The following is a 57,671-nucleotide window of genomic DNA, read 5'->3' as shown; positions in this document are numbered from 1 at the left end:
TCGGCCTCCTGGCGCAGGACATCGACGACAGCACGGTCCAGGCCAACGTCCGCACGATCGAGCAGTCCATCACGCACTACGGCCAGACGACCCTGGACTTCCTGGCCAACCTGCGCCGAGCGGACGCCGCGGGCACGGCGCTGACCTACGTCTCCGCGCTCAGCCTCGACGAGAGCTCGATGCTGGCGTACAACGCGGGCTACGCCAACGGCACCGCCAACACCGGCCCCGGGACCGAGCAGGGCGGTCCGGGACCCCGACCGACCACCACACTCGTCGCCCGCTACCCGAACGAGGGCACCCTCGTCTTCGACCACCCCTACATCGAGCTCGACCGGGGCGGCATGAGCGCGGCCAAGCAGGCCGTGTCCGACGACTTCTTCGGCTACCTGCGCACCGGGACCGAGCAGGCCAAGTTCCAGGCACTGGGCTTCCGCGACTTCACCGGCGACTCCGGTCCGCTGGCCACCCCGGACAGCGGCGTGCGGCCGCTGGGTGACATCCACACCATCGACGCCCCGTCCGGCCCCGTGCTGGCGAAGGTCATCGACACCTGGAAGAAGCTGCGCAAACCCGCCACCGTGCTGATCCTGGTCGACGTCTCGTTCTCGATGGGCGAGGACTTCGCGGGCAAGGACCTGACCGGCCGGTGCCCCGACGTCGGCGCCGAGACGTGCCCCAGCAAGATGGGCGTGGTCAAGAAGTTCCGCGGCAAGATCGTCGACGGCTTCACCGACCGCGACCGGGTGGGCCTCTGGTCGTTCTCGTCCACGCGAACACCGGTGGTGCCGGTGGCACCGGTCGACGAGGACCAGCGGACCAAGCTGAACAAGGAGATCAACGGGCTGATCCCGGGGGACGGCACGAACCTGTTCGACACCGTCCAGGACGCCGTCGCCACCGTTCGCGCCGTACCCAAATCCGCCACGGACAAGACGATCGACGCGGTCGTGGTGATCTCCGACGGGAAGAACAACCCGCCGCCGGGCGGCGGCACCGACCTGTCGGCACTGGTCGAACGGATCAGCCCGGGGACGGACCCGGTGCGGGTGTTCACCATCGCTTACGGCAACGACGACACCGGGATCACCGACCTCACCACCATCTCCAACACCACGAACGCCGCCACGTTCCAGGTGAAGGGCGCGACCGGCACCGTGGGCCCCGACCTCGTGGCCGCCATCGTCTCCAACTTCTGAGGCGGCCCCGCAATCGGACTGACCTCAGCGCTGAGTGGCGGTGACCGCGGTCCGGATCAGGTCGGCGACGGCGCCCGGCTGGGACAGGGCGATGGAGTGGGAGGCGTCGACCTCGATGGTCGAGGCGCCCGCGCGGTGGGCCATGTGGCGTTCGGCGTCCGGGGGGATCGCCTTGTCGGCGGTGGCGACCACGGCCCAGGACGGGAGGGTCTTCCAGGCGGCGGCCGCCGCTCGGTCCTCGAAGATCGCCGCGAACGGTCGTTGGCTGACGGCGGCGACCGCGATGACGTCGGCGGGCAGGTCGGCGGCGAACGCCTCCTGGTAGTGCTCGGGGGCGATGGTCAACTCGACCGCCGTCCCCCCGTCGGGGGTCGGGTAGTGCCGTGGCCGGACGGCGCCCAGGAGCGGGGTCTCGCCGAACTGGGCGAAGATCTCAGCGAACGACTCACCCTCGTCGAGCGCGAAAGCGGCGACGTACACCAGGCCGACGGCGTTGGGGGTGGCGGCTCCCGCGACGGAGATCACGGCCCCGCCGTAGGAGTGTCCGACCAACAGCACCGGGCCGTCGACCTGGTTGACGTAACTGGCGACGTACTCGGCGTCGTGCGCCAACCCGCGCAACGGGTTCGGTGGCGCCAAGACCGGGATGTCGTGTGCCTGCAACTCCTTGATGACCGGAACCCAGAACGACGCGTCCGCGAAACCGCCGTGGACGAGGACGACGGTGGGGGATTCGCTCATGGCCAACTCTCTCGACGGGGAGTGCGACGCGCCCAACCTAGACAGCGTCCCCGCGCGCCCGCATCCGGCAACCGGCCGAATCCGATCACACCGTCAACGAGTGGTCCGGTCGGCTCACCGGGGCCTGGCGCAGGATCGGGGTCGCCTGGCGGAAGCGGGACTGGCCGGGCTGGTGGTGCGGGTCGAACGGGCCGGGCGCCACGTCGACCTCGGTGCCGGAGTAGAAGCCGACGGCGTAGTCGTGCTGGATGGTGGTGACCCAGGGCAGACCCGCTTTCCACAGGACCCAACTCGGGTCGAGGCCGCGGTAGCCGTGGCCGCCGTACCAGTCGTTGTTGATGGCCATGATGGTGCCGCTGAGGCTGGCCTGGTAGGTGACCCGGAAGTGGGCGCTGCCCAGGGTGGAGAACAGGTACGCGGTCTCGGTCGAGTGCGGCGGGACGTCGCTGTCGGCGCCCGCGTTGACGCCGACCTCGATGGTCTGGCTGTGCGTGGTGCTGTCCGACCAGTTGCTCTCGAAGCTGAAGGACTGCTCGCCGCTGATGTCCCCGAAGCCCTCGATGCCCACGCTCACGCCGATCGTGCTGGTGCTGGTGAAACTGCCGCCCTGCGTCTGGGTGCGGCTGACCGTCTCGCTCTTGTTCACCGCGAGGCCCGCCGAGTAGTGCACCGGGTGGTCGGCCTCGTTGTCCCACTGCACGTGGTAGGCGATCACCGGCTCGGCGTCGATGCCGAGGTACTCCGCCTTGGTGGACTGCAACGTCATGGTGACCGGCTGCCACCCGAACACGTTGTAGGCGTCGTCGTAGCGGTGGTCCCCGGGGTTCGGGTGCGGCGTGGTCGGGCTGTGCAGGAACCACTCGTCGGGGTTCTCCCCGATCGCCGCCCCGCACGCCGCCTGGATCCGGCCCCAGTCACCGAAGCCGAACGCGGCCGCCTCGTCGGTGGTGATGGTGTGCACCAAGGTGCCCCAGGCGTTGGCCGAGCAGCCACTCGGATCGACACTGGCGGTCAGCTTCACATTGAGATCGGACATCTCGACTCCACTCCGCTTGTCTGGGACAGAGCCGATGGGGACCAGGATTCGCCGTTCGACCGGTCCATCGAGCCGACCGGTCGGCCCGTTTCCGCCCCCTCGCCGATTCATCCAATGGTGGGCGAGTCGGTCACGCAGCGGGTTGCCCGTGGCCGTTGACCTCCACAAAGGACACTTCCGCGCTCACGCCTGCCTGCGCAGCCCAAAACCGCTGCGGTGAAAGACCAGCGGCAGCAGATCCTCCACATGCGCCACCGCATGCAGCCGAAGCAACACGATGGTGTGATCACCCGCCTCGACATGCCGGTCGATGGTGGTGTCGAACCACGCAACCCCATCGGCAAGGGTCACCGCCCCCCGCGGATCAGTCGCGGTCGCCAACCCAGCGAACCGGGTCTCGGCCGGTCCCGCAAGCTGCCGAGCGACCACGTCATGATGCTGCGCCAGCACAGTCACCCCAATATGATCGGCCCGCCGCAACACCGGCCACGTCTTCGACGTGGCCGCGATCGAAAACGACACCAGCGGCGGCTCCAGCGACACCGACGTGAACGAACTCGCCGCCAAACCAACGATCCGATCGTCAACCAGGGCAGCCACCGCAACCACACCACTGGGAAAAACGCCAAACGCGGCGCGCAACCTACCGGGATCCAGCCCCAGCTCAACAAGCGGTCGCGGCGATTCGGGAAGACAGGTCATCGCGCAGTCCTTCCAACTCCGGCTCCCCCCACCATGACCCCCGCCACCCCACCACGTCCAACTGTCTTTCACGATCACTACCCATGAGCAAGCGTGATGAGTTGGGTTACAAGACCAGCACCCCCCGCGCCCCACACCCACACCCACCCCGCGCGCCTCGAACCCACCGCGACCATCCAGCACCGCGCGCCTCGAAAGCCGCCGATCCCAACCGCCCGTTGTGGTGGAGTTGTTTTGTTTGGGGGGAGCGGTGGCCTAAGCCGGCTGGCGGGTAAGGCCACGCTTTCCAGTGGCCCCGCCTTTTTGCCTTACCCAGGCCACCGCTAGGGGCCCCAAACAAAACAACTTCACCACAACGGGCACTACCGTTTTAATCTGGCGCCCAAGCGCCGGCGTCGCCGAAGGCGACCAGGCCGACCCCCGAGGCGCAGCCGAGGCCCAGAGACCCCTCACACCAAGAGGGTTATTCAGCGGTGCGGCGGTCGTCGAGATCGTCGGCCGTCGGAACGCCCCGTGTGAGGACCTGAGCCAGGATCGGGGTCACCGCCGAGACCGCACGGCTGATCATCGACTGCGACACGCCGTACGCCTCGGCCAACTCCGCCTGCAACCGGTTCCGGCGTAGGTAAGCCAAGGTCACCACCACCGACCGGAACAACCCCAGGATCGGCGGCCACCCACCGCCCCCGGCACGATGGATCAGAACGCACGATTCCTCGACACGGTCTCGGGTGAGACCGGTGGTATGACACATGTCAGGCGGTCCGATTGGTGAATGTTGGCGTGGTAACCACATTCTCTCAATCGGACCGCCCCCTCGTTGGGCAGGTCAACACCCAATCCCCATCAACCCACCCGAATAAGCCTCCAAGACCAACCGCCAACAAAGCCCAAATAGCGCAGCGGGTCAGCCGAGCCGAGTCGCCAGGCTGGGGCACAGGTCGAGGGCGTCAAGCACACCGTCCGACTCAGGAACCTCAGCACGCAGCAGCACGACTGTGCCGTCCTCAGACTGGTCGAACACCTCAGGCGCGCTCCGCACGCAGTGGCCCGCCCCGACGCATCGGCTGGGGTCGGCGGTCAGTGACATCCGCTCAGCGGGCATGCGGGTCTCCCGGCGGCAGCGGAGTTCCGGACAGGACCTGCCCGAGGATCGCCAACCACCCGATCACCCCGCCCGGCGCGCCAGCAGGACAGGGCCGAGGTTCGTACTCCGGGTGCCACACCGGCACCGGACGGCCCGGTCCGCTCGGTTCACCAGGCGACTGGCAGCCGGTGCACGCCCTGCACCGACCCACCCGGCTTCACCGGAAGGTCGGTGACCGGTTCGGCCAAGGCCAGGGTGGGGAAGCGGCCCAGCAGCCCGCGCAGCGCGACCTCCAACTCGGCGCGGGCCAGGTTCTGCCCGAGGCACTGGTGGATGCCGTAGCCGAACGCCACGTGGGTGCGCGCGTCCCGGCCGACGTCGAGGCTGTCCGGTTCGCCGCCACGGCGGGCAGGTACACCCCGTCACCGGTGTGGATGCCGACCCCGGCGATGTCGATGTCCTCGGCCACGATCCGCTCGATCTCCGGCCGCAACCGGTCGGCCTGTGGCAGCGTGAACGACGGGATGAGCATCCGCCGGTGCCGGGTGTGCACCGGCGGGTCCATCCCCACCAGCGGGATCAGCTTCGCCGCCGCCATCCTGGGCACCAGCACCGGGAAGTCCGACCGCAGCCGGTCCGACGAGAGCCGCGTGTCCACCAGCAGTTCCCGCGCCAACGCGTGGTCGGTCACCGCCCACACCGCCCGCCCGTCACCCAACCGGACCCGGCTGATCGGGCCGTCCGCCCGCAACCCGGCGCACCCCGACGGCGGGTGGTGGGGACACCCCCTGGTCATCGGGAACGACGGCAACTCGGACGACAGTTCGACGGTCATGGCTCCTCCACCCCGGCCCGGTTCGGAGGCAGACCGTAGAGCGCGGGCCCCAAGAGATCCCGAAGCCCGACTGTCCTCAGTGGAGCGTTCGCCGGGTCAGGACGGCTTGCCCGAGCCCTGGATCCCGTTGGTCAGGTACACCCCGTCCGCCTGCACGGTGTTGCCGTGCGTGGTCACCACGGCCGCCGGGCTCCACGTGCACACCAGCAGCAGGGCCACTACCCAGGCCGCCGGGTTCTTACGCTGTTTCACGGTGCCAACTCCCTTCGCACAGCCGCGATTGTCCTCCCGCGCGCCCGGACCTCGACAGCGCCGAACAGCCCAGTGTCACGGGTGCGCGGCGACCAACCGGGTGAGGTCGTCAACGGTCAGCGTGCCCGGGGCGCGACCCAGGCGGGCGGACTCGTTCGCGGCGCGGGTGAGGGCGTCGTTGACGGGAGTGGGGACGCCGTGCAGGCGGCCGAGGAGGGTGATCTCGCCGTTGAGGTAGTCGGCCTCGATGGTGCCGGTATGGCGGGTCAGGCTCTGCCAGGACGAGCTGTACTTGTGGTCCACGCCGTCAATCGGGGCGACCCGGACGTTGCCCCCGCGCGCGGTGACGAACTCCTCGTCGGTGACGCAGGAGATGCCCGCGGCGGTAAAGACCGCCCATGCCTCGGCGCGCGCCCTCGCGCGCAAGTCGGGAGCGTCGGTGCCGGTGACGGCGTCGATGGCGTTGGCGAGGTTGTTGAGCAGCTTCGCGTACTTCCACCGCATCACGTCGGCGACAACCGGGGCGAGCAGACCGGACTTCTCCATGTCCGCCGCGATCTGCTCGACGACACTGTCGGTGCCGGTGGGGTAGCGGCCGAGGGTGAGCTGACCGGTGTAAGGGTCACCGGGGGCGATGACCTCACCGGGACGTAGATGCGTCGAGGGCAGGATCACGCACATCCCATAGACGTTGCGAAACCGCCGTAGTGCCATGCGCTCGTTCGCGACCCCGTTCTGGGCACAGACAACAGGCAGCCGCTCCCCGGCGGTCACCCCACCGACCGGCCGCGCCGCCCACACGTCAAGCGCGGCGATCGTGTCCTGCGATTTCACCGCCAGGATCAGCGCGTCGTCCACCCGCAGGTCCACCTCGTCCGGCCGCTCAGCCACCGCGACCGGCAGCCTCAGACGCTCGCGCGGAGTGACCAGCGTCAGCCCACCAGCGCGCAACGCGGCGCCGTGAGCACCCCGGGCAACAAGAACCACCTCATGCCCACCGGCGTACAACCTCCCCCCGATCGAACTCCCCACCGCACCCGCGCCGACGACCACGTACCGCATCCGACCTCCCGCAACTCGCCACGCCGACCCTATCGAACCGCCACCTCCGCTCAGCGGACGCACAGCGACCCCACAGCGCTCTCTTCGATGCCGGCCCGCGTCCACGCCGAAGGTGGGGGCACAGGCAGCGAGCAAAGGGAGCGACACAGTGGACAACCAGCCCGTGGACAACCAGCCCGAGAACACCCAGCCGGAGACCAACCAGACCGAGGCGGCCGCTGAGCAGGCGGTCACCCCGCCGCCGTACGTGGCGCAGGCGCCGGTGGCCCAGCCGCCGAAGAAGACCCGCCGCCCGCTCAACCGGGCCGTGGTCGCCGCGATCGCCGCCGGACTGGTGGTGCTCGGCGGTGCCGGTGGGTTCGCCATCGGGCTCGGCGTGGGCGACGGCGGCCACGGGCACGGCCGTCCCGGCGTCAGCCAGACGGGGTCGGCGCCCAACGGCGAGCAGGGTCCCGGCGTGGGCAACCAGGGCCAGAACCAGCAGGACCAGCAGCAGGGGCAGAGCCGCATCCCGCGGCAGCGGGACGGCAAGCAGCAGGGCACCGACCAGAACGACGAGCAGGACAACCGCGGCACCCGGCAGGACCAGGGCAGGCAGCAGGGCTGAACCACACCCGACGTCGTCGGGGTCCGTCCGCCCGCACAGCCAACCCACAGCTTCCTCCCCACTGGATCTCAGCCGCCCCGCTGATTCTGGTGACAACGAGCGGAAGGACATGCCGTGCAGGAACACAACGACATGCAGGGACACAGCGAGCAGCCCCAGCAGGCCCCGAGCGGGTCGCGGTGGGAGCCGTCCACCGAGGACACCACCACCACCACCACCGGGTCCCAGCCGACCCCGAACCCCACTCCAGTCCCACCCGTCCCACCGGCCGCGGTGGTCCCGCCGAAGCCGCGACGACAGGTCGGGCGGACTGTGGCCGCCGGGGTCGCGGCCGGGTTGTTGATCGTCGGCGGCGCTGGTGGTTTCGCCCTCGGCCGGGTCACCTCGGACACCCCCGGTGCCACCTCCACCGGCGGCCCCGGGTTCGGCGGCCGTACGCAATCCGGCGGTGACGGTGGCTTCGGCGGCCAGGGCTTCCCCGGCGGCGGCCCCGGCCAGCAGGGCGGCCACAACGACCAAAACAGCCAGGGCGGTGACCAGCAGGACGGCGGTCAGCCGGACGGGTACACGGGCACGTGACCGCCGTCGCCGAACCCGCGCGGGTGCGGGTCGCGCCGCCCGACGCCCGCGCCCGCTTCGACACCGGGGTGCGCACGGCCGCGGTCGTCGGCCTGTGGGCGAGCCTGGTGCTGGTCGCCTACTGGTGGGCCGCCGGTGGCGGTTTGCAGGCGTTGACCGGCTGGACGACCGGGCTCACCTCCACCGGCAGGCTCACCGGCCTGCTCGCCTCGGACCTGCTCTTGGTCCAGGTGCTGCTGATGGCCCGCATCCCGCTGCTCGAACGCGCCTACGGTCAGGACCGGCTCGCCCGCGTCCACCGGCTGGTCGGGTTCACCTCGTTCAACCTGATGTTGGCGCACATCGTCCTGATCACCTGGGGGTACGCCGCCGGTGACCTGGTCCGCACCCCGGCCACGTTCTGGGAGTTGACCACCGACTACCCGGGCATGCTGCTCGCCCTCGCGGGCACGGTCTGCCTGGTGCTGACCGTGGTCACCAGCATCAAGGCCGCGCGGCGCCGCATCCGCTACGAGTCGTGGCACCTGCTGCACCTCTACGCGTACCTCGGTGTGGGGCTCGCCCTGCCCCATCAGCTGTGGACGGGCCAGGACTTCCTGTCCTCGACGGCGGCCACGGTGTTCTGGTGGACGTTGTGGGCGGCCTCGATCGGCGCCGTGCTCGTGTGGCGGGTCGGCGGCCCGGTGGCCCGCAATCTGCGGCACCGGCTGCGGGTCACCTCGGTCGTGCCGGAGGCGGACGGCGTGTTCTCGGTCTACCTCACCGGGCGCCGCCTGGACCTGCTGCCGGTGGAGGCGGGCCAGTTCCTCGGTTGGCGCTTCCTCAACAGGCAGGGCTGGACGCGTGGCAACCCGTACTCCCTATCGGCCGCACCCGACGGTAAGAGCCTGCGGATCACGGTTAAAGCCTTGGGCGACAACAGCGCGAAGACCCCGTCGCTACGCCTGGGCACCCCAGTGTTCTTCGAGGGACCCTACGGCAGGCTCACCGCCCGCGCGCGTACCCGCCGCAAGGTCGCGTTGATCGGCGCGGGTGTCGGCATCACACCGCTGCGGGCACTCGCGGAGGGCATGACCTACGCGCCCGGTGACGCCGTCGTGCTGCACCGGTTCACCGAGCAGCCGCTGTTCGAGCGCGAGTTCGATGTCCTGGCCCGTGAACGCGGACTGGACCTGGTGTGGTTGCCGGGGCACCGCCGCCACGACGGGTCGTGGCTGGGCACCGCCGTGCGCGGGTCGGAGGACCTGGCCGCGTGGGTGCCCGACATCGCCGACCGCGACGTCTACGTCTGCGGCCCGGCCCCCTGGACGGCCGCGGTGACGGCGCGGGCGCTGGCCGCCGGTGTCCCCGCCGAGCGGCTGCACGTCGAGAACTTCGAGTGGTGATCCCGTGAAACGCATCGTCTTCTGGCTGTTGAGCACCGCGACCGTGGTCGTGCTGCTGTTCGGCTACCACACGTCCACCTCGGGCGCGATGACCGCGGAGTCCTCCGCCATCGCCCCGGCCAACGGCACCGCGGGCACTACCGGCACCGCGGGCAGCGGCAGCAGCTCCGGCTCGACGGGGACCACCGCGTCGGGCAAGACCTACACCGGCCCGGTCGCCGACACCCGCTGGGGCAACGTGCAGGTGCAGATCACCGTCGCCGACGGCAAGGTCACCGCCGTGTCGGTGCCGCAGCAGCCCAACGGCAACGGCCGCGACCGTGAGATCAACGCCCGCGCGGTGCCCATCCTGGTTCAGGAGACGTTGTCCGCGCAGAGCTCCGACATCGACATGGTCAGCGGCGCCACCGTCACCAGCGACGGCTACGTCCAGTCCCTGCAGGGCGCGTTGGACGAGGCGGGCCTGTGAGCACCGCACGCTACGTCGAGCACGTCATGGGGATGCCGATCAGCCTCGCCCTGCGCGGTAGGCACACCGACGACGACGCGGCCCACGAGGCGTGGGCCGCGGTCATGAACCGGTTGCGCGCGGTCGACCTCGTGTTCAGCACCTACCGGGACGACTCCTACATCACCCGTCTCGGTCGCGGTGAGATCGGCTTGGACGAGTGCCCGCCGGAGGTACCGGAGGTGTTGGCGCTGGGCGAGCAGGCCCGCCGCGACTCCACCGGCGCCTTCGACGTGTGGCGCGACGGCCTGGACCCGAGCGGCGTGGTGAAGGGCTGGGCCGCCGACCGCGCGGCCGATCACCTGCGGGCGTTGCCGGACACCGACTTCTGCCTGTCGGCGGGCGGTGACCTGGTCTGCCGAACCCTCGACCCGTACGGGCGCCCGTGGCGGATCGGGGTGGAACACCCGCACGACCCGGACCGGATCATCGCCGTCGTCCCGGTGACCACCGGCGCGGTCGCCACCTCCGGCACCGCGCACCGCGGCGAGCACATCGTCGACGCCCGCACCGGCCGCGCCCCCGCGGCCGTCGCGTCGGTGACGGTGGTGGGGGAGTCGTTGACGTGGGCCGACATCGACGCTACCGCCGCTTACGCGCACGGGCCCGACGCCGCCGAGTGGCTACGCACCCGCGTGGGCCGCAGCGGCCTGGTCGTGTGGGAGGACGGCTCAAGCACCGTCGTCGACGGCTACCGCCTGCCTTAACCGGCTCCGACTGGCCGATGTCCGCGCCGGTGGGCAGTCTGTCGCGCATGCGCGCGCACTTGGACGGCGAACACCTGGACGTGGTGGTCGTCGGGGCCGGGCTGTCCGGGATCGGCATGGCCTGCCACCTCGAACGCCACCGCCCCGGCACCGACTACGCGGTCCTGGAGGCCCGCCACGAGACGGGCGGCACGTGGAGCCTGTTCCGCTACCCGGGGGTGCGGTCGGACTCGGACATGCACACCCTGGGCTACCGGTTCCGGCCGTGGACGCGCCCGGAGACGATGCCCGCCGGGGCGGCGATCCTGGACTACCTGCGGGACACCGCGCGCGAGTACGGGGTGGACGGCCGGGTGTGGTTGCGGCACCGGTTGATCGCCGCGGACTGGTCGTCCGCGCGGTCGCGTTGGGTTCTGCGGGTCGAGCGTGACGGCGCGGAGCAGATGGAGTTCACGTGTTCGTTCCTGCTCATGTGCCCCGGTTATTACCGCTACGACGGCGGCCACCGTCCGCCGCTGCCGGATGTGGAGGCTTTCGCCGGGCGGGTCGTGCACCCGCAGTCCTGGCCGGAGGACCTCGACTACGCGGGCAAGCGGGTCGTGGTGTTGGGCAGCGGCGCCACGGCCGTGACCCTGGTCCCGGCGTTGGCACGCACGGCCGCGCACGTGACGATGCTGCAACGCTCCCCGAGTTACGTGCTGCCGCTGCCGTCGACCGATCGTCTCGTCGAGGTGCTCCCGCGCCTGCTGGGCGCACTCGGGCACCGACTGGTGCGGTGGAAGAACATCCTCGTCGCGACCGCGATGTACCGAGTGTGCCAACGCTACCCGCGGTTCATGCGCGGCGTATTGTTGCGGGCAGCGCGGTCCGCGTTGCCCGCGGGCTACCTGGTCGAGGTCCACTTCACCCCCCGCTACGACCCGTGGGACCAACGCATGTGCATGGTCCCCGACGGCGACTTCTTCACGGCGGTGTCCGACGGCAGGGCCACCGTGGTCACCGACACCATCACCGGTTTCACCCGCGACCGGATACAACTGTCCTCAGGAGACAGTGTTGAGGCCGACATCCTCGTCACCGCAACGGGTTTCAACCTGCACCTCTTCGGCGAGGCAACCCTGTCCGTCGACGGCCGCCCCATCCGCACCACCGAGACGGTCACCTACCGCGGCATGATGCTGGCTGGCGTGCCGAACATGGTCTACGTCCTCGGCTACACCAACGCCACCTGGACCCTCAAACTCGACCTGGTCGCCGACTACGTGTGCAAACTCCTGCGGCACATGACCGACAACGCCATCGCCGCCGCCACCCCGTCCACCCCCGGCCCGGAGATCGCGATCACCGCCTTCAAGGGACTCACCTCCGGCTACGCCGTCCGCGCCCTCGACCACCTGCCACGCCACGGCTCCCGCCCACCCTGGCAGGCCACGATGAACTACCTCCTGGACACCCTCACCCTCCGACGCACCCCCATCGCCAAGGACATGACCTTCACCCCACCCCCCGCCACCCCACCTGAGCAGCCCCCGAATCCAGCCTAGGCAAGAACGCCGACAACACGGCCCGCCCCCCCGCCCCGCTGTGGACACCCGACAGCAATGTGGACACAAGAACAAACCACACCCCCACCGCCGAGTTACCCACATCCCACCCACCCGTCCCCAGCCGTGTCGCACCCCGCCGGCTCCGTGGCCACCCGAAACTAGGCTGGATTCGGGGGCTGCTCAGACCGGCGTGATCATGGACCCACACCCTCCAAACCGTCCGGTCCATGCCAGATCGTCCGGTTTACCTGCGTTTTTACGACACTTGGGAGTCACCCGGCTGTTCGTTGTTCACCGGACAAGCCCTCAAACGACGTGAGCGCTGCTTACTTTTCCCGCTGACTCTGACTGGGGAGAATGGGCATGCGCGGTAGGTACGGGACCAGGCGAACGGTCTGGACGGCGGCACTGCTGGTCGTCTTCCTGGTGGTCCCGGTGGCGGTGTCCCCCGGCGCCGCGGATCAGTTGGGGCGGTCGGGGTGGCCGGGGTGGTCTTCGGCGTTGGCGTGGTTGGTGCCGGGGTCGGCTTCGGCGGACCCGCTGGACACGCCGAAGCAGGTCACCGGGACGGCCGCCGGTCTGGACCACTACGTGCCGACCGACGCGACCAGGGCCAAGCTGGACGAGAAGAAGCTCGCCGCGAAGACCAAGCAGGTCAAGTCGGCCGGTGACTCGGCCGCCTACGAGCCCCCCGCGGACAAGCGCAAGCAGCACACCACTCCCGTGGGGCCGAAGGCCGCGCATTTCGACCCCAAGACCAGCAAGCCGGTGAGCGCGGGCAGCACCCCCAAACACCAGGTGTTCGCCAACGCCGACGGGTCGCGGACCGACAAGGACTACCCGACACCCAGGAAGCAGGCGAACGCCGCCGAGGCCCCCGCCGACGCCGACACCACTCTGCAGGCCGGGCCGGATGGTCGGCTGCGGCCGCGCAAGTCCGGGATCACGGTGGAGATCGCGCCCACCGCGAACGACCCGGCGCTGGTCACGGTCGGCACCGGCCCGAGGGAGTCGGTGTCCTACTCCCTCACCGGCGCCAGGGCGGCGAAGGCGTCCACCGACGATCCATCCACTGTGGACTTCGCCGAGGTCCTGCCCGCCACCGACCTGACCCTGGACTCCACTCCCGCGGGCGTCAAGGAGTCGCTGGTCCTGCGCACCCGAGCCGCGACGAACTCGTGGACGTTCCCGCTGACCACCACCGGTCTGACCCCGCGCCTGGCCAACGGCGCCGTGGACTTCGTCGACGCGGCGGGCAAGGTCGAGCTGCGGATCCCGCGCGGAACCATGCACGACACCAGGCAGGACGGTGTCGCCGAGTCGAGCGCGATCACCTACGAGCTGGTCAAGACCGGCGCCACGACCTCGCTCAAGGTCACCGCCGACAAGAAGTGGCTCTCGGACCCGGCCCGGGTGTACCCGGTGGTCGTCGACCCGTCCATGGGCGCGATCTTCGCCAACTCCTCCACCTGGGTCGCCAGCCCCGAGGTGGGCGACCAGTCGTCGTCGATGACGATGAACATCGGCTCGAACACCGAGTCGCTGGTCTCGTTCGACCAGGTCACCACGGCGTTCCCTGGTCAGCGCCTGACCGCCGTGACGCTGAACGTGTTCGTCGTCTACTCCGTGACCTGCGCCGCCAAGCCGATGCAGGTCTCGCTGGTCAACAGCTACTGGTCGCCGAACTCGGTCACCTGGGCCACCCGCCCGACGCTGGGCGCGCAGGTCGGTCAGGTCAACGTCGCGACCGCCACGGCGTGCGCGAACACCAGCCAGAACATCAACGACGGCCAGTGGGTCCAGATCACCCTGGACCCGAACCAGATCCGGTGGAACGGCGGCACCCAGGTCAACTGGGGCCTGGCCATCACCACCGACGCCGGTTCCACGGGTAAGAAAGTCCTCGCCAGCTCCAACGCCGGTGTCCGGCAGGCGTACCTGACGATGGACTGGGTCGCCGACGAGGCCCCCGTCATCACCGACATGTGGCCCGCCAACGCCTACGCCGCGCCCACGCTGACCCCGACCCTGTCGGTGTCCGGCTACGACCCGGACAACTGGCCCGGCCCGCTGAGCTACCTGTGGCGGGTGTACGACACGTCGAACAACGTCGTCGACGAGGTCGTCACCCTGCCCGACCCCAACTCGACCCAGTCGAGCCACACCATCGCCCCGGGTGTGTTGAAGTGGAACCGGACCTACTTGTGGACAGCGATCGCCAACGACGGCTACCGCGACCAACCCGCGGACGAGGTCGAGTTCAAGAGTTTCACCACGACGATCCCGCAACCCGCGGTGTCCAGGTCGCTCGGGGCCAACCAGGACGGTCGCGGCTACGACCCGGTGGTGGGCAACTTCATGTCCGCCGCTACCGACGCCGAGGTGTCGACGGTGGGGCCGTCGCTGTCGGTGCAGCGGACCTACAACAGCGTCGACACCCGGTTGGACAACGCGTTCGGCCTCGGCTGGTCGAGCCTCTACGACAGCCGCGTCACCGAGCAGCGGGTCGGCACCACGATCATGACGGTCACGGTCGCCGACGCGAACGGTCAGCAGATCGTGTTCGGCCGGAACCCGGACGGCACCCTGGTCTCGCCACCCGGCCGTTCCGCCACACTCTTCAGCCTGCCCGCGGGCGGGTACCGGATGGTCGACGACAAGGACACCACCCGGCTCTACGGCAAGCAGTTGTCGACCGGCTTCGGCCTCACCAGCATCGTCGACGCCGCGTCCCGTGAGTTGACCTTCACCTACTCCGGGACCCGGCTGGCGTCGCTGACCGGCGCGTCCGGCCGGTCGCTCACCCTGACCTGGACCACCCCGTCCGGCGCGCTGCGCCCGCACATCGACACCGTCAGCACCGACCCGGTCAACCCGAACGTCCCCGGCAGCGCCCTGGTCTGGCACTACGCCTACTCCGGCGACAAGCTCACCGACGCCTGCCCACCCGGGGTCACCGTCCCCGCGCCCGGCACGCCGCCGGGCACCGCGACCGGCTGCACCCACTACGGCTACACGGCCACGACCCAGTACCCCAGCGCGGTCCTGGACAACTCGCCGACGAACTACTGGCGGCTGGGGGAGACCTCCGGCACCACGGCCGGTGACTCGGTGGTGCTGAACCAGAACACCACCAACGGCACCTACAACTCCGTGGCGTTCAACCAGCCCGGCGGCATCGCGGGCTCCACGGCGCGCTCGGTCGGGTTCAACGGCCTCACCGGGTCGGTCACCCTGCCGAACACCCTCTACGACGAGCCGGACAACCGGTCGATCAGCCTGTGGTTCAAGGCCGACTACGCCCGGCCGGGCGTGCTGCTGTCCTACAACGGGCAGTCGGTGACGGCGAACTCGTCGAGCACGGAGAGCTACCTCCCCGTGCTGTACATGGGTTCCAGCGGCAAGATCTACGCGACCCCCTACCAGGACGGCCAGAACACACCGAGCCCCGTCGTCACCGCGGGCAGCCTCGCCGACGGCCAGTGGCACAACGTGGTGCTGTCCAACACCCACGACAGCTACACCCTGTTCGTCGACGGCGGCCAGGTCGGCACGCAGACCAAGACCCGGTCGGTCACCATCGACGCGCTGCGCTACACCTACGTCGGCGCGGGTTTCCTCGGCTGGCAGTGGCCGGACCAGCCCAACCCGTCGACCTCGTACCAGGGTGTCCGCAGCACCTTCACCGGGTCGATCTCCGACGTCGCGTACTTCAACCACGTGCTGGACCCGGCGGCGGTCACCAAACTCGCCGACACCGGCCGCACCGTCGCCAACTCGATGACCACGGTCAACAAGCCCGGCGGCGGCGCGTACAGCTTCACCAGCTACGACCCGGCAGGCGGCCGCGTGTCGTCGGTGGTCGACAGCGCGGGCGGCAACTGGTCGGTCGGCAACCCGACCGTGACCGGCTCCAGCCAGGTCTACGCGGGCGCGGTGCTCGGCGCCGCGCCCCGGGACTACTGGCGGCTCGCCGACATGGCAGGCACCACGCCCCGCAACGAGGTCAACGGCGGGGCCGCCGAGTACCAGTCGGTCACCCTCGGCGGGCCGGGCCCGTTCAGCGACCGCACGGCCGCGTCGTTCAACGGGACGTCCTCGGCACTGGACCTGTCCCGCACCTATGTGGTGGGCACCAAGGGCTCCGGCGCGTCCCAGACCATCTCGATGTGGTTCCGCACCTCGGCCCGCAACGGCGTGCTGTTCAGCTACCAGGCCCAAGCCGTGACACCGGGCGCGACGAGCAGCGCCAACTACACCCCGGCGCTCTACGTCGGCAACGACGGCAAGCTGCAGGGCAAGTTCTGGGACGGCAACGCCACCACCATGTCGTCACCGAACGCGGTCGACGACGGCCTCTGGCACCACGTGGTCCTCACCGCGGGCGCCGGGAGCCAGGGCCTCTACCTCGACGGGGTGTCCGTGGGCAGCCGCGGCGGCACCGTCGACCCGGTCGACCTGTCGTCGACGGTCGTGACCCTGGTCGGCGCGGGCTTCCTCGGCGGCACCTGGCCGGACCAGAACCGCAGCGGCACAGGCGGCTCGGCCACCGCGACGTTCTTCTCCGGTTCCATCTCCGACGTCGCCTACTTCCCGTCCAGCGTGAACGCGGACAAGATCAAGGCGATCTGGCAGGCGGGGCAGCGCGCCACGGGCACCTCCCCGGTGCTGTCCGTGACGGTCACCGACCCCACCGGCAAGGCCCTGGTCCAGACGCACGACCCGCGGATGGGCAACCGGATGCTCTCCCGCGCCGACGCCCTGGGCAACGCGACCCGCTACGGCTACGACGAGTCGGGCAACCTGCAGACGGTGGTGGACCCCAACGGGAACACCACGGTCACCACGCACAACGCGAGCAACGGGCAGACCAGTTCGGTCACCACCTGCCAGAGCATCCAGTTGCAGCACTGCTCCACGACCTACTACTCCTACACCTCCGCGGCCGCGGGCGATCCCCAGTACGGGCTGGTCGCCTCCACCCGGGACGGCCGGACCACCGGGCCCACCGACAACCGGTACAAGACCACGTTCGGCTACGACGCGTTCGGCAACCAGACCTCGGTGCAGACCCCACCGGTGGCCGGGTTCCCCAACGGCCGCACGATGACCTTCGAGTACACCGCCCAAGGCGCCAACGGGGTCGACCCACCGCCGGGGTTGCCGACGAAGACGACCACGCCCGGCGGCTCGGTCCAGACGGCCCTCTACACCGCCGCGGGCGACGTCTACTCCTCGACCGACGCCGCGGGCGTGGTCACCGACTACGAGTACGACAACCTCGGCCGGATGACCGCCAGGCACGTCGTCGCCGACGGCGTGGAGCGGACCTCGCGCTACGAGTACAACAACCTGGGTCTGGTGTCCGTGCAGACCGACCCGGGTGTCCGCGACCGGGTCTCCGGGGTGACCCACACCGCACGCGCCACCACCGGTTACGACCTCGACGGCAACGCCACGATCCAGACGGTCGACGACATCACCGGCGGTGACACCAGCCGCGTCGTCCACTCGACGTACAACCCGCGCGGCCAGTTGACCGGTGTCACGGACGCGACGAACGCGTCGTGGACCTACGAGTACGACGTCTACGGCAACAAGTCCAAGGACACCGACCCCGCGGGCAACGTCGTCCGCTATGCCTACGACCCCAACCACAAGCTGCTGACGCAAACCCTGGTCGGCTACCGCGGTGACCCGAACAACCCGGGCACACCCACCGACCTGGTGGAGTCGTCGCGGGCGTACGACCCGGCGGGACGGCTCGCGTCGATCACCGACTCGATGGGCAGGCGGACCCGCTACACCTACTACGACGACGGCAAGGTCTTCCAGGTCATCCGGGTCGGGCCCAACACCTCCGAGATGGGCCTGGAGATGGACAGCTACGACGGCGCGGGCCACCTGACCGGGCAGAGCAAGGACAACGGCGCCACCTCTGTCCTCTACGAGATCGACGCCGCGGGCCGCACCGCGGCCGTGACCGACCCGGACGGCATCCGCCGCACCGCCTACGAGTTCTCCGCCGACGACAAGATCACCAAGCAGACCACCACCGGAGCGGGCAAGACCCGGGTCACCTCGGCCACCTACGACCCGTCCGGTCTGGCGTTGACCCAGACGGTGTCGACCGCGACCGGGCCGGTCACCACCACGACCGTGCGCAACCAGCTCGGCCTGCCGACCACGGTGACCGACCCACTGGGGCGGGTGACCACCTACTCCTACGACGACGCGGGCAAGGTGTTCTCCGTCCTCGCCCCACAGGTGCAGGTGGAGAACGGGGTCGACGCGCCCGGCGCGACCCAGCCGAACAGCAAGTACGGGTACAGCACCTTCGGCGAGCAGGTCGAGGAGGTCAACCCCAACGGAGGCGTGACCAGGACCGCCTACGACGCGGGGGGCCGGGTCACCTCGGTGCGGGCCCCGGGTACGTCCACGGCCACGAAGACCAACGCCTACAACGGGTTGGGCCAGTTGACCGAGGTCAAGGACTCGTTCGGCAAGGCGACCACGTACTCCTACACGCAGCTCGGTGATCTTTCGAAGGTCGTGGCCCGCGACGGCGGTGTCACCACCTACACCTATGACACCAACGGCGAGCGACTGTCCACGACGGACCCGACCGGCGCGGTCACCCAGGCGACCTACAACCACCTCGGCAAACCGCTGACCGCGACCGAGGTGATCCGCCAGCCCACCCCGCACGCGGCCACCACGACGTTCGACTACAACGACTACAACCAGGTGCGGGGCGTGGCGTCGCCCGGGTCGGGCAGCACCACCTACGAGTACGACACCCTCGGCCAGGTGGCCTGGCAGATCGACCCCACCGGCTTCATGACGTCTTTCAGCTACGACCACCTGGGCAGGCCGTTCCGCGCCTACCAGGCCGACGGCCTCACCAGCGAGACGACCTTTGACGACCTGGGCAACGCGACCTCGGTCAAGAAAACCAAGAACGGCGCCACGCTCAACGAGGTCAAGGCGACCTACGACAAGGGCAGCAGGCTGCTGACCCAGACCGACGCGGCAGGCGCGACCACCACCTACTCCTACGACGACCTGGACCGGTTGACCCAGACCGTCCAACCGGTCACGTCGACCAGTTCGATCACGTCGTCGTACGGGTATGACAATTCGGGCAACCTGACCCGGTTCACCGACGGCCGCGGCGGGGTCTTCAAGACCGTCTACAACGCGTGGAACCTGCCCCGCCAGATCGTGGAGCCCGCCACCACGCAGTACCCGAACGCCACGGACCGCACGTTCACGGCGAGCTACGACTTCAACGGTCGACTGACCGGTCGGACCTCGCCGGGCGGGGTGAGCACGTCGTTCACCTACGACGACATGGACCGGGTCACCAAGCAGACCGGCACCGGCGCGGCCGCGGGCACGATCGACCGGACCTTCGGCTACGACCTGGCCGGTCGCGTCACCTCGGCCTCGGCGCCGGGTGGGACGACCAACAACTACACCTACGACGACCGCGGCATGGTGCTGACCACCGCGGGTCCGGGCGGGACGGCCGGTTTCGCCTACGACAACGGCGGTCGACTGACCCAGCGCACGGACGCCGCCGGTACCGCCAACTACGGCTACGACAGCTCAGGTCGCCTGCACACCGCGTCGGACCCGTTGACCGGCGCGCAGTTGACCTACGACTACGGCCAGGCGTCGCTGCTGTCGAAGATCACCTACGGCACCGGCGGCAACGTCCGCACCTTCGGCTACGACGACCTGCGGCAGCTCACCTCCGACGTGGTCAAGACGGCCGGAGGGGCGCAGGTCGCCTCGATCGCCTACGGCTACAACGGCAACGGCGACATGACCTCGAAGAACACCACCGGGGCCGCGGGGGCGTCGAACAACACCTACACCTACGACCAGGCCCGCCGGTTGACCTCCTGGACCACGGGCTCGACCACGACGAACTACGGCTACGACGCCTCCGGCAACCGCACCCAGGCCGGGTCGAAGACCTTCACCTACAACGCCCGCAACCAACTGCTCAACGACGGCACCAGCGACTACGCCTACACCGCGCGCGGAACGCTGTCGGGCATCACGACGGCGGGCAACACGACCCAGATCACCTCGAACGCGTTCGACGAGGAGATCACCCGGGGTGTGCAGACCTACACCTACGACGCCTTCGGTCGGGTCAACACCGCCACGACCATGGGCCAGAGCGCCCGGCAGATGGTCTACAGCGGCACCGGCAACTCGGTCGTGAGCGACGGGACCGCGCTGTACAGCCGGGGCCCCGGCGACGACCTGCTCGGCGTCAAACAGGGCGGCCGGTCGGAGCTGGCGTACACCGACCAGCACGACGACGTCATCGGCACCTTCTCGGCGGCGGGTTCGTCGCTCGGCGGGTCCACCAGCTACGACCCGTGGGGCGCGAAGACCGCGTCGAGCACCCCGATCGGCAACCTGGGCTTCCAGTCGGGGTGGACCGAGCAGGGCAACGGCCAGGTCAACATGGGCACCCGCTGGTACAGCCCCGGGATCGGCCAGTTCACCACCCGCGACACCGCCGACAACTCACCCGTCCCGACCCCCATCGCCGGTCACCGCTACGCCTACCTCGGCAACAACCCGCTCAACGGCACCGACACCAGCGGCACCTGCGGCGGGTTCTGGGGCTGGGCCTGCGACGCCTGGGACGGCGTCACCAGCGCCGCCGACACGGCCTGGAACGCCACCACCGACGCGGCGAGTTGGGCCTGGAACACCGCGTCGGACGCCGCGAGTTGGGCGTGGAACACCGCGTCCGACGCGGTGAACTGGGCGTGGAACGGCGTCAAGACCGCGGCGGTCGCCGTCGGCCACGCCGCCGTTGCGGTCGGCCACGCGGTGTCCGACGCGGCGAAGTGGCTCGGCAGACAGGTCGCCGCGGGCGCCAAAGCCGTCGGCAACGCCGCCAAGGGAGTCGGCCAGGCCGTGGCCAAGGTCGCCGGCAAGGTCTACGACGCGGGAGCCACGGCCGCGAAGGCGGCGGCAGGCGCCGTCCGCCACGCCGTGACCACCGTCGCCGACCAGATCGACGACCTCTACCAAACCGGCCGCGCCGCCGTCGTCGAGGCCTACCACGAACTGCAAAGCGTCGCCCAGAAGACCCTCGAGACGGTCACCCAGTTCGCCGCCGACGTCGTCGACACCGTCAGGGTGGGGGTCGCCACCGCCTACAACGCCGCCCAGACAGCGGTCACGTCGGCGACCCAGTGGGTCGAGAACCACGCCCCCGCCATCGTCGACTTCGTCGTCTCCACCGCGGTGTTCCTCGGCTGCGAGGCCGTCATCGGCATCCCGACCGCCGGGATCGGCGCGGTCGCGGGCGCCGCCGGCTGCGGAGCCCTCGCAGGCGCCGCCGGGGGAGCGGCCGCCTACGGCGTCCAAGCCGCCCAGTCCGGCCAGTTCTCCTGGAGCGACCTCGGCATGGCCGCCCTCACCGGCGGCGGCGTCGGCGCCGTCATGGGCCCCCTCGGCTACGCGGGCGGCAAAGTCCTCGGCTACGCCGCCAAGGCCGCCGCAGGCGCCTTCGGCCGAGGCACCGCCGAAGCCACCGCCTCCGACGCGGTCCGCGCCGCCACCGACACCGGCGGTGGCAAGGCAGCCGCAGGCAGCGGCCGAACCGCCGCCGACACCGCAGGCACCCCCAAGCCCTCCGGCAGCTCAGGCAGACCCCCGTCGGAGAGTTCATCCAGCGGCTGCCACAGCTTCGACGGCGCCACCCGCGTCCTGATGGCAGGCGGCCTCACCAAGCCCATCAAGGACATCCACGTCGGCGACCGAGTCGTCGCCGCCGACCCCGGCACCGGCGAACAGGGTGAACACACCGTCACCGCCCTCCACGTCAACAACGACCTCGACCTCGCCGACGTCACCGTCCGCGGCTCCGACGGCGCCGAGGCCGTAGTCCACACGACGGCCGGACACCAGTTCTGGGACGCCACCACCCACACCTGGCAAGACGCCGTTGACCTGGCCACAGGCGACGACCTGGCTACCGCCGACGGCAGCAAAACGGTCGTCACCGGGGTCACCACCCACACCGGGCCTAGGACCAGCTACGACCTCACGGTCGATGTGGTCCACACGTACTATGTGCTCGCTGGCCTCGTCCCCGTACTCGGCCACAACTGCGGCTCGGACTTCACCGACGTCGAGCGGGAGAAGGTCTACGCGGCGAACGCCGAAGCGAACGGCGGGGTGTACAAGTGCGAGTATTGCGGCAAGGAGGTCACGAGACGTCCTTCCGAGAAGGGCGTGCCGGGCCAGCATGACGACGCGCAGATCGACCACGTGGTCCCGAAGTCGCAGGGTGGGCTGGGAGTCGCGTCCAACGGCGCCGTGTCGTGCCGTTCGTGCAACCGGTCGAAGGGTCCGCTGACCATGGGCGAGTGGGACACGAAGATTATCCGGACCCTCGGAGACTTCGGGATCAAGATCAGAGTCAGGTGAGATCATCACTTCGGAGTCTGGAAGGATTGCCTAGTGGCAGACTGGGATAGGGACCCGCTCGGTTTGACCAAGGTCGCTTTTGACCTGCCGGAAGACGTGGTGGCCCGGACAATGATGTTCACCGAGCAGTTGTGGACCGAATACACGGACACCCAATACCAGCTTTGCGTTCGGAACGCCCCTTTCTTCGTGCGGGGGATCGCGATCGATGATGTGATCCGCTTCCGGATCGACCACGAACGGCGGGAGTTCGTCTACGAAGAGTTGATCTCCGAATCGGAGAACTCGGCGATTCAAATCACCGTGCTCGACCGGTCGTGTGTCACCGAGGCGCGCGAACTGCTGGTGAACGCCCGGTGTCCCTGGGACACAAACCCGGAGGACGGATTGTGGGCGGTCCATGTACCCGCACAAACGGACTACGCCGCGCTGCGCGCCGAACTGCTGCGGCTGAAGGAAGCCGGCTCGCTGGACTTCGTGGAAGCCGCCCTCCGGCCGGGCCACCGCGAGTCCGCCGGTCTGTCGAAGGAGCGCGGGTGACGGGTTCGCCGACCGGGATGTGCAAGGTTGTCTTCGAACTCCCGGACGAGGTCATCGCCCGTGCTCCCGGGATGACCGAGGCGATGTGGGCCGAGCGCACGACCACCCCGTACCTGCTCACAGTCGCCAACATCCCCTTCTACGTGCCCGGGATCGCCTTCGGTGACACGATCCGGATCCGCATCGACCTGGTGAACCGCGAGTTCCTCCACGAGGAACTGGTGGCCGAGTCGGGCAACTCCACGATCCAGTTCACCCTCGCCGACGCCGCGCGAGCCGACGAGATCGGTGCGCTGCTGACCGAGGCGGGCGGCGAATGGGAATCCAGCGGCAGGCACGGGTTCTGGGCGGTCAACGTGCCGCCGGCGACGGACTACACCCCCTTGCGCACGCAACTCCTGCGGTTGCGGGACACCGGAGTGATCGACATGCGGGAGTCCGCAATCCGCCCGGGGCACCGACCGCCGCGCGAGGACTGACCAACTCACCATATCGGCCCGGCCGGGTCGGCGCGGTGAGTTCGGTGACGCGCCCGGGTCGGGCGGCGTCGTCAGCGACGCGGTGTCCTGGCTGGTCACGCCAGACGCCTCGCTCACCCCCGACGAGGCCTACGGCGGTTCATCCGCCTGGGACCGCACGCGCGCCCGTCGATCGACGGACTGCGCTCGACCATGGCCTGGGCGAACGCCTCGTTGAAGCCATGGTCGAGATGAAGCGCGTCAGGGACCTCGATCTTGACGCGGTCGGCGACACTCCTCCTAAAAGGCCAGGCGGCGAGTTTGCGCGAACCCGCACACCCGCCGCTGCACCGGTGCCCGCCGAGCCGCCGGCCACATCGGTACCCGACTCCTGTCACCGACCCGCCGGGTCCGGGGCCAGGGTGAGCAGGTCCTCGGGCGCGGTGAGCCGCCAGGCTTCGAAGACGAGTTCGGTGAGTTCGGCGCGGTCGACGCCTGCGAGGGTGACGACGACCCAGCCGAATCCGCCGGAGGTGAACTGGACCTCGAACACGTCGGGGCGTTCGGCGACCAGGGCGAGCTGTTCGGACAGGGTCTGCTTGAGCCCGACGGTCTGGGTGCGGGGCCAGTAGTAGCCGAACTTGCGGCCGCCGACGCTGAACGACGTGTAGGTGGGGCCCTCGCCCCGGGTGATGTCGGGAAGGGCGTCGACGACCTCGAGGAAGTCCGGACCGCTCTGTGGCATGGCCGCAGCATAGGGACCGGGACCGACACTTGACGACGATGCCGACCCCACCTAACGTACAACCGCGTGGTTGTACGTCAGTGGGACGCGAGTGAGGTGGACCGGGTCTTCCACGGCCTGGCCGACGCCACTCGGCGGGACATCGTGGAACAGGTGCTGAGTCGGGAGCAGTCCGTCTCGACGTTGGCCCGCCGCTACGACATGAGCTTCGCGGCGGTGCAGAAGCACGTCGCGGTGCTCGAACGCGCCCGGCTGGTCACCAAGCAACGCCGGGGCAGGGAGCAGATCGTGCGCGGCAACCCGGACGTCCTGCGCCGGGCCGTCCACCTGCTCGACGCCTACGAGCGGATCTGGCGGGACCGGGCGCGGGCCATCGACGACATCCTCGCCGAGGACATCGACACCGAGAGGACAGCACAGTGACCGTGATCAGCACGCACAAGGACCCGGAGGCGCTGACGATGACGTTCGTCGCCGAGTTCGCCGCCCCCGTCGAGCGGGTGTGGCAGGTGTGGCAGGACCCGCGGCAACTGGAGCGCTGGTGGGGGCCGCCGACCTGGCCCGCGACCTTCGAGCGGCACGAGTTCACCGTCGGCGGCGCCAGCGCCTACCACATGTCCGGCCCCGAGGGCGAGAAGTACCGCGGCTGGTGGCGGGTCACCGCCCTCGACGCCCCCACCCACCTGGAGTTCGACGACGGTTTCGCCGACGACGACGGCAACCCCAACCCGTCGATGCCCGCGACGCACATCGTGGTCACGCTCGCCCCCGCCGACTCCGGCACCCGGATGACCAGCGTCACCCGTTTCCCCACCCTGGCCGCCCTCGAACAGTTGGCGGGCATGGGCATGGAAGAGGGCATGCGCCTGGCCATGGGCCAGATCGACGACATCCTCACCGCCTGACCCCCTGGTGGGCGTTACCCAAAAGGGGTAACGCCCACCAGCCGCGTTCCGATCCGTCCAGTGATGACCGCCCGCACCGCCACCCGCCGCGCCTGGCCCGCGCTCGCCCTGCTCGTGGCCTCCTGCGCCGCCCCCGTGCCCGGCACCCCCGTGGCCGCCCCGGTCGTCCCCACCTTCACCACCCCGGCGCCTCCCACGTCCGAGTCCGCCGCGGCCCCCACCGAGACATCCGTCCAGACGTCCACGGAGCCGTCCGAGACCTCCCCAGCGCCCCCGACCCCGGAGTCAGTGGTCCGCGCGTATTTCGACGCGATCAACGCCCACGACTACCAACGCGCCTGGGACCTCGGCGGCAAGAACACCGGCAAGTCCTTCACCGACTTCTCCACCGGTTTCGCAGGCACCGACCACGACGTGCTGACCATCCAGTCGGTCACCGGCCCCACCGTCACCATCGACCTGGTCGCCCACCAGACCGACGGCACCTCCCGCTCCTTCCACGGCACCTACACCGTCACCGGCGACACGATCACCGCCACCCAGGTCCACGCCACCGGCTGACCTCAGAGCGCTCTCGTGGTGAACAGGGTGGTCCCGTGGACCGGGTCCATGTCCCCGCGCCGGTCTCGGTGAACCCGAGCTTGGCCGGCACCCGCCGCGACGCGGTGTTCCAATCCCAGACTGTCACCCACACCCGCCGGTACCCCGAGGACCTCGCCCAGTCCAGTACCGCCGCCGACGCCTCGGTCGCGTACCCCTGCCCCCACGCGCGGCGCAGCAGTTCGTAGGCCAGTTCCGGTTCGGCCGCCCGTTCGCCGTCGACGAGCCCGCAGTGGCCGATGACGTCGCCGGTGGTCTTGCGTTCGACGGCGAGCAGCCCGGTCGACGACGGCAGGCTCGCGTGGATCCGCTGTTCGAACTCGGCGACCGTGGGGTGTCCTTCGGGGTCGATCCGGCGGTGTGGGGGCACTCGGGGGTCGCGTTCGGTCCACAGTTCGCGCTGGATGTGGGCCTCGACGACTCGCCAGGGGCGCAGCAGCCGGTCGGTGTCGAGTTCGACGGTCATGACGGTGTGCGCCGGGTGGGGACGGGGCGGGTGGCGGTGACGGTGAGGCCGAGGGCGGTGGCGAGGGTGGCGAGGTAGTCGATGACGCGGGCGGTGGGGTGGGGGAGTCGGATCTCGGTGAGGTCGGGGTCGGTGGTGGCAGCGTGCCGGGGTGCCATGCGGGTGACCTCGGTGCGGAACAGGGCGCGGGTGATGAGGGGGGCGGCGGGGTCGAGCCGCAGGGTCGTGGTGTTCGGGTCGGGTGTGCTTGTGGGTGTGTGCAGTTCGGCGGCGGGCAGTGGGGTGAGTCGACCGGTGAGCGCCTGGTCGAGGAGGGTGCGGGTGCCGATCTCGGCGAGCAGGGTGTTGCCGTCGGGTGGGGTGGGGCTGTCGAGGAGGGCGCGCAGGTGGTTGGTGCTGTGGGGGAGCGCGGCGAGGTGGCGGGCGGTGTGCAGGGTGCGGGTAGCGGCGGTGTGGGCGTCGCGGAGGTCGGCCAGTTCGGTGGTGAGGCGTTCGGTGTCGGCACGGGCGACGGCGAGGCCCGCGGTGAGGTGATCGCGGTCGGCGGTGGCCTGGGCGAGGCGGGACGCGAGGTCGTCCGCGGCGGCGAGTTTGCCCTGCAGTTCCAGGACATGGGCGCGTTCGGTGTCGCGGTCGGCGGTGAGCCGGGTGACCTGGTCGGTGAGGGTGTCGGCGCGGGCGCCGGCGGCGTCGCGGGTCTTGGCGGCGTCGGTGGCGGCGAGGACGGCGTCGCGGCGGGCTTGTTCGGCGGTCGCGGCTTGGGCGACGGCCTCGGCGGCGGTCTTACGGGCCTCGGCCGCCGCGCGTAGCGACGTCTCCCGCTCGACGCGGGCCTGGTCGGTCTCGGCGCGGCAGGTGACGGCGGCGGCCTCGGCGTCGCGACGGAGGCGTTCGGCCTCGGCGGCGGCCCGGGACGCGGCTTCGGCGTGCGCTTCCGCCTCGGCGACGCGGACGGTCTCGGCGCGCACGACCTCCCCCTGCCGTTCGACGACCGCGGTGGTCTCCCCGAGCGCGACGGTCACGGGGGACAGGACGTCACGCAGCCGGGTCAGGGTCTGGTCGAGGACGACGAGCGGGTCGTCGGTGGCGGTGTCACCCCGCGCGGCCCGGTAGAGGACGACCGTGGCGCCGTGGCGTTTGCAGGAGAACGTGCCGTCGTCCCAGCGTCCTTCTCCGTCCGGGCAGTAGCGCAGTCGTGGTCCGCCGCGGGCGCCGACGCGTTCGGGCAGGCCCTGCCCACAGCACAGACACGTGTCCGCCGCGACCTCGTCCATCTCCAGCCTCCATAGTTGCTGCTAACTATAACTCAATCATAGTCATATCCAACCAATCAGCCACGAGAAGGGCTCTGATCATCCATCCCTACAGAAGTGTTCTTCTGTTGGTATGGATCTCCGCGTATCCGGCAAGCGTGATCCAGTGCCCGGAACCGGCGACCTGCCTACGCTGGGTGCGGCGCCCGCTACCCACCGGCGCGCCACGAAAGGACCACGACACCGACGAGAGACTCGGGAGCCCGCCAGTGAGAAGCACGACGATCGTGCTGTCCGCCCTGCTCGTCACCGCGACGGCCTGCCCCACCGCCACCGCCGACCGCGCCGCGTTCACCCTGTCCAGCGCGGCCTTCGCCAACGGCGGCACGATCCCCAAGGTCCACGAGTGCACCAGCGGCGGCGGCAACGACCCCGCCAAGAAGAACCAGTCCCCACCGCTGACGTGGTCCGGCGCCCCCGCCGCGGCCAAGAGCTACGCCATCGTCATGCGGGACCTGGACAACAACAACCTCATCCACTGGGTCATCTACGACATCCCACCCAGCACCACCGCGCTACCGCAGAACGTCGACCACGCCTACAAACCGTCCGTCCCCGCGGGCGCCCGACAGGTCTACTACCGGGGCAGCGCCAGCCTCTACGGCTACCAAGGCCCCTGCTCGCCCACCACCGTCAACACCTACGAGTTCGTCGTCTACGCCCTCAACCAGGCGTCGCTGACCAACCTCAACACCACCTCCACCACCCAGACCGCCGCCCGCGTGATCGCCGCGGCGTCCCTCGGCACGGCCAGGACCACCGGCGAGTCCTGACCCGCACGCCACCCGCCGGCCGGTCACGGCGGGGACGGCGCCGCTCTAGGCTTTGCCGGGTGCACCCCCTCGCCACCACACCCCACCCCGACGACCTCGGACCGGCCCGGGTGTGGCCTGGCGTCACCGACCCCGCGCGGCTGCTGACCGCCATCGCCGACTGGCTCGCCGGGTACGGCAACACCACCACCCGCCTCACCTACTGCGGCCAGGCACTCGGCCTGCCCACCGGCCTGCACGACGTCACCCGCTGGGCCGACCTGCCCGACGCCCCACCCGGCTGGTCCGCCGCCGTCGCCCGCTACGCCACCGTCGTGCACCGCCCCACGGCCCGCCGCGGCACCGCGCCCCCACCGGCCCCACCCGGGCGGCTGCGTCACCTGCACTGGTTCCGCTGGTGCGCCAGCCACGACCTCGACCCGCGCGCCGCCCGCGCCACCCACGTCAAGTCCTGGCTCGGTGACCTCGTCGCCGCGGGCGCGGCCACCAGCACCTGCGACAAGATGCTCGGCGCCGTGCGCGCCCTCTACGACCACCTCGTCGCCGACGACCTCGCCGACGCCAACCCGGCCGCCCTCAACCGCAAACGCCTCGGCCTCACCGGCCGCCCCGGCGCCACCGCCACCATCACCCTCGCCGACGCCGAGGTCGCCGCCCTCTACCACTTCGCGGGCAGGTTGCCCCGCCAACGCGAACTCGACAAACTCCGCGCCCGCGCCGTCGTCGCCCTGTTCACCGCGGGCATCCGGGTCAGCGAACTGTGCGACCTCGACCGCGCCGACCTGCACCGCAACCGCGGCCACCGCGCCCTGCGCGTGCACGGCAAGGGCGCCAAGGACCGCATCGTCTACCTCGCCGCCCCCGTCGCCACCGCCATCGACGACTACCTGCGCGCCCGCGACACCCACACCACCCCCACCCCGGCGCTACGCGGCCGCGCCGCCGCGAGCACCCCACTGCTGCTCAACCGCGCGGGCCGCCGCTGCACCCGCCAAGCCATCTGGGAGCTGCTGCGCCGCATCGCCCGCGCCATCGACCCCGACGAGAAGGGCCTCGCCGCCACCCTGCACCCGCACGCGCTGCGCCACTACTACGTCACCACCGCCATCCAGGAAGGCGCCGCCTTCACCGACGTCGCCACCGACGTCGGCCACGCCAGCGTCGACACCACCCGCCACACCTACAACTCCGCCGCCCCCGACCCCGCCCGCTCCTCCAGCTCCCTGGTCGCCCACCGCGTCTTCGGGACCGAGTAGCGGCGGCACGGCCGTTGACGTTGGACGGAGGCAACGAGACCTCCGGGCCGGTGAACCCGTCCCGCGTACGGATCGAACGGTCGGCGACGCCGGCGCGCGCCATGGCAGGCAAGGCCGCGCCGGAGCCACAGCGGACGGCGTTGGCGGCTGCCTGGGGCCGCTTGTCCGCCAGAGATTCGGCCGGACTTCGCGCACGTCGCCATGGCCCGCGGTCGGGCGAATGGTCACGCCCCCGGGGCGGGACCATGAGTGTGTTGAGGCGTCCGTCCCGTTGCGCGAATCGGTGTTTCATGGCCGTTTCCCGAGGTCGGTACGGTCGGATTCATGGACTGGGGATATCAGACGGCCGGACAGCTCGCGGCCGCGTTGCGCGCCGGTGAGGTCACCTCCGCCGAACTGACCGACGACGCGATCGCCCGCATCGAGCGCCACGACACGACGATCAACGCGATCTGCGTGCCGGACTTCGACCGCGCCCGAGCCGCCGCCCGCGACGCCGACCAAGCGCGCGCCCGCGGCGAGGACCGGCCGCTGCTCGGCATCCCGGTGACGGTCAAGGAGTCCTACAACATGGCCGGGCTACCCACGACCTGGGGCCTGCCACACCACGCGAACCACCTGCCCGCCGAGGACGCGGTCCAGGTGTCACGACTCAAGGCCGCGGGCGCCGTGGTGCTCGGCAAGACCAACGTGCCCGTGGGGCTGCAAGACATCCAGACCTTCAACGCCATCTACGGCACCACCACCAACCCGTGGGACCACGACCGCACCCCGGGCGGGTCCTCCGGCGGGTCGGCGGCGGCCCTGGCGTCCGGGTTCGGCGCGCTGTCCATCGGCTCCGATCTCGCGGGCTCGCTGCGCACCCCCGCGCACTTCTGCGGCGTCTACGCCCACAAACCGACACTCGGGCTGGCCGCGACCCGCGGCATGGTGCCACCGGGCGAGCCCGCCTTGCCGACCGACCTCGACCTCGCCGTCGCAGGCCCGATGGCGCGCACCGCCCGCGACCTCGCTCTCCTGCTCGACGTCATGGCCGGCCCGGACCCGCTGACACTCGGCAAGGCGCACCACGTGACATTGCCGCCCGCCCGCCACGAACGGCTCCGCGACTTCCGGGTCCTGGTCGTCGACGACCACCCGTTCATCCCGACCGGGTCCGCCGTGCGGGCGGGGGTGAACCGGGTGGCCGACGCGCTCACCGACAGCGGCGCCCGCGTCGAACGGCACAGCCCGCTGCTGCCCGACCTGGCCGAGGCCGCGACGCTGTACACGACGTTGCAGTTCTCGGGCTCCGTCGCGCGGTTCCCCGTCGAGGCGTACGAACAGCTACAAACCCGCGCCGCCGCGCTGAGCGCGGACGACCAGGGGCTCGACGCGGCGCGGCTGCGCGCCATGGTGTTCAGCCACCGCGACTGGATCGAGACCACCAACCGCCGCGAGCTCCACCGCCACGGCTGGCGGCAACTGTTCGCCGAGTTCGACGCCGTGGTGTGCCCGATCACGCCGACCCCCGCGTTCCCGCACGACCACGACCCCGATCCGCTGGCCCGCCGGATCGACATCGACGGCGTCGAGTACCCGTACTTCGACCAGCTCGTCTGGGCCGGTGTGGCCACCATGCCCGGCCTGCCCGCCACCGCCATACCGGCGGGCCGGTCCCCCGAGGGCCTGCCGGTCGGCGTGCAGCTCATCGGCCCGCTGTTCGAGGACCGCACCCCACTGCGACTGGCCGCCCTGCTCGAACAGAAGATCGGCGGCTTCCACACACCCGGGTCGCCGTGACTCAGGTGGTCGTCAGGGTCCGGTCCAGCAGGGACACCAGCCGGTCCCAGTGCCGCCGCGCCGCGGCGGGGTTGAAGGCGTCGGTGTCGGACATGGTGAAACCATGGACGGTGCCGGGGTAGATCTCGGAGGTGTAGTCGACCCCCGCGGCGTCGAGAGCCTGGTTGAGCTCGCCCAAGGCATCGGCGGTGAGATCGGTTTCCGCGTGACCGAAATGGACGTGGGCGGTGAGCGTGCTCAGGCTCTCGAGCCCGTCAGCGCCCACGGGGGCGTGGAACGCGGCGACAGCGGCCACCTGAGCGGGGTGAGCGACGGCGGTACGCACCGCGAGGAGACCACCGACGCAGTAGCCGGTCACCGCGACCGGCCCGGCGCTGACCTCGGGCAGGCCGGTGAGGAACCCCAGGTAGGCGTCGGCGTCGCGCAGGGTCAGTTCCGCGGTGTGCGCCCGGATCAGCGGCATCAACTCGCCGATGAGCGCGGACCGGGCCTCTCCCGCGATGTACTCGGGCAACTCCACCACCGGCACCGGGCCGTGCCGGTAGAAGAAGTGGGGGACAAGGACGTAGTACCCGTGCCCGGCCAGCTCAAGAGCCATCTCCCGCAGCGCGGGCCGGATACCGAACGCGTCCGCGTACATCAGCACCCCCGGGTGCCGCCCGCCGTCCTCGGGGTACGCGGCGAAGGCCTCGGCCTGGCCGTCGGCGGTGGGAATCCACAAGGTCTTGCTGGGCATGACCGTCTCCTGTTGATCTGACGCGCCTGCGCTTGATCATCGCCCCCGCAGCCTAACCGGCGTGACCGGGCCGCAGCACCCGGCGGACGGCGCCGCGCAGCCACTGGTGGGCGCCGTCGGCTGTATGGCGGGGATGCCAGGCCATCCCAATGGTCAGCGGCGGCAGCGGCACCGGGATGTCCAGCAGCCGCAGACCAAGCGCGTGGGCCGGGGCACTCAACGGCGACCGGGGCTGGTCGGGCAAGGCGGCCGGGACCAGGCAAACCGCGTCGCCCGCCGCGGCGAACACCATCGCCGCCAAGTGCCCAGGCAAGACCGCGCCCACCCGACGAGCCAACCCGTGCTCGGCCAGCGCCGCGTCCAGCGGCCCGGTGAAACGCCCCCGACGACTGACCGCCACATGCTCCGCCGCCGCCAACCCGGCCGGGGTCAACGCCGCCGCCGCGAGCGGGTGCCCGGCCCGCACGCCCGCCGCCATCCGCACCGTCACCAACTCCTCGACCCGCGTCTCCGGATCGACGTGATCGATCGACCCGATCTCCAGATCGACCCGACCCTCCCGCAACGCCGGACCCGCCTCCCACTCCTCGGCCAACACCCGCAGCGACACCCCCGGCGCCTCCCGCCGCGCCAACGCGAGCAACCCCGGCGCCAACGCGACACCCACCAGGTCCGAGGTCTGCACGGTGAACGTGCGCCGCAAGGTCGCGGGGTCGACCCCACCACCGGGGGTCAACAACACCGCCAACCGGCGCACCACAGCCGCCGCCTCGTCCCGCAACGCCTCGGCGCGCGGAGTCGGCACCATCACCTGCCCCGCCCGCACCAACAGCGGGTCCTGCAACACCCGACGCAACCGGGCCAGGGTGCGACTCATCGCGGCGGGGGAGGTACGCAGCCGCGCGGCTGCCCGGGTGACGCTCTGCTCGGTCAACAGGGCGTCCAAGGCGACCGCGAGGTTGGCGTCAAGACTCGGGGATGAGCTGCTCACCGGCATCATTCCGATCCAGGCAAAAATTGGATGCTGAGGTTCCCATTGTGGCAACACCCGCCCAGCCCGCACGCTGGAGGCACACCACCCGACCCACACCCACGAGGAACCATGATCGTCATCACCGCCCCCACCGGGAACATCGGCCGCAGGCTGCTGCCCCTGCTCACCGCACACGACGAACCACTCCGCGTCGTGGTCCGCGACCCCGCCCGCCTCCCCGACACCATCCGCGACCGAGTCGAAGTGATCACCGGCTCCCACGGCGACCCCACCACCATCGACCGCGCCCTCACCGGCGCCGACGCCGTCTTCTGGCTCGTCCCACCCGACGGCTCACTCACCCCCGACCAGGCCTACAGCGGCTTCACCCGCCCCGCCGCCCACGCGTTCACCACCCACGGCATCACCCACGTCGTCGGCGTCTCCGCCCTCGGCCGCGGCACCCCACTGGCCGACCACGCCGGACTCGTCACCGCCTCCCTGGCCATGGACAACCTCATCGCCGCCACCGGCGTCGCCTACCGCGCCCTGGCCAACCCGTCCTTCTACGACAACCTCCTCGAGGAAACCGACTCGATCCGCGACCACGGCGTCTTCACCGACACCACCGACCCCGACCGCCCCACCCCACTCGTCGCCGTCGCCGACATCGCCGCGACCGCCGCCACACTCCTGCTCGACCGCTCCTGGACCGGCGTCGACACCGTCCCCGTCCTCGGCCCCCGCGACCTCTCACCCAACGACCTGGCCCGCATCATGACCGAGGAACTCGGCCGCCCCGTCCGCTACCACCGCGAAACCCTCGACGACCTGCGCACCACCATGCTCGGCCACGGCCTCAACGCCGAGTTCGTCGAAGCCGTGGTCAACATGAAACGCGCCAAAGACCGCAGCCTCGACGCCACCACCCGCCCCCCACACGCGGGCCCCGGCACCGAGTTCGCCCACTGGTGCGCCCACACCCTCAAGCCCGCCCTCACCCCGGAGACCACCGATGCCCACTGACCCGACCCCGGTCACCGCGTTCATCCTGGTCAAAACCACCCCCGAATGGCTCGCCATGACCATCGCCGACCGCGTCGACCCCGTCGCCACCCTCGCCACCTGAACCCATCACCTGCTCACCCGCGCCGCCCACCTGGACACCCACCTGGACATGGCAGTGGGGGTGGCGCCGAAGCACCACCCCCACCACCTAGCTCACTCCCGGCTCAGCGGGGATCAGCCCTCCACGCGGTGCTGGGTCCAGAACGAGGTGAGGTTCGTCGACCCCGCCGCGGCCTGGGCGGCGGCCTTGAACTCCGCCACCGTGGACACCCCGTACCAGTGCGACTGCGCGTAGGACTTGAGCAGGTTCGCCATGGCCGTGTCACCGATCAACCGCCGCAGGTCGTGCAACATGCACTTGCCGTAGCCGTAGATCACCGTCGAGTACCGCGACGAGTGCGCGTCCCAGTACGCCATCGAATCCGTCAACTTCTCCGCGCTGGACTGCCACGTGATCCCACACCCCGAACCGGTGATACCCCGGTACAGGTCCGTCGCGTAGTCGGTGAAGCTCTCGTCCAACATCGGCGAGTTGTACTCGTCGTCACCCACGATGCCGTACCACCACTGGTGGGCCAACTCGTGCGGCAACGCCGTGGTCGACACCAGGTCCATCACGAAACCCGGGTACTCCATGCCACCGAACCAGTAGTTGTTGTCCAACAACACGTCCACCTCGCCGTACGGGTAGTCCCCGAACCGGCCCGAGTGCACATCGATGGCGTCCTTCGACAGGTTCAACATCGAGTTCAGGTCCGACGTGGCGATACCACTCGCCCCGTACACGTTCACCCGAACACCCTTCGGCGACGTCCCCGACACGTGCGAGAACGGACCCGCGCCCCACGCGAAGTCACGAACCTTCGACGCCGTCGCGCGCGTCGTCGTCGTGGTGCCGTTGACCGTGTCCGTCGACGTACCCGTCGCCGGGATCAACAGCGACGACGGGTGCACCAACGTCACGTCGAAATCGCTGATCACCGTGTAGAACGACTCACCGTTGTTCGTGTACGGGTCCAGGTGCCACCCGGAACCATCCCGGATCGCCAACACCGGCAACGCGTTGCCCACCATGACCGCCGTACCGTCCTTGCCGAACCGGTCCGCGCCCGCGGGCACCACGATGCTCAGGTCGAACGCCACCGTCGCCGACTGGTTCTGCTGCAACGGCGACGGCAACGTCACCTTCAACGCCGTGCAGTTCACCGACAACGCCGACGGCGTACCACCGGTCACGTTCGTCACCGTGATCGGCGTCGACGGACAACTACCGTGCGCGTTGTCCCACAACCGCAGGTACACCTCGTTCAACGCGGTGGGGGAGCCGTTGGTGAAACTCACCGACTGGTGCCCCGTCCACGTGTCACCCGACGAGTTCGACGTCAAGCTCACCGTGTACTTCGGGTTCACCGGCGTCCGCGTCGTGTCCGTCGGCGGCGGAGTCGTCCCCGACACCGTCCACGAGAACGTCGCCTGACCACTGTTGCCACCCGGGTCGGTCGCCGTCACCGTCACCGACGACGTACCCGCCGTGGTGGGGGAGCCGGTGATCTTCCCGGTCGACGCCGCGATCGACAACCCCGCGGGCAGACCCGACGCCGAATACGTCAACGCGTCACCCTGCGGGTCACTGGCCTGCACCTGCAGCGACACAGCCTGACCCACCTGGGTCGACTGGTTCCCCGGACTCGTCACCGTCGGCGACTGCGAACCACCACCACCGGCCGTCGTCAACGAGAAGTCGTCCAACACGAAATCCGTCGCCAACGACTGGTCCTCAATACCCGTGGCCTTCAGCACCACGGTCTGCCCCAAGTACTTCGACACGTCCAACGTGACCTGCTTGTACCCGGCCGCGCTGTCCACGTTCGAATACGACGCCACCGTGTCCGAACCGACCTGCACGGCCAACGTGTCGTACTTGACCGCAGTCGTCTCATTCGTGTCGACGTGCACCCAGTACGACAACGTCGCCGAAGTACACCCCGAAGGCAGCGTCACCGACTGGGACAACGTGTCGGTGTGCGCACTGCCGTAACCGTCGAGCCACGCGATCGACGACCCGCCGTGCGCGGGCTGACTCGACGTGGCGGCGGAGATGACCCCGCTGGTCTGGGTCCACGATGTGGTGCCGTTCTCGAAGCCACCGTTGGCCACGAGTTGGTCACCGCACGCCGCCGCCTGCGCCGACGGGGAGGCGACAAGCGCCACCCCGCCCAGGCCGACGGCGAGCGCGAGCGCGGCAGGGAGCGCTCTTCTTCTCATCGGATCGTCCTTTCCCGGCCCCGGAATCGGGTTGGGCCAGCCACAGGGTCAACCGCGCCACCGCACTGTTCAATGGTCGAATTTTCCCTGGGAACGACTTTGCCGGAATTGTCGCTTGCGAATGCCACCACCCCACCCAAAACGGGCGCACCCACAATTCACCGAACACGAACACCGACACGAAACACCCAAACCGACTACCGTGGCAGGCATGCGGCATTGACCCCGGGCGCCACCACCCGCTCCTTCGCGCCCACCACCCACCCGAAGGAGACCCCACCATGCCCATCACCGTGCCGCCACGCCTGCGCGCGTACTACGCGAAACACAGCCCCGAGCACCTGCCCTGGCTCACCGACCTGCCCACCCTCGCCACCACCGCGCTCGACCGCTGGAACCTGCACCCCGACGGACCACCCCGCCACGGCATGGTCGCCATCGTCATCCCCGTCCACCGCCCCGACGGCACCCCGGCCGCCCTCAAACTCCAACCCCGCGACCACGAGAACGACGGCGAGGCACCCGCCCTGCGCCACTGGCACGGCGACGGCACCGTCCACCTCCTCGACCACGACGAACCCACCGGCACGCTCCTGCTGGAACGCCTCAACCCCGACCGACCACTGTCCACCCTCCCCACCGACCAAGCCCTACCCGTGATCGCGCAACTGCTCGAACGCCTCCACCGAACCACCGCCCCACCCGGCATCCGCCCCCTCACCACCATCACCACCGCGATGCTCACCGAACGCCCACTCCTGCACCGCCTCACCCACGCACACGACCGCGCACTCGCCCTCACCTGCGCCGACGCCACCGCCGACATCGCCACCGAACCCCCCGGCGACCGCCTCCTGCACTGGGACCTGCACTACGGCAACGCCCTCGCCGCCGACCGCGAACCCTGGCTCGCCATCGACCCCAAACCCCTCACCGGCCACCCCGGCTTCGACCTCATGCCCGCACTCGCCAACCAGTGGACCGACAACACCCCACACCGCTTCGACCAACTCACCGAACACCTCGACCGCGCCGCCGCCACCGCCTGGACCCTCGCCCGCGTCCTGCAGAACACCCTCTGGGACCTGCACGACGGCGCCACCACCCTCGACCCAGTCCAAGCCGCCATCGCCACCGCCCTGCTCACCCGCCTACCCTGACCAGGTGCGGCGCAAGCTCCCCTCACCCCTCCCACAGCGGCACGGACTCGACGCCGCCCGCCTCCGCCTGCCCGAGACGGGGGAGTGGACCACCATCCGCGACCACCTCGTCGACCGCCTACCCCGCGTCGACCCCACCCGCATCGACCACATGCTCCGCGACCAGCGCATCGTCAGCCTCGACGGACCCATCCCCATCGACGCCCCCTACGCGCCCGGACTCACCATCTGGTTCCACCGCGACCTCCCCGACGAAGTCCCCGTCCCGTTCCCGCTCGACGTCCTCCACCAGGACGACGACATCGTCGTCATCGACAAACCCCACTTCCTCGCCTCCATCCCACGCGGCAAACACATCGTCCAGACCGCCCTCGTCCGCCTCCGCCGCGACCTCGGCATACCGACCCTGAGCCCCGCGCACCGACTCGACCGCCCCACCGCCGGACTCCTCATGTTCGTCGTCCGCCCCGAACTACGCGGCCGCTACCAAACCCTCTTCCGCGACCGCCGCGTCACCAAGGAATACGAAGCCATCGCCGCACACAACCCGACACTGCGACTACCCACCACAGTCCAGAGCCGGATCATGAAAGAACGCGGCGTCATCACCGCCCAGGAAGTCCCCGGCGAACCCAACGCCGTCACCACCATCACCCTCCTCGACCACCGCGACGGCCTCGGCCGCTACCGACTCCACCCCACCACCGGCCGCACCCACCAACTCCGCCTGCACATGGCCCGCATCGGCATCCCCATCCTCGGCGACGACTTCTACCCCGTCCTCACCGAGAAACCCCTCGACGACTTCACCCGACCACTGCAACTACTCGCCAGAACACTCGAGTTCACCGACCCGACAACGGGGGAGCAGCGCCGATTCGAAAGCCGACGCACCCTCGCCGCCTGGCACACCCCAGACCTTTGGTAAACACTGGTAGACACAAAACATGCTCATCTGGGTGAACGGCCCCTTCGGCGGCGGCAAGACCCACACCGCCCACGAACTCACCCGCCGACTCCCCGGCGCCACCCTCAGCGACCCCGAACACCCCGGCTTCGGCTTCCACCGCATGCTCCCACCCGCCCTGCGCCGCGACTTCCAAGACCTGCGCGCCTGGCGAGCCGGTGTCGCCGAAGTCCTGGATCAACTTCTACGCGAGCACGGGGGAGTGGTGGTCGTCCCGATGACCCTGACCAACCCCGCCTACTACGACGACATCATCGGCCAACTCCGCCACCACGGCCACGACGTCCACCACTTCGCCCTCCTGGCCCACCGCGACACCGTCGTCAAACGCCTCTGGGAACGCGGCCTCGGCCACCTCGCCGCCCGCCTCACCGGCGCCGCCACACCACCCCGGGAGAGCTGGGCCATCGAGCAGTTGGACCTCTGCCTGGAGCGACTCACCCAACCGAAGTTCACCGAACACATCTGGACCGACAACCTCACCATCGCCGAGGTCGCCAACCACATCGCCCACTCCGCCGGACTCCACCTGACCCCGAACACCGACACCCCACTCCGCGGCTGGCTCCGCCGCAAGACAATCGGGATACGGCACATCCGGTTCTAGCTCAATCCCAACGCCTGACCTCGGCCAGGGTCACTGCCAACGGCCTGTCCAGCCTCCGGTCCATATGGGCTCCACTTGCCGAGATAGGGCTTGATGTCCGCATCCGCAGGCTCTGGCGCGATCGGCATGACAGGTAGATTCGTCAACGGGTCCGCGACGGCGACGTACCGACGCGCCCAGGCCAACCACTCTCGGGCACCGTCGAGACGCTCATCATCGTGCGGCGCATCACTGATTCGACGCTCCAACGCCTCGCAGTAGTCGCGCAACAGAGTGATCCGTTGCCAGCTTGTCGCTTGCTCGGTCAAGTGCTCGGCGTAGTGAGCTTGCGTGGCCAGGCGATCGTTCCACTCGCTCGTACGCTGCGGGAAGTAGCCGCCGTAACGGCCGGACAACCGCACGACCAGCAACTTGACGCGCTCCACGCACTGCCGAGGCAGTCAGGCCCGACGACAGGCTCACGTGCATGGCCGGTGAACTCTACGGGCCGGTCGCAGCCCGAGCACGTGGGTCGAGCGTTAGGAGCGGGCCTGGATCAGCCCTACTTGACATAATGTACATTATCGAGCAAACGGCGACCTGTCAGAACGCCTGATCGAAGTCTCGCCAGACGGCCCTCTAACGTCACGGTGACGATTCGCTGTCGATCGCCGCCTGCTGGGTTCCCGGACGCTCTACAGGTGCCAGAGCGAACTCCCGTCGACAAAAGCCCCCGAACACGCACGCCTAGGGTTCGGCGCGCGAAAACATCCCGCAAGCATGCCGTCACATCGGCCTGTCGCCTACCCCGGCCTCCGGGCCCCTCGAACACATGTTTGATGGATAACCGCGATTATGCATGCCCCACGCCGGGCTGTCGGTGTGGTCGGGTATGTACAGGGGGTGATGTTGATCGAGGCTCAGGACGGGTTCTTCCAGGCTCGGCGGTCCAGGAAGGACTCGCCGCACACGACGGCGGCGTATCGGCGGGATTTGGCGGGGGTGAACGCCCTGGTGGCCGAGGCGTTGGGGTTGTCGGTGGAGCGGGTGGACCTGGACGGGGTGAACGCGCGGGTGTTGCGGGAGGCGTTCGGGCGGTTCGCGGACACGCACGCGAAGAGTTCGGTGGCGCGGGCGTGGTCGACGTGGAACCAGTTCTTCCAGTTCTGCGTGGCCGACGAGCTGGTGTTCGGGAACCCGATGGGGGCGATCGGTCGGCCGAGGCCCGCTCCCCTGTCCCCCAAGCCGCTGCGGGGTGAGAAGACGCCGGAGCAGTTGTTGGCGGCGGTGGCGGGTGGGGCGCGGCGGGCGCGGGTGCCGTGGCCGGAGCGGGATCTGCTGGTGTTGGCGTTGGGGCTGGTGGCGGGGTTGCGGGCGTCGGAGATGCGGGCGTTGCGGCGGTCGTCGGTGGTGGGGCGGGCGGGTGAGCGGCGGTTGTTCGTGCACGGGAAGGCGAACCGGGAGCGGTCGATCCCGATCGAGCCGCCGTTGGAGCGGGTGATCGAGTCGTACCTGGAGTCGTGTGCCGCGCGGTTCCCGGTGGCCCGGTTCGGTCCCGAATCGCCGCTGGTGGTGGGGTCCGATGGTGGGGGTATTGGGCGGGGCGCGCTGGATTACCTGGTGAAGGCGTGTTTTCGGGGCGCGGGTGTACACGATCGGGTGCCTGCGGGGGCGAATCTGCACGCGTTGCGGCACACGTTCGCGACGCGGTTGGCGGAGGATGGGGCGAACGCGGTGGAGATCATGGTGCTGTTGGGGCACGCGAGTCTGAACACGAGTCAGAACTACATCGACGCGACGGGGACGCAGCGGCGGGCGGCGGCGGCGAGCAACCGGACGTACCGGGCGTTGGCCGACCTGGCGGGTGAGGAATAGCCGGGCCCGCTCAGCTCCTCTCCCCCGTTGCCGATGGGTAGATCAACGTCGGTGGTTGGGATTGGGGTTTGTCATGCGGTTCCTCGATGACCGTGGTGTGCGGACCAAGATCTTCGCCGTGTTGGGCGTCGCGTCGGTGGGGCTCGTGGCGGTCGCGGTGTCGACGCACCTGGCGTTGGGGTCGATGGCCGACAGCGCGACGGCGTTGTACCGGCGGGGGGTGGCCGCGGGGTTGCAGGAGTCGGTGGTGCACCAGCAGGAGATCAAGGTCCGGATGGACCTGGTGGCGTATGCCGGGGCCCCGGTCGCGGAGCGTTCGTCGTGGCGGCAGGCGGTGACCGACGACGAGGCCGAGTTGGACGCGGCGGTGGTGAAGTACAACGAGCTGGTGGGGTCGGGCGCGGATTTGGCGCCGTTCAGCGACGCCTGGTCGCAGGTGCGGTCGTTGTACACGTCGTTGTTGTTGCCCGCGGCGGAGGCGGGGAACTCGGTGGCGTGGTGGGCGGCGTACGACGGTCAGGTCCAGGGGGCCATCAAGCAGGCGGTCGCGGCGCTGGAGAGCCTGGAGGCCAGGCGGGGCGCGGAGGGGGCGGCTGAGGTGGCGGCCGCGGGGTCGACCCGTGATTCGGGTGAGACGTGGATGTTGGTGGTGCTCGGTCTGGCGTTGGTCGCCGCGATCGCGCTGGGTGTGGTGGTGACCCGTCGGATCGTGCGCCCGTTGGGGTCGGTGGCGGCGGTGTTGGCGGGGATGGCCCGGGGTGATCTGACGGCGCGGGTCGATGTTCGCGGTCGTGACGAGGTCGGTCGGATGGCGGCGACGTTGAACGAGGCGGTCACCAGCATCGGCGATGCCTTGGGTGAGATCGAGCGGTCGTCGGTCGAGTTGCGTGGCGCGTCGGGTCGGGTGTCGGCGGCGAGTGGTCGGTTGGCGAAGGACGCGGAGGTGGGGCGTGGTCGGGCGGGTGAGGTTTCGGGGTCGGCGACGCGGGTGACGACGAACGTGCAGTCGGTGGCGGCGGGTTCGCAGGAGATGCGGGTGGCGGTGTCGGCGATCGCGGGCAGTGCCGGTGAGGCTGTGCGGGTGGTGGAGCGGGCGGTGACGGCGGCGAGCAGCACGACGGAGACGGTCAGCCGGTTGGGTACGTCGAGTGAGGAGATCGGGACGGTCGTCAAGGCCATCACGGCGATCGCGGGTCAGACGAACCTGTTGGCGCTCAACGCCACGATCGAGGCCGCTCGGGCCGGTGAGGCGGGTAAGGGGTTCGCGGTGGTGGCGGGTGAGGTGAAGGACCTCGCCCAGGAGACGGCTCGGGCGACCGAGGACATCGCGCGTCGGGTGGAGGCGATCCAGGCGGACACGGCCGCGGCCGTGTCGGCGATCGCGGAGATCAGCGAGATCATCGCGGAGATCAACAACCACCAGTTGACCATCGCGTCGGCGGTGGAGGAGCAGGAGGCGACGACGGGTGAGATGAACCGGAGCCTGGCGGAGGCGGCGGCGGGTTCGTCGGACATCTCCAGTCACATCACGGAGGTGGCGGCGGTGGCCGAGTCGGTGGCGGAGGGTGCCGGTGAGACTCGGGGTGCGGCTCGTGAGTTGTCGTTGTTGTCGGCTCGGTTGAGTGGTTTGGTGTCGCGGTTCCGCACCAGCGGCTGATTCCGGTGGTCAGGCGCGGGTGATGTGGTGGAAGTCCTGGGTGCAGGAGAACAGGTAGCCGCCTGCGGCGGCGAAGTGGGTGCGGACGTAGTCCTCGATGAGGTCGCGGGGTACCGGTAGGGGGGCGAGGGCGACGAAGGACGCGGCGATGTCGACGGCGGTGTCCAGGTCGGGGGCTTGGACGAATCCGGGGATGGTCACCGTGTCGACCACGGTGACGGCTTCGCGGGTGAGGTCGAGGCGGGGGCCGCCGAACTCGCGCAGGATGCGCATGCAGTCGCTGGCGGGGTTTTGCAGGGCGATGACGCAGTAGCCGTCGTGGGCGGTCCAGCCGGTGAGGGTGTCGAGGTGGGTTTGCCACCGGTCGAGGGGGATGTGGCCGAGGACGTGGCCGCAGTACACGAGGTCGGCGGGTGTGTCGATGGTGGCGTGCAGGATGCCTTCGCCGCGGATGGTGGCGGTGGGGGCGTTGGTGGCGAGCCGTTCGTGGTGGGTGGGGTCGGGTTCGAGGGCGATGGTGGTGGTGAAGCGCGGGGCGAGGTGGCCGGTGGTCTCCCCCGTGCCCGCCCCGGCGTCGACGAACAGGGTGTGCCGGGGTAGTCGGTCGGCGAGGTCGGCCAGGTGGCGGTTGGCCGCGCGGTGCTGGTCGGTGTGGGTGTGGAAGGCGGTGTTCATCGGGTTCCAGGCTCGCGGTCGGCCGGGGGTGCTGCCAGTCGGGTTACCGGATCAGGCGAGTACCGGATCAGGCGATGAGCCAGCCGGTGGAGCCGTGTGGTCGGGTGGTGCGGGCCGGGCGCATGGCGGGGGAGATGGTGATGTCCTGGTCGAGTCCGGCGAGGTGCAGGGCGGTGAGGACGGGGCCGCGGGCGAGGACGCGCAGTGTGCGGCCGCGGCGTTGGCAGGCGCGGTGGGCGCGGAGGAGGACGGCGGTGCTGGCCCAACTGAGGAAGGTGACGTCGGTGAGGTCGACGCTCACCCGGGTGGTGTCGTCGGGGGCGGTGCAGGCGCGCATGAGGTGGTCGTGCCAGGGGGTCTCGGTGGCGAGGTCGATGCGGCCGGTGGCGGCGACCGTGGTGGTGTGCCGGGTGCGGTGGACGGTGATGTGCAGGCCGCGGTCGGTGGGTCGGGCGAAGGTGAGTGCCACGGGGTTCTCCACGCCTCTCGCTGGTCGGTGTCCATTGGTTGTGATCGCCGGGGGCGGCGGAAGGTTGCCGGTTGTGTGGGAAATCCGGCGGCGGTGGGGTGGGGGTGGCTTTTACCCTGCGGTGGTGCGGGATCTGTTGGCGTTGCCGAAGGCGCATTTGCACGTCCACCTGGAGAGCACGGTGCGGCCGGGGACGTTGGCTGAGTTCGCGGCGCGGTACGGGGTGGTGGTGGCGCCGGTGCCGTCGCGGTTTCGGGGTTTTCGGGATTTCGCGGACCGGAACTCGGTGGTGCGGGGGTGTGTGCGGTCGGCGGAGGATTTCCGGCGGGTGGCGGTGGAGTTCTGCGCGGACGAGGCGGCGCAGGGCACCCGGTACGCGGAGGTGACGTTCACGGCGGCGTCGCACGGTGATCGGGTGGGTGATCCGGGGATGCCGTTGGCCGCGGTGGTGGACGGGTTGCGGGTGGGGCAGCGCGAGCACGGGATCGTGGTGCGGTTGATCCTGGATCACTCCCGGCGCAGGCCGGTGGGCCGGTTGGAGCGGACGGTCGAGTTGGCGTGCCGCTACGAGGAGGTGGTGGGGGTCGGGTTGGCCGGGGACGAGGCGTATCCGTTGGCGCCGTTCGCGCCGGTGTTGCGGGCGGCGCGGTCGGCGGGTCTGCGGTTGGTGCACCACGCCGGGGAGACCGCGGGGGCGGCGAGTGTGCGGGAGGCGGTCGAGGTGGGTGGCGCGGAGCGGGTCGGGCACGGGTTCCGCGCGGTGGAGGACCGTGAGGTGGTGGCGATGCTGACCGATCGGGCGATCCCGGTCGAGGTGTGTGTGTCGTCGAACGCGGTGTTGGGGTTGGTGGGGTCGGTGGCGGAGCACCCGTTGCCGGATCTGGTCGCCGCCGGGGTGGTGGTGACGGTGAACACCGACGTGCCGGACGTGACGGGGCGGTCGCTGGCCGCCGAGTACGGGGTGCTGCGGTCGGTGTTCGGGTGGGACGACGACGCCGTGGCCGGTGTCGCGCGGGCCGGGGTGGCCGCGTCGTTCGCACCGGAGCCGCTGCGGCGCGAGCTGCTGGCGGGGATTGAGGCGTGGCGCCGCTAGGGGCTGTTCCGGGTGTCGGTTCCTTGAGTGGGCGGGCAGCCTGCCGATAAGTCCTGTGATCGGTGCCACGGACGGGACCTGGGGAGGTCATGATGACCGAGAACGAGACACGAGCTTTGCGCCACGCCGCCGAGGGGGCGGTGTTGTTCCACTCCGGGCTGTGGGGTGTGCCCGCGGGTTTCCTGTGGGCGGGGTCGGATGGCGCCCCGGCGGGTCACGTGCCGCAGTGGGTGGCGGAGGCGTTGACGATGCTGGAGTGCCGCGGCCTGGTGGTGTTCCGCGCGGCTGTCGGGACGCGGGACACGGTGGTGCGGGTGACCGAGGCGGGAGTGCGGGCGTTGGGGCGCATCGCGTCCTGAGGGAGCCGCGGGCGGTCTGAGGTCGGGCAATCGCCTCGGCCCTAGGAGCAGGTGTTTCCACCTGTTCGTGTCGGCGTTTGGCGGAGGCCTAGGCGGGTTTGGTGGGCGTGTTTCGCGGCCTGGGGGGCTTGCACGTTCGCCGAGGCGGGGGTGAGTTCGTGTTCGTGGCCGTCTGGTGGCGGTAACGACCCCGAGCCGGCCTGCCTCCCCGGGGTGGTTATTCGCCGGTTTCGCCGTCGAGGTGTTCGCGGAGGATGTCGAGGTGGCCGACGTGGCGGGCGGTTTCCTGGATGAGGTGGGCCAGGACCCAGCGGACGGTGCGGTCGGGGTCGCCGCGGGTGGGGTCGTCGGGGGTGAGTCCGGCGCAGGCGTCGCGGGCGGTGGTCCATTCGTCGCGGTAGGCGGCGAGGACGGCGGTGGGGGTGTCGTGGGGGCCGATGTGCCATTCGGCGGTGGCGTCGTCGGGGTCCCACAGCAGTGGCGCGGTGGAGCCGCCCGCGGTGCGGGTGAGCCAGTAGCGCTCGACGGCGGTGAGGTGCTTGACGACGCCGAGGACGCTCATCAGCGGTGAGGTCGGCAGGGGTGTCTCGATGGCCTGGTCGGGGGTGAGGCCGGTGGCTTTGATCAGGGCGGTGGCGCGCAGGAAGTCGAGGAACTCCCAGTGCAGGCGCAGTTCGTCGGTGGCGTTGGTGGCGGGCCAGGACCGCTGCACGCCGGTGATCGACATGACCGGGAGTCTATGGCAACCCACCGACAGTCGCGGGTCAACGACGGTCCACCGGGTGAACCTCAAGTAGAGGTTGAGGGTGAACCTCCGGTGCAGGTCGAGGGTCTCCCCCCGCCACGACCACGCGTATCTCGGGCGTTGAATATGACCGCAACGGCATAGGGTGGCGTCCGTGACCGACCAATCACTGTGGGCCGCGGTCGACGCCCACCTCACCGACGCCCTGCTGCCCGCCGACCCGGTGCTCGACGCCGCGCTGCGCCGCAGCCACGACGCGGGCCTGCCCGCCATCGCCGTCTCCCCGCCCCAGGGCCGGATGCTCAACCTGATCGCCCGCATCCGCGGCGCCCGCCGGATCCTGGAGATCGGCACCCTCGGCGGCTACAGCACCATCTGGCTCGGCCGCGCCCTCCCCCACGACGGGCGGCTGACCACCCTGGAGTTCGACCCCGCGCACGCCGAGGTCGCCCGCGCCAACATCGCCGACGCCGGGCTCGCCGACCGGGTCGAGGTGCGCGTCGGCGCCGCGCTCGACACGCTGCCGACGCTGCCCGCCGACGAGCCGTTCGACCTGGTGTTCATCGACGCCGACAAGAACAACAACCCGCACTACTTCACCTGGGCGTTGAAGCTGACCCGACCCGGCTCGGTGATCGTCGTGGACAACGTGGTCCGCGCGGGCAAGATCGCCGACCCGGCCGACGACAGCCCGTTCGTGGTCGGAATCCGCGCCATGCACGAGCTGATCAAGGCCGAGCCGCGGGTCGAGGCCACCGCCGTGCAGACCGTCGGCGAGAAGGGCTACGACGGGTTCACCCTCATCCTGGTCACGGGCTGACTCACGGGGCTGGTCAGGTTGCCGGGAACCGGACGTCCACCGTGTCGGCTCCCGGTTCCGTCGCCGCCAGCAGCCGCCGCGCCTCGGCCTCCACGGCGCGGCGGTCGCTGGCGGCGACCGGCACGTAGGGCCGCACCTCCAGTCGCGCGATCCCCCGGGTGCGCTGGGTGGACCAGGTGCCGACCACGACCCCGTCGACCAGCACGGTGGGCAGTACGTTGCCGTTGCCCGAGCCCATGATCACCGGGGTGCGGTGCTCGTCGGCGATGACCCGGGACCGGTCGGCGTGGGAGAGGACGAGGTTGTCGAAGGCGGCGACCAGCCGGGCGGGCGCGGGGGTGTCCGGGTCGGGTCGGGGTGCCTCGGGCAGGTCGTAGAGGACGCGGCCGTCCTCGTCGTGGAAGACGAGCAGGTCGGTCTGGCGCTCGAAGACCTCCCGCAGCCCGGTCAGCCCCGACCAGGTCTGCGCGTCCGCGGGGGTGGCCGGGCCGAACGCGGCCAGGTAGCGGCGGACCAGCTCGTCGACCGGCATGGTCTCCCCCGCCGGTTCGCCGAGCCAGGTCGACAGGGGGGTGTGCCGGGCGCGGCCGGAGGACCCCCACAGCCCGCGCGGCGGGACCTGCACGAGTGGGAGTCGGGTGCGGGCCAGGTTCGCCAGCCAGTCCGGGTCGCGGTCGGGCCAGCGCTCGCCCAGCCTGCGGCCCAGGTCGGTCGCGGTCATCGGTTCGGCGGCCAGCAGCGCGGCGGCGTGTTCGGCCACCGCGGCCTGGTCCAGGTCGTCGAAGGCGCGGCCGACCAGGCCGCGGAACCCGCGGTCGGCGGCCGGTTGCACGGCGGCGCGCAGCCCGGCGGCGTCGGCGGCGGTGACCAGGTGGATCGTGGAGCGCAGGTTCGCCATCCGGACCACCCGACGCTCGGTCAGCAACGTCGACAGTTCGGCGAAGTCGAAGTCGACCAGCCGGGACCACAGCCCGATGTAGGGCGGGTGCGGCGCCTGGGCCTGCAGCCCCACCAGGTGCGTGATCGCCGCCAACGGGGACAGCGGCACCCGCTCCAGCAGGAACTGGCGGGCGAGCAGGGCGCGGTTGAGCGCGCGGCGGGTCAGCACGGGCGTGGGCACGGCGGGAACTCTACGAGCCGTTGCGGACAGGTGTCGTCCGCAACGGCTGGGACACTGCGGGCATGTTGGAAACCTCCGCCCGCCTGCTGCGGCTGCTCTCGTTGTTGCAGACCCGCCGCGACTGGTCCGGCGCCGACCTGGCCGACCGGCTCGGGGTCACCGACCGCACCGTGCGCCGCGACGTGGACAAGCTCCGCTCGCTGGGCTACCCGGTGCACGCCACGACCGGCACCGCGGGTGGCTACCGGCTCGGCGCGGGGGCCGCGTTGCCGCCGTTGCTGCTCGACGACGAGGAGGCCGTCGCGGTCGCGGTCGGGCTGCGTTCGGCGGCGAGCGGTTCGGTGGCCGGGATCGAGGAGACGTCGGTGCGGGCGCTGGCCAAGCTCGAACAGGTGCTGCCGGCGCGGCTGCGCAACCGGGTCAATGCGCTGCAGTCGGCGGTGCTGCCGCTGACCGGGCGCGGCCCCACCGTCGACGCCGACACCCTCGCGGTGATCGCGGCGGCCTGCCGCGACCGTGAGCGGCTGCGGTTCGACTACCGGGCCCGAGCCGGGGAGGAGTCGTTGCGGCAGGTCGAGCCGCTGCGCCTGGTGCACACCGGTCGCCGCTGGTACCTGGTCGCCTTCGACGTCGACCGCGACGACTGGCGTACCTTCCGCGTCGACCGGCTCACCCCGCGTACCCCCACCGGCCCCAAGTTCGCGCCACGTGAGCCGCCCGGTGGGGACGTGGCCGCCTACACCGCCTACGGGCTGTCCAACGCCGCCTACCGCCACCAGGCCGTGGTGACCCTGCACCTGCCGCTGGAGCGGGCCGCCGAGCAGGTCACCCCCACCTCCGGGGTCCTCGAACCGCTCGACGACGGGCGCTGCGTCCTGCGCGCGGGCGGCAACTCCCTCGACGGGCTCGCGATGTGGTTGGCGTTGCTCGGCTGCGAGTTCGAGGTCCGGTCCCCACCCGAGTTGGTCGACCGGCTGGCGGTGGTCGCGGGCAGGCTGACCAGGGCGGTTGGCCGCACCGACCCGTGATCTTCACCCGACGGATACCGTGGGTGCACTCGAACGGCGGTATCTTCCGTGAGAGCCTTGTGCGCGATGGCGACCACTCCCCCAGCGCTGCCCGCCACCGCCTGCTCCGCGGTGTCGCGCGCCCTCGACGAACCGTTCGCGGGCAGTGCCGCGACCGCCACGACCTGGCTGTGCCTCGAACAGCCCGGACCGTGGGGCCGCGACGCGCTCGCCCAGAGCCACCTCGACACCGGCTTGGCCGCCGAACTGGCCGCCCGCGCCCGGGGCACCGGCGTCCGCGTCGTGCTCATCCGCCGACCCGGCCGCCACCCCGACCGGCACCGCCCCGCGCCCCGGCACGTCTACCTCGCGCACACCACCCCCGGCCGCGCGTTCCTGCGCCGCGACGTGTTCGCCGACGCCAAACACCTGCTCGACCTCGACTTCGCCGCCGCGGGCGCCGGGGTGGTCGGCGGGTTCGGGCAGCCGGTCACCTGGCCGCTGCTGCTGGTGTGCACCAACGGCCGCCGCGACCTGTGCTGCGCCGTGCGCGGCCGCCCCGTCGCCGACGACCTGGCCGCCACCCACGGCGAGGCCGTGTGGGAGTGCACCCACATCGGCGGGCACCGCTTCGCCCCCACCGGGCTGCTGCTGCCCACCGGCTACACCTACGGCGACCTCGACACCACCCGCGCCCGCGCGCTGCTGGCCGACGGCGCCGTCGTCACCGACCGCTGCCGCGGCCGCTCCACCTGGGTCCCCGCCGGGCAGGCCGCCGAACTCGCGGTGCGTGAACTGACCAACACCGTGCACCCCGACGTGCTGCGCGTACGCGACCCGGAACCCGACGACGACGGCAACTGGCGGGTCGGGGTGTGGCACGTCGACGGCCGCGGCTGGCGGGTCACCGTCGCCGAATGCCCCGCCACCGGCCCCGCCCGGCCCGCCAGTTGCGGCGCCACACCCGGCCCGGTCGCGGGCTACCGCGTCCTGCGCATCGACTAGCCCGATCGACTAGCCCGGAGGAACACCATGGCGCACCTGGACATCCCCCGCGAGCAGACCATCGCCTACCGCGCCCTGCGCCACGGCCTGCACCGCGACACCACGACCGCCACCGACCTGGCCGTGTTCGACCTCGGCGTGCAGGACGCAGGCAGCCGCTCCCCCCAGGTCGCCCTCGCCGCCCGCCTCCCCGGCGAACCCGACCTCGACGGTTTCGTCACCCTCTGGGCGCACCGCGGCGCACCGCACCTGCTGCGCCGCGCCGACGTCACCGCCCTCGCCGGGGCGCTGTGGCCGCGCACCGACGCCGACGCGTGGGCCCGCCTCGGCGCCTGCGGCACCGCCCTCAAACGCGTCGGTGTCCCCGGCCTGCACGCCTACACCACCGCCGCCACCGCCCTGCGCGAGGTCGTCGACACGGAGAAACCACGCGGCCAGGTCAGCGGCGAACTCACCGCCCGCCTGCCCGCCGCATACGCCTTCGACTGCGGCCCCTGCGCCACGACCCACGTCTACGGCAGCCTCTTCCAACTCATCGGCCTGTTCGCGGGCGTCACCGTCCACGCCGAACACCGCCCCACCCTGCTGCGGCCCCTGCCCGACCGCCACCCCGTCCCCACCACCGGCGACCCCACCCCGGTGATCACCGACTACCTGCGCCTGCACGGCCCCGCCACCATCGCCGACGTCGCCGCGTTCCTCGACACCACCCAAACCCAGGTCAAACCCGCCTGGCCCACCAACCTGGTCGAACTCGGCGACGGCCGCTGGTTCCCCGAGTCCGACCTCGACACCCTGCGCACCGCCCCCACCCCGGACGTGGTCCGGCTGCTGCCCCCACTCGACCCCTGGCTGCAAACCCGCGACCGCGCCCTGCTGGTCCCCGACGTCACCCGGCAGAAACAGGTGTGGAAGGTCATCGGCAACCCCGGCGCCCTCCTCATCCACGGCGAGATCGCGGGCACCTGGCGCACCAAAACCACCGGCAAAACCCTGACCCTGACCCTCGACCCGTTCGAGCCCCTCCCCGCCACCACCGTGAAGACGATCGCCGCCGAGGCCGAACACGTCGCCACCGCCCGCGGCTTCACAGACGTCCACGTCATCTAAAACCGGGCGCGGTCCCAGGTTCGGCCCCGACCACGTCGAACGCGTCCGGCGCCAGCACGAGCACGCCTACCAAGAATCCCTGGCGCGCCCGCAGACCACCGTCGACTACCTCGGCCGGCCACCGGGCGTGCGACCCACCACCTCGACCTCCCGCCTGCTCAGCCAAGCCTTCCTCAACGAGGTCCGGGCAGACGATCGGGTACTGGACATGGGCACCGGCAGCGGCGTCAACGCGATCCTCGCCACCACCGCGGCCGAGGTAGTGGCTGACGACATGGACCTCGCCCCGGCGGTCGGCTGCTGGTCTTCTTCGGCACCTCCGGCGACCTCGACCACCTGCGCGCCCAAGCCACCGCCGCGCGCCTCACGATCGACACCCTCGCCACCACCACCCACACCCGCGACACCTGGACCGTCGAGTACTCCACCTTCCGCATGACCCGCAGAATGGGGGCGAGGAACAGATGAGCGCTGCGCCCTCGCGGGTGTTGCACACGAAGACCGGCACCACTGGTAGTAGTCGGTGCAGGGAGGCCAGGCTGGGTCGCATGACCCCGTAGGCGTGCCGCAATCCGGGCGGCCCAACGCGACGCGGGACCGGACCTTGTGCACCCACTCCCAGTTCAGCCAGCGACGACGTTGACCCGCTGAATCCGGTGCGCGCCGGATGTCGAGAACCCCCGGGCGGCTCCGTCCTCGGGTCAGCACACCGACAGCGAAGGAGCCGATCATGCAGCAGCGCGAGGTCCACGAGGTGCTCAACCGCCCCATCAGCCGGGAACTGCTCGCCCGTGACATCACCCGGCTCGCCTACGTCGCCAAGGACGGGACGCCGCGGAATGTGCCGATCGCGTTTACCTGGAATGGCAGCGAGATCGTCATGTGCACCACCAAGAACGCCCCGAAGCTGCCGTCCCTGCGCCGCAACCCGGCCGTGGCGCTCACCATCGACACCGAGGTCCACCCGCCGCGGATCCTGCTCATCCGCGGGCGCGTGGAACTCGACGTGGTCGACGGCATCCCCGAGGAGTACCTGCGGATGAACGGCACCTACCAGATGAGCCCGGAACAACGGGTCGAGTGGGAGGCCGAGGTCCGCTCCCTCTACGACGGCATGGTCCGCGTCGTGGTCACCCCCACCTGGGCCAAGCTGATCGACTTCGAGACCACCCTGCCCACCGCCATCGAGGAACTCGTCCGCAGGCGCGCCACCCGGTGACAACGGCGGCAACGACAAACGACCCGGCCCCACCGGACCGGGTCGTCGTGGCGCGGGGTCAGACCTCGTCGGCGGGACGCGGGAGGACCGGCGGTACGGCCAGGGACGTGTCGACCTCCTTGCGGGCCACCGCCTCCGCGGCGCGGACCGCGCGTTCGACCTCCGGGTCGGTGGAGGTGTCGAACCACTCGGCGACCTCCTCCTCGTCGGACTGCGGCGCCGAGGTCACCGACTCCTGCGGCGGCTCGTAGCGGAACACGCCGTCGTCGGACTTGAGGCCGAACTGGCGGGCGAAACCCTCCAGGGCCTTGCCGAAGTCGGTGGGGATCATCCACACCTTGTTCGCGTCGCCGCGCGCCATCTCCGGCAGGGTCTGCAGGTACTGGTACGCCAGCACCTCCGGGGTCGGGCGACCCGCCTTGATCGCGGCGAACACCTTCTCGATCGCCTTCGCCTGGCCCTGCGCCTGCAGGTACCGGGCGGCCCGCTCACCCTGGGCGCGCAGGATCCGCGACTGCCGCTCCGCCTCCGCGGCCATGATGGTGGCCTGCTTGGCGCCCTCCGCGGCGAGGATCTGCGACTGCTTGCTGCCCTCCGCGGTCTTGATCGCCGCCTCCCGCTGGCCCTCCGCGGTCAGGATGATCGCGCGCTTCTCCCGGTCGGCGCGCATCTGCTTCTCCATCGAGTCCTGGATGGACGGCGGCGGGTCGATCGCCTTGAGCTCCACCCGCGCCACCCGGATCCCCCACCGCCCGGTCTCCTCGTCCAACACCCCGCGCAGTTGACCGTTGATGTGGTCGCGGGAGGTCAACGTCTCCTCCAGGCTCATCCCACCCACCACGTTGCGCAGCGTCGTCGTGGTCAACTGCTCCACCGCGATGATGTAGTTCGCGATCTCGTAGACCGCCGCGCGCGAGTCGGTCACCTGGAAGTAGACGACGGTGTCTATCGACACGGTCAGGTTGTCCTGGGTGATCACCGGCTGCGGCGGGAACGACACCACCTGCTCGCGCAGATCGATCCGCGCCCGGATCCGGTCGAAGAACGGCACCAGGAAGTTCAACCCCGGCTCCGCCACCGTCCGGAACCGCCCCAGCCGCTCGATCACCGCCGACTGCGCCTGCGGGATCACCTTGATCGATTTGACCATGACGATCAGGACGAACAGCACCACCACGATGGTGACGATCACCGACACGCTCACAACACCCTCCAACCCACGACAAACCCACTCACCGGTCCGCCCACACCACCGCGGTCGCCCCGGAGATCTCCATGACCGTCACCGCGGTCCCCGGCTCCAACACCTGCGTCGCGTCCAACGCCCGCGCCGACCACTCCTGCCCGCGCAACCGCACCCGGCCGCCGTGCCCGTCGACCCGCGTCGTCACGACCGCCTGGACCCCCACCAGCGCCGCCACGTTGTCGGCCACCGCCGGGCCCAGCATCCGCCGCTTCAACGCCGGACGCGCCACCGCGGTCAACGCCACCGACACGACCGCGAACACCGCCACGCTCAACAGGGTCTGCCCGAACACCGCCTCGGCGCCCGCCGCGGCCAACCCGGCCGCGCCCAGCATCACCAGCACGAAGTCACCGGAAAGCACCTCGGCCGCGATCAGCAACACCCCACCGACCAGCCAGAGCAGCGCCGCCATCTGGTCATCCTCGCAGACCGGCGCGCCCCGGGAGGCCACACCGACTCACTCCGGGTCGATCGTCACGAAATCGATCAACCGCTCCACCGCACCCACCAACGGCGACTCCAGGTCCCGGAACCCCGACACCGCCGCCCGCACCCGCCGCCATCCCTCGACCGGGTCACCCCAGCCGAGCGCGGCACACACACCGTCCTTCCACGCTACGCCGCGCGGCACCCGCGGCCAGCCGCCAATCCCCAGCACCGACGGCTTCACCGCCTCCCAGATGTCCACATACGGGTGCCCGGTCACCAACACGTGCGCGCTGTCGACCGACTCGACGATCCGCGACTCCTTGCTCCCGGACACCAAGTGGTCCACCAACACCCCCAACCGCCGGTGCGGCGCGGGCCCGAACTCCGCGACCCGCTCCGCGAGGTTGTCCACCCCCTCCAACGGCTCCACCACCACACCCTCGACGCGCAGATCGTGCCCCCACACGATCTCGACCAGCTCCGCGTCGTGCACACCCTCCACCCAGATCCGACTCGCCCGCGCCGTCCGCGCCCGAACCCCCTCCACCCGCGTCGACCCCGACGCCGACCGCGTCACCTTCGGCGCGCCCTGCTGCTGTGGACGGACCAACGTGACCGCGCGGCCGTCCACCAGAAACCCCGCCGGGGCCAACGGGAACAACCGACGCCGACCGTGCCGGTCCTCCACTACGACATTCCCGTACTCGAACCGCACCACAGCACCACAAAACCCACTCGCCGGGTCCTCGACCACCAGGCCGGTCTCAGCGACCACCTCGGGAATCTGCCTGCGCGGCTTGCCGGAGAGGATGTCGCCGTAGTCATGAGAGCGCACACCCGCCACGCTAGCGACCCACCCCGCCCCACCGCCGACGGCGCGCCGATCACCCGCTCCAACGGGCAGGCCCCCCTTGTCTCGGCTGGGTTGGGTCTGGTTGAAGGCGTTTCCGGCGAGCCCGTGCTTGAGTGCTATCGGTAATCTTGATAGTGCATAGCTGATAGGCGATTTACCAGGGGAGTGGGCGTTTCCCGTTGGTGGAGCGGAATCTCGCGACGACCGAGGGACGCACGGCCGCCCTGCGCGCCGGTACCCGCGGCGAGGACCGGCCGACCTGCTCGTTGGGTTTACGCGTAACCCGCGCTCGTATTCACAGTGACCTCACCGCCATCACGCAGGAGCCTGCTCGCTGGGCCCCGGAGATGGCCGGCTAGCGCTGCTGGGGGCACGGGGGAACAGCACAGAGTGGAGGAGTGGGAATGCTCGTCACCACCGGACGCAGGCGTGGCCTCGCCCGCCTTGGCGCGGTCTTGGTCGGCGCTGTGGCACTGGCCTTGGCCCTGACCGCGACTCCGGCGAATGCCGCGAGTGCGCCGAAGGCACCGGGGACGGCCTCGCTTGCAGGTGTCATCCCCAACCAGATCTACCGGTTCATCAACACACCCACCCTGCTCGCGCACTCCGAATGCCTGGGCTACGCCCCGACACGGCGGGGCGCCGCGTGGATCGGGGACTGCTTCGGCCAGACCCCGGGTACCACGGGCGACGCCACCGTCTTCTGGACTCCCGTGCAGGTCAACGCCAACTACTACGAACTCGTCAATTCGATCAACGGCCAGTGCCTGAGCATCCAGGACGGTTCCGTGGCCGAAGGGGCCAATGTCCAGGTGTTCCCCTGCCACGGCTCCGACGACCAACTCTTCGCCGTGGTGCCGTACAACATCCACACGGGTACTCCGGACTTCACGGAGTACGAGATCCAGAACTACCACAGCGGCAAGTGCGTCTCGGTCGGCGGCGGCCTGCGCACCGCGGGCTCCTGGGTCATCCAGTGGACCTGCCATGGCGGCTTGGAGCAGTTGTGGACCCTCCGCGCGGGAACAGTCTGAGGGCTTTCGGGAAGTGTGGTCACCCGGCCATGGGCTGGGTGACCACACGGTCCTTCCTTCTGCGCGCTCACCGCAGCAGCGTCGGGCGTGGCCGCCGCGTCACCCCCGCCCGCGGCGACCTCGACCACGCGGTCCCCGCGAGCGCCTGCGCCTTGTCAACGTCGTCGACGAAGTGAAACAGGGCCGCCGAGCCCTCAGGTGCGGGCCGGTGCGCCACCCCACCGGGGGCGTTGAAAACGTCGGTGTCGCGGGGGACGCACTCCTCCCCCAATGCTCACCGTCTGAGCGAGTCGAGCCGTCCTCTTCGTGGCTGTTTTGTTCGTACGTCCGCTCTTCCCGCCGCCTCCGCCTTCGGCTAACCATCAAATATCTCGATAGTGAATAGCTGATAGTGAATTTGACAGACAAGCTGATATTTGCCAGGACTCAGGGGATGGTCAGGCTAGAAGGCGGGCCACGGGATTGGGCGGCCGTCCTCGTCCGGACGGGGGAACACCGGGGCCGCCAGCAGGCCCTTGACCCGGGTGGACAGCGCCGAGATCTCGCGGCGGGTGATGTGGGGGGTCAACTCCCCCGGCAGGGAGCCGCGCAGGGCGGTGTTCAGCGCGTGCAGGGCGTCGACGGCCTCATCTGGTAACGCCTCCCCCGCCCAGCCCCACAGCACGGTTCGGAGTTTGTGCTCTTGGTGCAGGCAGATGCCGTGGTCGACGCCATAAACGCCGCCGTCGGTGCCGTGCAGGACGTGGCCGCCTTTGCGGTCGGCGTTGTTGAGGACCACGTCGATCGCGGACAGCAGGGCGACGGGGGTCGCGTTGGAGTGGGCCAGAACCGCGGGGTCGCCGTAGCGGTCGTGGGCGTGGAGGACGGCGCGCCAGCCGCGGGGCAGTTCGTCGGGGGCGACGACGTCGACCAGGTCGTCGCCTTCCTTGGTGTCGACCCACAGTTGGACCATGCCGGGGCCAAACGGGCCGTCCCGCAGCACGGTCGGCGGGATGAGGGTCAGGCCCGCGGCCCGGGACACCAGGTACGCGGCGACCTCGCGGCCCGCGAGGGTCCCGTCCGGGAAGTCCCACAGCGGGCGTTCACCGCGCACCGGCTTGTACACGCACTGGGCCGCCACCCCGTCGGCCTCGATGGCGCAGAACAGGGTGGCGTTGGACGCGTCGACGAGCCTGCCCTCGATCTCCAGCGAACCGCGCAGCAGGAACTCGCCGACGCCCGGGTCGGTGGGCAGCACTGGGGCCTCGTCCTTCAGTCGTCGTCGCCGCGGCGGTAGCCGTTCTGCCGGGGGCAGACGTGACCGGCCGGGTCGAGCGGCTCCCCGCACAGCGGGCACGGCCTGCGCCCCGCGTTGACCACCCGGTCGGCGCGCTCGGCGAAGGCGCGGGCCTCGGTGGGGGTGAGGAACACCCGGACGGCGTCGGGGCCGTCCTCGGTGTCGTCGAGCACCACCGACTCGTCCACCTCGCCCTCGGTGGCGGCGAGCAGCTCGATGACCACCGCGCGGGTCTCGGCGTCCCACCCCAGCCCCATGGTGCCGACGCGGAACTCCTCCTCGACCGGCACCTGCAGCGGCTCGGCGTCGACCTCCGTGTCGGGCACCCCGTCCGGGACCTCGGCGCCGAACCGGCGGTGCACCTCCTCC

55 protein-coding genes (2 of these 55 cut by a window edge) are annotated in these 57,671 nt (G+C 70.4%); 31 read left to right on the top strand and 24 right to left on the bottom strand.

What is annotated here, in order from left to right; all coding sequences use genetic code 11:
• Positions 1-1,199, top strand: partial view of a protein kinase domain-containing protein gene (locus tag H504_RS38220; protein ID WP_157440127.1) — the final stretch only. 1,843 nt of this gene lie to the left of the window's left edge; the window shows 1,199 of its 3,042 coding nt (coding positions 1,844-3,042); its start codon lies beyond the left edge, outside the window; it ends in the stop codon at positions 1,197-1,199.
• Positions 1,200-1,223: 24 nt separating this feature from the next.
• On the opposite strand, the gene H504_RS0100565 is transcribed toward H504_RS38220, so the two are convergent.
• From H504_RS0100565 to H504_RS0100530, 8 genes are all read right to left on the bottom strand, one after another.
• Positions 1,224-1,940 (bottom strand): alpha/beta fold hydrolase, encoded by a 717-nt coding sequence (locus H504_RS0100565; protein WP_026421168.1) that lies wholly within the window; start codon positions 1,938-1,940, stop codon positions 1,224-1,226.
• Between the two features lie 85 nt (positions 1,941-2,025).
• Positions 2,026-2,976 carry an ETX/MTX2 family pore-forming toxin gene (locus H504_RS0100560; RefSeq protein WP_026421167.1) on the bottom strand — a complete coding sequence of 317 codons (951 nt, stop codon included), beginning with the start codon at positions 2,974-2,976 and terminating at the stop codon, positions 2,026-2,028.
• A gap of 183 nt (positions 2,977-3,159) precedes the next feature.
• Positions 3,160-3,678, bottom strand: coding sequence for a flavin reductase family protein (locus tag H504_RS0100555; protein ID WP_051385346.1), 519 nt, complete (start codon positions 3,676-3,678; stop codon positions 3,160-3,162).
• A 463-nt stretch (positions 3,679-4,141) separates the two neighbouring features.
• Positions 4,142-4,432: a transposase family protein gene (locus H504_RS43510; protein ID WP_281173576.1), complete on the bottom strand. Its 291-nt coding sequence runs from the start codon at positions 4,430-4,432 to the stop codon at positions 4,142-4,144.
• Between the two features lie 153 nt (positions 4,433-4,585).
• A complete protein-coding gene (locus tag H504_RS0100545) occupies positions 4,586-4,783 on the bottom strand; it encodes a ferredoxin (RefSeq protein ID WP_342668745.1) in 198 nt (65 codons plus the stop codon).
• Between the two features lie 149 nt (positions 4,784-4,932).
• On the bottom strand, positions 4,933-5,118 hold the full coding sequence (locus tag H504_RS43935; protein WP_211239220.1) for a cytochrome P450: 186 nt from the start codon (positions 5,116-5,118) through the stop codon (positions 4,933-4,935).
• Positions 5,119-5,696: 578 nt separating this feature from the next.
• On the bottom strand, positions 5,697-5,852 hold the full coding sequence (locus tag H504_RS40715) for a hypothetical protein (RefSeq protein ID WP_157440125.1): 156 nt from the start codon (positions 5,850-5,852) through the stop codon (positions 5,697-5,699).
• Positions 5,853-5,927: 75 nt separating this feature from the next.
• Complete coding sequence (locus H504_RS0100530; RefSeq protein ID WP_026421162.1) at positions 5,928-6,914, bottom strand: ketopantoate reductase family protein; 987 nt, start codon at positions 6,912-6,914, stop codon at positions 5,928-5,930.
• A 148-nt stretch (positions 6,915-7,062) separates the two neighbouring features.
• On the opposite strand from H504_RS0100530, the gene H504_RS0100525 reads away from it, so the two are divergent.
• The 9 genes from H504_RS0100525 (at position 7,063) to H504_RS0100485 (ending at position 23,736) form a co-directional block, all read left to right on the top strand.
• On the top strand, positions 7,063-7,521 hold the full coding sequence (locus H504_RS0100525; protein ID WP_026421161.1) for a hypothetical protein: 459 nt from the start codon (positions 7,063-7,065) through the stop codon (positions 7,519-7,521).
• Positions 7,522-7,635: 114 nt separating this feature from the next.
• Positions 7,636-8,100, top strand: coding sequence for a hypothetical protein (locus tag H504_RS0100520; RefSeq protein ID WP_026421160.1), 465 nt, complete (start codon positions 7,636-7,638; stop codon positions 8,098-8,100).
• Positions 8,097-9,485 (top strand): ferredoxin reductase family protein, encoded by a 1,389-nt coding sequence (locus H504_RS0100515; protein ID WP_026421159.1) that lies wholly within the window; start codon positions 8,097-8,099, stop codon positions 9,483-9,485. The genes H504_RS0100520 and H504_RS0100515 overlap by 4 nt, the downstream gene beginning before the upstream one ends.
• A gap of 4 nt (positions 9,486-9,489) precedes the next feature.
• Positions 9,490-9,954 (top strand): FMN-binding protein, encoded by a 465-nt coding sequence (locus tag H504_RS0100510; RefSeq protein ID WP_026421158.1) that lies wholly within the window; start codon positions 9,490-9,492, stop codon positions 9,952-9,954.
• Positions 9,951-10,700, top strand: a complete 750-nt coding sequence (locus H504_RS32605; RefSeq protein WP_245614016.1) for an FAD:protein FMN transferase — start codon at positions 9,951-9,953, stop codon at positions 10,698-10,700. Before H504_RS0100510 ends, H504_RS32605 begins: the two co-directional genes overlap by 4 nt.
• A gap of 47 nt (positions 10,701-10,747) precedes the next feature.
• On the top strand, positions 10,748-12,244 hold the full coding sequence (locus H504_RS0100500) for a flavin-containing monooxygenase (RefSeq protein WP_035302878.1): 1,497 nt from the start codon (positions 10,748-10,750) through the stop codon (positions 12,242-12,244).
• A 366-nt stretch (positions 12,245-12,610) separates the two neighbouring features.
• Positions 12,611-22,717, top strand: coding sequence for a LamG domain-containing protein (locus tag H504_RS32600; RefSeq protein ID WP_035302876.1), 10,107 nt, complete (start codon positions 12,611-12,613; stop codon positions 22,715-22,717).
• A 33-nt stretch (positions 22,718-22,750) separates the two neighbouring features.
• Positions 22,751-23,257: a DUF4265 domain-containing protein gene (locus H504_RS0100490; protein ID WP_026421156.1), complete on the top strand. Its 507-nt coding sequence runs from the start codon at positions 22,751-22,753 to the stop codon at positions 23,255-23,257.
• Entirely contained in the window at positions 23,254-23,736 is a 483-nt protein-coding gene (locus tag H504_RS0100485; protein ID WP_026421155.1) for a DUF4265 domain-containing protein, read from the top strand. Before H504_RS0100490 ends, H504_RS0100485 begins: the two co-directional genes overlap by 4 nt.
• Before the next feature lie 373 nt (positions 23,737-24,109).
• On the opposite strand, the gene H504_RS0100480 is transcribed toward H504_RS0100485, so the two are convergent.
• Positions 24,110-24,460, bottom strand: coding sequence for an MmcQ/YjbR family DNA-binding protein (locus H504_RS0100480; protein ID WP_026421154.1), 351 nt, complete (start codon positions 24,458-24,460; stop codon positions 24,110-24,112).
• A gap of 66 nt (positions 24,461-24,526) precedes the next feature.
• On the opposite strand from H504_RS0100480, the gene H504_RS0100475 reads away from it, so the two are divergent.
• From H504_RS0100475 to H504_RS0100465, 3 genes are all read left to right on the top strand, one after another.
• Positions 24,527-24,883: an ArsR/SmtB family transcription factor gene (locus H504_RS0100475; RefSeq protein WP_026421153.1), complete on the top strand. Its 357-nt coding sequence runs from the start codon at positions 24,527-24,529 to the stop codon at positions 24,881-24,883.
• A complete protein-coding gene (locus H504_RS0100470) occupies positions 24,880-25,365 on the top strand; it encodes an SRPBCC family protein (protein ID WP_026421152.1) in 486 nt (161 codons plus the stop codon). The genes H504_RS0100475 and H504_RS0100470 overlap by 4 nt, the downstream gene beginning before the upstream one ends.
• A gap of 63 nt (positions 25,366-25,428) precedes the next feature.
• Positions 25,429-25,926 carry a hypothetical protein gene (locus H504_RS0100465; RefSeq protein ID WP_035302870.1) on the top strand — a complete coding sequence of 166 codons (498 nt, stop codon included), beginning with the start codon at positions 25,429-25,431 and terminating at the stop codon, positions 25,924-25,926.
• Here H504_RS0100465 and H504_RS32595 read toward each other — a convergent pair.
• The gene (locus tag H504_RS32595; RefSeq protein WP_245614022.1) at positions 25,895-26,431 is read right to left on the bottom strand and encodes a GNAT family N-acetyltransferase; all 537 of its coding nucleotides are present in this window, start codon (positions 26,429-26,431) and stop codon (positions 25,895-25,897) included. The genes H504_RS0100465 and H504_RS32595 overlap by 32 nt on opposite strands.
• A complete protein-coding gene (locus tag H504_RS38210; protein WP_051385345.1) occupies positions 26,428-27,705 on the bottom strand; it encodes a hypothetical protein in 1,278 nt (425 codons plus the stop codon). The genes H504_RS32595 and H504_RS38210 overlap by 4 nt, the downstream gene beginning before the upstream one ends.
• Before the next feature lie 248 nt (positions 27,706-27,953).
• On the opposite strand from H504_RS38210, the gene H504_RS0100450 reads away from it, so the two are divergent.
• From H504_RS0100450 to H504_RS0100440, 3 genes are all read left to right on the top strand, one after another.
• A complete protein-coding gene (locus tag H504_RS0100450; RefSeq protein WP_051385344.1) occupies positions 27,954-28,517 on the top strand; it encodes a YbhB/YbcL family Raf kinase inhibitor-like protein in 564 nt (187 codons plus the stop codon).
• Between the two features lie 59 nt (positions 28,518-28,576).
• Positions 28,577-29,773 carry a tyrosine-type recombinase/integrase gene (locus H504_RS32585; RefSeq protein WP_035302868.1) on the top strand — a complete coding sequence of 399 codons (1,197 nt, stop codon included), beginning with the start codon at positions 28,577-28,579 and terminating at the stop codon, positions 29,771-29,773.
• A gap of 324 nt (positions 29,774-30,097) precedes the next feature.
• The gene (locus tag H504_RS0100440; RefSeq protein ID WP_026421149.1) at positions 30,098-31,555 is read left to right on the top strand and encodes an amidase; all 1,458 of its coding nucleotides are present in this window, start codon (positions 30,098-30,100) and stop codon (positions 31,553-31,555) included.
• Position 31,556: 1 nt separating this feature from the next.
• Here H504_RS0100440 and H504_RS0100435 read toward each other — a convergent pair whose 3' ends face one another.
• Together H504_RS0100435 and H504_RS0100430 are read right to left on the bottom strand one after the other, a co-directional pair.
• Entirely contained in the window at positions 31,557-32,291 is a 735-nt protein-coding gene (locus H504_RS0100435; protein ID WP_026421148.1) for a dienelactone hydrolase family protein, read from the bottom strand.
• A gap of 52 nt (positions 32,292-32,343) precedes the next feature.
• On the bottom strand, positions 32,344-33,288 hold the full coding sequence (locus H504_RS0100430; protein ID WP_211239219.1) for a LysR family transcriptional regulator: 945 nt from the start codon (positions 33,286-33,288) through the stop codon (positions 32,344-32,346).
• A 105-nt stretch (positions 33,289-33,393) separates the two neighbouring features.
• On the opposite strand from H504_RS0100430, the gene H504_RS0100425 reads away from it, so the two are divergent.
• Positions 33,394-34,290, top strand: coding sequence for an NAD(P)H-binding protein (locus H504_RS0100425; protein ID WP_026421146.1), 897 nt, complete (start codon positions 33,394-33,396; stop codon positions 34,288-34,290).
• Positions 34,280-34,393, top strand: coding sequence for a darcynin family protein (locus H504_RS43795; RefSeq protein ID WP_211239218.1), 114 nt, complete (start codon positions 34,280-34,282; stop codon positions 34,391-34,393). Before H504_RS0100425 ends, H504_RS43795 begins: the two co-directional genes overlap by 11 nt.
• A 113-nt stretch (positions 34,394-34,506) precedes the next feature.
• Here H504_RS43795 and H504_RS0100415 read toward each other — a convergent pair whose 3' ends face one another.
• Positions 34,507-36,597, bottom strand: coding sequence for a putative Ig domain-containing protein (locus tag H504_RS0100415; RefSeq protein ID WP_026421145.1), 2,091 nt, complete (start codon positions 36,595-36,597; stop codon positions 34,507-34,509).
• A 281-nt stretch (positions 36,598-36,878) separates the two neighbouring features.
• Here H504_RS0100415 and H504_RS0100410 point away from each other — a divergent pair, with 281 nt between their 5' ends.
• Genes H504_RS0100410 through H504_RS0100400 form a run of 3 tightly spaced genes read left to right on the top strand, consistent with a single transcriptional unit; the run spans position 36,879 to position 39,331 of the window.
• On the top strand, positions 36,879-37,757 hold the full coding sequence (locus tag H504_RS0100410) for an aminoglycoside phosphotransferase family protein (RefSeq protein WP_026421144.1): 879 nt from the start codon (positions 36,879-36,881) through the stop codon (positions 37,755-37,757).
• Positions 37,758-37,761: 4 nt separating this feature from the next.
• Positions 37,762-38,685 carry a pseudouridine synthase gene (locus H504_RS0100405; protein WP_026421143.1) on the top strand — a complete coding sequence of 308 codons (924 nt, stop codon included), beginning with the start codon at positions 37,762-37,764 and terminating at the stop codon, positions 38,683-38,685.
• Positions 38,686-38,704: 19 nt separating this feature from the next.
• Positions 38,705-39,331, top strand: coding sequence for an AAA family ATPase (locus tag H504_RS0100400; RefSeq protein ID WP_026421142.1), 627 nt, complete (start codon positions 38,705-38,707; stop codon positions 39,329-39,331).
• Here the strand turns inward: H504_RS0100400 and H504_RS0100395 are convergent.
• On the bottom strand, positions 39,328-39,756 hold the full coding sequence (locus H504_RS0100395; protein ID WP_026421141.1) for a hypothetical protein: 429 nt from the start codon (positions 39,754-39,756) through the stop codon (positions 39,328-39,330). The two genes, H504_RS0100400 and H504_RS0100395, sit on opposite strands and share 4 nt — an antisense overlap.
• Before the next feature lie 460 nt (positions 39,757-40,216).
• On the opposite strand from H504_RS0100395, the gene H504_RS0100390 reads away from it, so the two are divergent.
• Both H504_RS0100390 and H504_RS43505 read left to right on the top strand, forming a co-directional pair.
• The gene (locus H504_RS0100390) at positions 40,217-41,185 is read left to right on the top strand and encodes a tyrosine-type recombinase/integrase (RefSeq protein WP_035302866.1); all 969 of its coding nucleotides are present in this window, start codon (positions 40,217-40,219) and stop codon (positions 41,183-41,185) included.
• A 73-nt stretch (positions 41,186-41,258) separates the two neighbouring features.
• Entirely contained in the window at positions 41,259-42,842 is a 1,584-nt protein-coding gene (locus tag H504_RS43505; RefSeq protein WP_035302863.1) for a methyl-accepting chemotaxis protein, read from the top strand.
• 9 nt (positions 42,843-42,851) lie between these two features.
• On the opposite strand, the gene H504_RS0100380 is transcribed toward H504_RS43505, so the two are convergent.
• The gene (locus H504_RS0100380) at positions 42,852-43,517 is read right to left on the bottom strand and encodes a class I SAM-dependent methyltransferase (RefSeq protein WP_026421139.1); all 666 of its coding nucleotides are present in this window, start codon (positions 43,515-43,517) and stop codon (positions 42,852-42,854) included.
• A 67-nt stretch (positions 43,518-43,584) separates the two neighbouring features.
• The gene (locus H504_RS38205; RefSeq protein ID WP_051385342.1) at positions 43,585-43,986 is read right to left on the bottom strand and encodes an STAS domain-containing protein; all 402 of its coding nucleotides are present in this window, start codon (positions 43,984-43,986) and stop codon (positions 43,585-43,587) included.
• A 124-nt stretch (positions 43,987-44,110) separates the two neighbouring features.
• On the opposite strand from H504_RS38205, the gene add reads away from it, so the two are divergent.
• Together add and H504_RS0100365 are read left to right on the top strand one after the other, a co-directional pair.
• A complete protein-coding gene (add, locus tag H504_RS0100370) occupies positions 44,111-45,079 on the top strand; it encodes an adenosine deaminase (protein WP_026421138.1) in 969 nt (322 codons plus the stop codon).
• Positions 45,080-45,171: 92 nt separating this feature from the next.
• Positions 45,172-45,438 carry a hypothetical protein gene (locus H504_RS0100365; RefSeq protein WP_026421137.1) on the top strand — a complete coding sequence of 89 codons (267 nt, stop codon included), beginning with the start codon at positions 45,172-45,174 and terminating at the stop codon, positions 45,436-45,438.
• Positions 45,439-45,655: 217 nt separating this feature from the next.
• Here the strand turns inward: H504_RS0100365 and H504_RS0100360 are convergent, their stop codons facing one another.
• Positions 45,656-46,165, bottom strand: coding sequence for a DinB family protein (locus tag H504_RS0100360; protein WP_026421136.1), 510 nt, complete (start codon positions 46,163-46,165; stop codon positions 45,656-45,658).
• A gap of 172 nt (positions 46,166-46,337) precedes the next feature.
• Between H504_RS0100360 and H504_RS0100355 the strand changes: the two genes are divergently transcribed.
• Positions 46,338-47,003 carry an O-methyltransferase gene (locus H504_RS0100355; protein WP_026421135.1) on the top strand — a complete coding sequence of 222 codons (666 nt, stop codon included), beginning with the start codon at positions 46,338-46,340 and terminating at the stop codon, positions 47,001-47,003.
• A 13-nt stretch (positions 47,004-47,016) separates the two neighbouring features.
• Here the strand turns inward: H504_RS0100355 and H504_RS32570 are convergent, their stop codons facing one another.
• Positions 47,017-48,123, bottom strand: coding sequence for a winged helix DNA-binding domain-containing protein (locus H504_RS32570; RefSeq protein ID WP_035302860.1), 1,107 nt, complete (start codon positions 48,121-48,123; stop codon positions 47,017-47,019).
• Positions 48,124-48,185: 62 nt separating this feature from the next.
• Between H504_RS32570 and H504_RS0100345 the strand changes: the two genes are divergently transcribed.
• The 4 genes from H504_RS0100345 to H504_RS0100325 all read left to right on the top strand — a co-directional run bounded on the left by H504_RS0100345 (position 48,186) and on the right by H504_RS0100325 (position 52,464).
• Positions 48,186-49,151, top strand: a complete 966-nt coding sequence (locus H504_RS0100345; protein ID WP_026421134.1) for a helix-turn-helix transcriptional regulator — start codon at positions 48,186-48,188, stop codon at positions 49,149-49,151.
• Positions 49,152-49,217: 66 nt separating this feature from the next.
• A complete protein-coding gene (locus H504_RS0100340; protein ID WP_026421133.1) occupies positions 49,218-50,135 on the top strand; it encodes a ferredoxin family protein in 918 nt (305 codons plus the stop codon).
• 27 nt (positions 50,136-50,162) lie between these two features.
• Positions 50,163-51,245: a DNA glycosylase AlkZ-like family protein gene (locus H504_RS0100335; RefSeq protein WP_026421132.1), complete on the top strand. Its 1,083-nt coding sequence runs from the start codon at positions 50,163-50,165 to the stop codon at positions 51,243-51,245.
• Positions 51,246-51,975: 730 nt separating this feature from the next.
• Entirely contained in the window at positions 51,976-52,464 is a 489-nt protein-coding gene (locus H504_RS0100325; RefSeq protein ID WP_026421130.1) for a pyridoxamine 5'-phosphate oxidase family protein, read from the top strand.
• Positions 52,465-52,522: 58 nt separating this feature from the next.
• Here H504_RS0100325 and H504_RS32560 read toward each other — a convergent pair whose 3' ends face one another.
• The 3 genes from H504_RS32560 to H504_RS0100310 are packed head-to-tail and all read right to left on the bottom strand — an operon-like array spanning position 52,523 to position 54,974.
• Positions 52,523-53,668, bottom strand: coding sequence for an SPFH domain-containing protein (locus tag H504_RS32560; protein ID WP_051385341.1), 1,146 nt, complete (start codon positions 53,666-53,668; stop codon positions 52,523-52,525).
• A gap of 28 nt (positions 53,669-53,696) precedes the next feature.
• Positions 53,697-54,122 (bottom strand): NfeD family protein, encoded by a 426-nt coding sequence (locus H504_RS0100315; protein WP_026421129.1) that lies wholly within the window; start codon positions 54,120-54,122, stop codon positions 53,697-53,699.
• Between the two features lie 45 nt (positions 54,123-54,167).
• Entirely contained in the window at positions 54,168-54,974 is an 807-nt protein-coding gene (locus H504_RS0100310; protein WP_026421128.1) for a DUF3097 domain-containing protein, read from the bottom strand.
• A gap of 422 nt (positions 54,975-55,396) precedes the next feature.
• Between H504_RS0100310 and H504_RS0100305 the strand changes: the two genes are divergently transcribed.
• Positions 55,397-56,026: an RICIN domain-containing protein gene (locus H504_RS0100305; RefSeq protein WP_026421127.1), complete on the top strand. Its 630-nt coding sequence runs from the start codon at positions 55,397-55,399 to the stop codon at positions 56,024-56,026.
• A 442-nt stretch (positions 56,027-56,468) separates the two neighbouring features.
• Here the strand turns inward: H504_RS0100305 and H504_RS0100295 are convergent, their stop codons facing one another.
• Positions 56,469-57,263: an SCO1664 family protein gene (locus H504_RS0100295; protein WP_026421125.1), complete on the bottom strand. Its 795-nt coding sequence runs from the start codon at positions 57,261-57,263 to the stop codon at positions 56,469-56,471.
• Between the two features lie 14 nt (positions 57,264-57,277).
• Positions 57,278-57,671: the 3' portion of a DUF3090 domain-containing protein gene (locus H504_RS0100290; RefSeq protein ID WP_026421124.1), read on the bottom strand. It continues 173 nt past the right edge of the window; 394 of the gene's 567 nt are visible here — the last part of the coding sequence; its start codon lies beyond the right edge, outside the window — the gene reads right to left on this strand; its stop codon occupies positions 57,278-57,280.

The organism is Actinokineospora inagensis DSM 44258, from assembly GCF_000482865.1.
Classification (GTDB): domain Bacteria; phylum Actinomycetota; class Actinomycetes; order Mycobacteriales; family Pseudonocardiaceae; genus Actinokineospora; species Actinokineospora inagensis.
Note: the sequence above shows the minus strand (reverse complement) of the source record. Positions and strands in the feature narration are given on the sequence as shown.

Excerpts from the sequence above, each read along its gene's own strand:
- H504_RS0100380 (WP_026421139.1), bottom strand. The coding sequence starts at position 43,517 with ATGAACACCGCCTTCCACACCCACACCGACCAGCACCGCGCGGCCAAC.
- H504_RS0100335 (WP_026421132.1), top strand. The coding sequence starts at position 50,163 with ATGGCGCACCTGGACATCCCCCGCGAGCAGACCATCGCCTACCGCGCC.
- H504_RS0100435 (WP_026421148.1), bottom strand. The coding sequence starts at position 32,291 with ATGCCCAGCAAGACCTTGTGGATTCCCACCGCCGACGGCCAGGCCGAG.
- H504_RS0100545 (WP_342668745.1), bottom strand. The coding sequence starts at position 4,783 with ATGCCCGCTGAGCGGATGTCACTGACCGCCGACCCCAGCCGATGCGTC.
- H504_RS32595 (WP_245614022.1), bottom strand. The coding sequence starts at position 26,431 with ATGACCGTCGAACTCGACACCGACCGGCTGCTGCGCCCCTGGCGAGTC.
- H504_RS43505 (WP_035302863.1), top strand. The coding sequence starts at position 41,259 with ATGCGGTTCCTCGATGACCGTGGTGTGCGGACCAAGATCTTCGCCGTG.
- H504_RS0100400 (WP_026421142.1), top strand. The coding sequence starts at position 38,705 with ATGCTCATCTGGGTGAACGGCCCCTTCGGCGGCGGCAAGACCCACACC.
- H504_RS43510 (WP_281173576.1), bottom strand. The coding sequence starts at position 4,432 with ATGTGTCATACCACCGGTCTCACCCGAGACCGTGTCGAGGAATCGTGC.
- H504_RS0100500 (WP_035302878.1), top strand. The coding sequence starts at position 10,748 with ATGCGCGCGCACTTGGACGGCGAACACCTGGACGTGGTGGTCGTCGGG.
- H504_RS0100415 (WP_026421145.1), bottom strand. The coding sequence starts at position 36,597 with ATGAGAAGAAGAGCGCTCCCTGCCGCGCTCGCGCTCGCCGTCGGCCTG.
- H504_RS0100410 (WP_026421144.1), top strand. The coding sequence starts at position 36,879 with ATGCCCATCACCGTGCCGCCACGCCTGCGCGCGTACTACGCGAAACAC.
- H504_RS0100305 (WP_026421127.1), top strand. The coding sequence starts at position 55,397 with ATGCTCGTCACCACCGGACGCAGGCGTGGCCTCGCCCGCCTTGGCGCG.
- H504_RS0100340 (WP_026421133.1), top strand. The coding sequence starts at position 49,218 with ATGGCGACCACTCCCCCAGCGCTGCCCGCCACCGCCTGCTCCGCGGTG.
- H504_RS0100325 (WP_026421130.1), top strand. The coding sequence starts at position 51,976 with ATGCAGCAGCGCGAGGTCCACGAGGTGCTCAACCGCCCCATCAGCCGG.
- H504_RS0100530 (WP_026421162.1), bottom strand. The coding sequence starts at position 6,914 with ATGCGGTACGTGGTCGTCGGCGCGGGTGCGGTGGGGAGTTCGATCGGG.
- H504_RS0100365 (WP_026421137.1), top strand. The coding sequence starts at position 45,172 with ATGACCGAGAACGAGACACGAGCTTTGCGCCACGCCGCCGAGGGGGCG.
- H504_RS0100345 (WP_026421134.1), top strand. The coding sequence starts at position 48,186 with ATGTTGGAAACCTCCGCCCGCCTGCTGCGGCTGCTCTCGTTGTTGCAG.
- H504_RS0100440 (WP_026421149.1), top strand. The coding sequence starts at position 30,098 with ATGGACTGGGGATATCAGACGGCCGGACAGCTCGCGGCCGCGTTGCGC.
- H504_RS0100480 (WP_026421154.1), bottom strand. The coding sequence starts at position 24,460 with ATGCCACAGAGCGGTCCGGACTTCCTCGAGGTCGTCGACGCCCTTCCC.
- H504_RS38210 (WP_051385345.1), bottom strand. The coding sequence starts at position 27,705 with ATGGACGAGGTCGCGGCGGACACGTGTCTGTGCTGTGGGCAGGGCCTG.
- H504_RS0100430 (WP_211239219.1), bottom strand. The coding sequence starts at position 33,288 with ATGCCGGTGAGCAGCTCATCCCCGAGTCTTGACGCCAACCTCGCGGTC.
- H504_RS0100465 (WP_035302870.1), top strand. The coding sequence starts at position 25,429 with ATGACCGCCCGCACCGCCACCCGCCGCGCCTGGCCCGCGCTCGCCCTG.
- H504_RS0100390 (WP_035302866.1), top strand. The coding sequence starts at position 40,217 with ATGTTGATCGAGGCTCAGGACGGGTTCTTCCAGGCTCGGCGGTCCAGG.
- H504_RS0100315 (WP_026421129.1), bottom strand. The coding sequence starts at position 54,122 with ATGGCGGCGCTGCTCTGGCTGGTCGGTGGGGTGTTGCTGATCGCGGCC.
- H504_RS32600 (WP_035302876.1), top strand. The coding sequence starts at position 12,611 with ATGCGCGGTAGGTACGGGACCAGGCGAACGGTCTGGACGGCGGCACTG.
- H504_RS0100560 (WP_026421167.1), bottom strand. The coding sequence starts at position 2,976 with ATGTCCGATCTCAATGTGAAGCTGACCGCCAGTGTCGATCCGAGTGGC.
- H504_RS0100565 (WP_026421168.1), bottom strand. The coding sequence starts at position 1,940 with ATGAGCGAATCCCCCACCGTCGTCCTCGTCCACGGCGGTTTCGCGGAC.
- H504_RS0100555 (WP_051385346.1), bottom strand. The coding sequence starts at position 3,678 with ATGACCTGTCTTCCCGAATCGCCGCGACCGCTTGTTGAGCTGGGGCTG.
- H504_RS0100425 (WP_026421146.1), top strand. The coding sequence starts at position 33,394 with ATGATCGTCATCACCGCCCCCACCGGGAACATCGGCCGCAGGCTGCTG.
- H504_RS0100360 (WP_026421136.1), bottom strand. The coding sequence starts at position 46,165 with ATGTCGATCACCGGCGTGCAGCGGTCCTGGCCCGCCACCAACGCCACC.
- H504_RS43795 (WP_211239218.1), top strand. The coding sequence starts at position 34,280 with ATGCCCACTGACCCGACCCCGGTCACCGCGTTCATCCTGGTCAAAACC.